The following is a 55,797-nucleotide window of genomic DNA, read 5'->3' on the forward strand; positions in this document are numbered from 1 at the left end:
ATATAATCCAAGTGATTTGCGTGGCGCATGAAAGGCCACGAGAGAGCTGGATGTTGTGACAAGTCGTAGTGAGATGGAAGTACGCGTCAGAAGTCATGACGAGATGAAGTCGGTACGACCCGTGAACAGCGGTATCAGCTTGATTTACCACCTTATTTGACAAGACGAGGGCAGCGCAAAGTGCGCGTAGGACCCGACTCGGTCAAGCCAGTTTGCCTGGCGACCATAGAGCATTGGAACCACCTGACCCCATCCCGAATTCAGTAGTGAAACGATGCATCGCCGATGGTAGTGTGGGGTCTCCCCATGTGAGAGTAGGTCATCGCCAGGCTTTAATACCAAAACCCCGAAGTGCTACGCGCTTCGGGGTTTTTTTATGCCCGCACCAGCTGCGTTACACTGGCAAACAAGTCGCCGAAAAGGCTGCTACCCTCCCTGCCCTCGCGGTGGTAATAAGTAGGTGTTGATGACAACTTTGATCTTTGGCGTGCGATCCCCAGGCGCCCTGCTCGCGCTGCCTTTCCTGTTGCCGAGCACAGCGTACGCAGCAGACATATCCCTCAGTCTGGCAAATCTGCCTGACGAAGGCACAGTCGTCCTTCAGGTGTATGACGACGCGAACGCGTTCGGTAATTTCCGCGGTCCCGCGAGGGAGGAGCGGTACGCGATCCGCCCCGGGCAAGCCTATACCATCTCCGATGCGCCAGAAGGTGAGATTGCGGTGCTGGTCTACCTGGATGAAAACGATAACCAGGCACTAGACCGCAACTTTATCGGTATTCCGCGCGAGCCCGTAGGTCTGTCCAACAACTATCAGCCCAAGGGCCCGCCAAGCTTCCAACGGGCGGCGTTCAACGCACAGCGAGGCAGCGCAATCCATCTGGATATCGAGCTCTTCAATGTCTTGGGCGAAACCGGCCAGTGGGGCGCGGGGTTGGGTTTTATCGGCCGCAGCAGCCCCTATGTCGGCTCCGACACCAACGTAATCCAGCCGATTCCAGCCATTACCTATTTTGGTGAACGGTTACAGTGGATTGGGCCTGACGTGCGCTATGGCGTATGGGGCAGTGATGACCTGCGATTGGCTCTGACGGCTTCCTACCGTGTCGGCGCCTATGAAGAGGGCGACAGCAGTGCCTTGCAGGGCCTGGGCGACCGGGACAGTACTCTCATGGGTGGCTTGGCACTGGTTTATGAGTGCGCCCACGGTTTTGAACTGGACCTGAGCTACGCGCATGACGTGCTTGACCGGGTTGGCGGCGGCGCTCTCGCGGCGCGTGTGTCTCGCAGTTTTCAATTTGGCAATCTGCGGCTGACACCGGAATTCGGTGCCAACTGGGTGAGCAGCGAGCTCGCAAATCACGATTTTGGCGTCCCCGCCGCCGCGGCCACGGCAAATCGACCGGGTTATGCCGTCGGAGACACGGCCACGCTGGAAGCGGGGCTCGCAGGGTTCTACGAGTTCACCGAAAACTGGCGTGCGGTCCTCAGTGTGGCCGTGGAGCGCCTGGGTAGCGACATCACCGCGAGCCCGATCGTCGAGGACGAGCATGTGATCAAAGGATTTGCAGCGCTCACGTACACCTTCTGAACGCCTGCGCCGAGCCTGAACGGTCGGAGCATCGTGATGCGGCTTTGGCCGCTCTTTTGCAGCGTGCGTGCCTGTTGTGAGAGTATTTCGGCCATGTACGGTAAGAAAGTCCCTTCAGGCGGCGGCGAACACACTCGGGGGTATTGCGGCATCACCCGCAGTGTAATTGAGGTGCGCTTTTCCCATGCGGAGGCCCGCTGAAGTGGGGTGGGCGCTGCCACCGCGATACTGTGTGTTGCTTCCGCTAGCGGTTGTTCTTGTAGGACTCTTGCTTGTGCTGCAGTGGCGCTCGCTCGAGCGGGATGAATTCGGGGAGCTGCCCGATTTTGCCGCGATCGACCACGTTCCCAGTATGAAGCGTGCGTTTTTCCGCTACATGACACCGATCATCGAGCACCACAACGATGTTATTCGCGCGCAGCGAGCACGCCTGAAAGCATTGCAGCAAGCCGGCCCTCCAGACGAACTGCCCGACGATGAAGCGCGGTGGCTGCGACAGCTTTCTGTTCGCTACGAGCTGCCTTGGCAGGCTGACACGCCGCCCGAAGGCCTGCTGGCGGCGCTTTTGTTGCGGGTCGATACGATACCACTGCCCCTGGCGCTGGCGCAGGCCGCCAAGGAGTCGGGCTGGGGACGGTCGCGTTTTGCCGTCGAGGGGAACAACCTGTTCGGCCAGTGGTGTTACACCGAGGGCTGTGGCATCGTCCCGGCAAACCGGTCCACCGGTGCCCGTCATGAACTTGAAGTGTTTCCCAGCGTCTCCGAGGCGATGCGCCGGTACATGAACAATCTGAATACGCATGAACGCTATCGCGAGTTCCGCGCGCTGCGTGCGCGCCTGCGCCGGGAGGACGAACCCATGGCCGGCCTGAAACTGGCCAGGGCATTGATCTATTACTCAGAGCGAAGAGAGGCTTATGTGAAAGAAATCCGTTCGATGATCAGGCAGTTTCGCCGGATGTTGGCGGAGTCGAGCGCACCATGAGGATTGGCTGGCTGGCGGTATTATGCGCATTCTTTCTTGCTTCGGCGGTCGCTGATCACGGCGTGATCCTCCTTTATCATCATGTGGATGAGGAAACACCGGCGAGTACCAGCGTCACACCGGCACAATTCAGCGCTCATCTCGACTATATCGAAAACAACGGGTTTGTGGTCGTGCCACTCGATGAGCTGCTCGACGGCGTCTTTGGTAGCGGCGATGTGCCGGATAACGCGGTGGCGATCACGTTTGATGATGCATACGAATCCGTCTATTCCACGGCCTTTCCTGAGCTGGCTGCACGAGGCATGCCGTTTGCCGTATTCGTCGCTACTGACGCTGTGGATCAGGGCTATGCCGCGACCCTGTCCCGGGCGCAGTTGCGCGAGTTACATGACTCCGGGCTGGCTTCTATTGGCGCTCATTCCCGTACCCATGAGCATCTGCTGCGCGGCAGTGAGCAGGGCAGCGACGAGGCCTGGAATGATCGTGTCTCCGCGGAGATTGACGACAGCGTTGCGTATCTGACACAGGCGTTGTCCACGGAAGTGCTGAGCGTATTCGCCTACCCTTATGGTGAGTATTCACCCGCGCTTGAGGCGTTGCTCGCGGCGCGTGAGCTGTTCGGTCTGGCGCAGTTTTCGGGTGCGGTGGGGGCGGAAACACCGCGCACCGCAATTCCCCGTTTCTCTCTGTCGCGCAGTCAGGGCAGCCTGGAGCGGCTGGCGCTGGCGCTCGACGCCCGGCCGCTGCCCGTCACGGAGATTGATCCCGGTGACACGCTGATCAGGGGCAGCGAGCAGGCGCCCGGGGTGTTGGGTTTCAGTTTGCCGGCCGATGAACGCTACCAGCGGGAACGGCTGGCGTGCTTCAGTGCATCCGGTGGGGCGCTGGCGCTTGTGCGCGAAGCTGATCGTGTCACGGTAAGCCTGCCGCCGTTGCAGGCGGGCCGCAACAAGGTGAATTGCACAGTGCCATCGACAGAGCGCCGCGGCGAGTTTTTCTGGTTTGCGCAGCAGTGGGTGCTTGCCGACCCGCAGGGCCGTTGGCTCACACAGTGACCGCTTAAAACAAGGCAGCCAGGTGGTAAACCAGCAAGGCCATCGCGTAGGCGAGTACAAAATAGGCGCCGAACATCTTCAATGCCAGTGTACCAGAGCGACTTTCTTTCGCGAGAATCGCCATGGTGGATACGCACTGCAGGGCAATCGCGAAGAACACCAACAGCGCCAGACCGGAGGCAATGGTCAGATCGCTGCCCTGGATCTGCTGCACCAGTGGCACCATGTTTTCCTCTGCGCCCTCAATACCGAATATGGTGCCGAGGGTACCGACAAACACTTCGCGGGCGAGGAACGAGGTGAGAATGGCGACACCATAGCGCCAGTCCAGCCCTAACGGTGCAAACAGGGGTTCGATGATGCGCCCCATGTGGCCCAGCCACGACTGGCCGAGATCCGCGCCGTAGTTGGGGAAGTAGCCCAGCACCCACACCACCAGTGTCACCGCGAAGATGATTTTGCCCGCCTTTACCACGAAGTGTTTGGCGCGGTTGAAGGCGTTGCGCAGCAGCGGTTTTATGCCCGGCAGGCGGTAGGGCGGTAGCTCAAGCACGAAGGGCAGATCGTCGAACTTATCCTTTCTGGCCCGTGACACGAAGCCGGTGATCACCAGTGCCATGAACATGCCGAAGAAATAGATGCCGAACATGGCCAGACCCTGCCAGCCCACCAGGCCCCCCAGGAATGTCTCCGCAGGGATGAACGCGGCGATCAGCAAAGCGTACACAGGCAGCCGCGCCGAGCAGGGCATCAGGGGAATTGCCATGTAGGTCAGCAGGCGCTTGCGGGGTGAGTCCACGGCGCGCGCGGCGTATATTCCCGGAATGGCGCAGGCCACGCCGGACAGCATGGGCACAAAGCTCTTGCCGGTGAGGCCGAAGTAGCGCAGCGGCTTGTGGCAGATCAGGGTGGCCCGCGCCATGTAGCCTGAATCCTCCAGTAAGCCAATAACAAAGGTCAGCACGAAAATCTGCGGCACGAAAACGAGGAAGGCGCCGATGCCACTGAACAGGGCATCGGCGGTAAAGTCCTGCAGTATCGAGTTCCCGATCAGCGGCACAATGCCGTCGGCCATCCATGCCAGTGAGCTTTCGATGGCGTCCATGGCCGGCGTCGACCAGGTGAAAATCGACTGGAACAGCAGATACATGATGCCGAAGAACGCGAAGCCTCCGGTAAACGAGTGCAAAAAGAACGCGTCCAGCCGATTCTGGGTACGTACCAGTACATCACCGCGTGGCCCAAGCCTCTGGGCAAGCTGATGCGCGGTGCCTCGCAGGAGTTCGTCGGGTGTATCCGTCAGGTGCGGCCGCTGCACTTGCGCGCCGGCCGAGCGCGCCGCACGAATCTGTTCTGCTATGTCAGCAAGGCCCTTGCCGGAGCGAGCGGAGATGGGGATGACCCGTGTGTGAATGGCCGTCTCAAGTGCGGCCAGGTCGATGCTCAGGTTGTTGGCTTCCAGCACGTCTATCATATTTGCGAGCACGGTAACGGCTTTGCCGTGCTGTTCGCATTCGCGAATCACCTGCAGCGTGAAAAACAGGCTCTTCTCCAGCCGTGTGGCATCAATAAGGCACAACACGTGCTCGACTTCGGTGTCTTCGAGGGCTTTCTCGAACTGTGCGACTGCGACCTTTTCTTCGGCCGAAATGGCTTTCAGGGAGTAGGTTCCGGGAAAGTCGACCAGGTCGACATCATCCATGCCCTGCAACTTGCCGGTTGCTACATCCACGGTGATGCCCGGGAAATTCGCCACTTTCTGCGAAAGGCCCGTGAGGCGGTTGAACAGCAGGCTTTTGCCCGAGTTCGGGCTGCCGATCAGCAGTACTCTAGTCACGCGACGGAGTGCTCTCTACAAGGATATGATCTGCGATTTCATCGTCCAGCGAATAAATGGTGTTGTTGACGCGATAGACCTTGGGTGCACCGAAGGCGGGCGATTGCAGGCAGGATACGGTTTCGCCCGGGTAAAAACCGAACTCCATCAACCTCACCTTGTAGGCTTCCGCCAGCAAGTCGTCGTAGCCGGCGATCGCACAATGCTCTCCCCGGCGCAACGACCATAAGGTTTTCGGGGCTCCAGGGGGCGATTTCATTTCCATCGGCGGGGTCACCAGCGTTCTAGAGGGGGCTGAGGCTTTGTCAGACTGCGCACCATAACGCGAACGATTCCCATTTGGAAGTGTTTTCTTTTCAAGGCGACCACGTACAGTGGGCTGTACACTTCATTATACTCTGCGCACGTGCGAGCGGTGTTCGTTTCGCTGTGGCGAGGTGCGAGCGCGTCGCCTGGGCGGGAATTTGATGTCACTATAGTGCGCCATTGAATGAGGATTTAGATGATGTCCGATGTGTCTGCGCAGGAATTGCGTGAAAACTTTGACCATTTCGACAGTAACGGCGATGGCAGGATTGAGCTGACGGAGTTCATTGCATTGCTTGAAGGTCTGGATGCCCTGGAAGCCGGTGAGGACCCAAAGGTGGGCTTTCACGCGATTGACAGCGATGGTAGCGGTGTTGTCGAGTTCGATGAATTTGTAGCCTGGTTTCAGGATCGCTAGCGACATCACAGGGAAAGCCTGCGCCCAGGTCGTTGGCAGCCAGCGCCACCCATGCGGAGACGGAGGTGAGTATAACAGCACAGGACATGTTGCAGATTAACCCAACCCTGGCGATCCCGCTGGATGAGGTTGAACTGAGTGCGATTCGAGCCCAGGGCGCCGGTGGTCAGAACGTGAACAAGGTATCCACGGCCATACACCTGCGTTTTGACGCGGCTGCCTCCTCCTTGCCGGAAAGTTGTGTAGCCGCAGTGCTCGCCCGTCGCGATAGCCGCATTTCCGCGGAAGGTGTTGTGACCATCAAGGCCCAGCGCTTCCGTAGCCAGGCGAAAAATCGTGAAGACGCCTTGGCGCGCTTGGCGGAACTGATTGCCGAATCCTGTCGCCCGCGCAAGGCGCGTAGACCGACGCGGCCTACACTCTCGTCAAAGCGCAAGCGGCTGGACAAGAAGCAGCAGCGCGGCACCCTGAAGGCCCAGCGCCGCCCCGTCAGACGTGGAGACGAATAAAGGCTGCCTCGTGTTGGTTGGGCGGTTGCGCGTTGTGTGCGCACGTTTCTGCCGACAGACGGCCATGCCGGTGTATCTGCTGCTCGTTTTGCTGTCGTGCATGCTGTCAGTTCACGCCAGCGACGCCCCAGCCCCTGAAAGTTCCCGGTTCTATCGCCTGGCAGAACGCCTGGATAGCAGTGACAACGTCGCCAGGCAACAGTTTGCGGATATCGCACTGCTGGAGCTGGCCGAGGTGCTGCTTGCCGAAGCTGCGCTGGCGCGCCGCCAGGCGACTGCGGAGGGCGCTGCTGTACCCCGTCTGCTCGGTTGGGCCGTAGCAGTGGAACAATACGCCGATGATGTTCTGCGCCTGCAGCGCGCCGTGCAGGCCAGTGAAACGGTGCAATTGCTGTCGTCACCACTGGCTGACCTCGGCATCACGGCGGGTTCTCTGAGCGTCATGCTCAGCCACCCCCGGCGTGAGCAGCAAGATGTCCTGGAGGCCCGCATCGCCAGCGCGTTCTGCGCTCGCAATGATTGCGCCGGGCTGCTTTCTGTCGGCCCCGCACAGCTCGCCGCGGCGCCGGAGCCGATACCGGTTATCCCGCAGGTGGCACAGCCCGCCTGGAGCTTCACCCGTGACGGCAACGTCTGTGAGCAGCGCGGCCTGCGGGTGGAGTTTCCCGCACCTACCGGCCGCGCCGGCGGGCGCCTCATCGACGAACGTACGCTGTGCCAACAGTTGTTTACCGAATTGGACAGCCTGGCACTGGAACTGCGTTGGCAGTTACGCCAGGGCGTGGCGCTGGAGTGGTCCGCCATGGTGAGCACCTCGCTACCGCAGCGCACCGACCACGCCGTGTTGCTGAACAGTGCGGGCGACACCCTGCTGATTGCGCTGCCGCTGCTGCACGGCACGCCGGGGCTGCTCTATGTATTGCTGCCCTGGCTTGCCGGTGAGGTGGGCAGTGCGGAGCCCGTGACGATTACGCTGGACGCTGCCAAGCTGGGCTGGACGGGCGCCGCGGAGCGTTAGCGGGTTCTGCCGTTGGCTGCCATGGCTCAGCTGTCGCTACGCGCCTTGGCAAACGCCGCCGCCAGAGCCGTGGAAGGCGCCGCCTGCGCGCCGTTTCCGGCCCCGCGACCACGTGCCGACGGTTTGCCCTCATTGCGCCTGCTCCGCGGCTGCTGCGTCCGCCCGCCCGGCTGACGCGCCGCATCTTCGGCCTTGTCATTGAGGCGCATGCTCAGTGCAATGCGCTTGCGCTCCAGATCCACCTCCATAACCTTGACTTTCACCACGTCGCCCGCCTTGACCACGTCGTGGGGGTCTTTGACGAAGCGGTCAGCGAGCACTGAAATGTGCACCAGCCCGTCCTGGTGCACACCGATGTCCACGAAGGCACCAAAGTTGGTGACGTTGGTGACGGTGCCTTCCAGAACCATATCCGGCCTGAGGTCGGAGATTTTCTCCACGCCGTCCTGAAAGCTGGCCATGCGGAACTCGGGCCGCGGGTCGCGCCCGGGCTTGTCCAGTTCCCGCAGAATATCGATGACCGTGGGCAGGCCGACCTGCTCGGTGACGTAGTCATTGGGGCGCAAACTGCGCAGGAATGCCGAGTCACCAATGAGGCTGGCCAGAGGCCGCTGCTGGCGTTTGGCGATATCCTCCACCAGTGCGTAGGACTCGGGGTGGACTGCAGAGGCGTCCAGCGGGTTACTGCCGTTGCTGATACGCAGGAAGCCCGCAGCCTGCTCAAAGGTCTTCTCGCCGAAGCGCGATACCTGCAGAAGGTCCCGGCGGCTGACAAAGCTTCCCGCCTGGTCGCGTTGGGCGACGATGTTACTGGCCAGGTTCTGGTTCAATCCCGATACTCGCGCCAGCAGCGGTACCGAGGCCGTATTCACATCAACCCCCACGGCGTTCACGCAATCCTCGACCACCGCGTCCAGTTGGCGTGCCAGCTGCACCTGGCTCACATCGTGTTGGTACTGGCCCACGCCGATGGATTTCGGGTCGATTTTCACCAGCTCAGCCAGTGGGTCCTGCAGCCGGCGGGCGATGGATACCGCGCCGCGAATGGTCACATCGAGGTCGGGAAACTCCCGTGCGGCAAACTCGGATGCCGAATAGATGGAGGCCCCGGACTCGTTCACCATGACTTTGCGGCAGTTGAGATCGGGGTGTGCCTGCAGCAGTTCGCCGACGAACTTGTCGGTCTCCCGGCTGGCAGTGCCATTGCCAATGGCGATGAGCTCAACGTTATGTTGCTGGATCAGGCGCAGAAGCTCGGCGCTCGCATCCCGCGCGCGCTTCTGGGGTGGATGTGGAAACAGGGCGCCGTGGTCCAGCACCTTGCCGGTGGCATCGACAACAGCGAGCTTCACGCCTGTGCGCAGCCCCGGGTCGAGGCCGATGGTGGCGTGGGCCCCGGCGGGTGCCGCCAGCAGGAGATCCTTCAGGTTGCGCGCAAACACGCCGATAGCCTCCTGCTCGGCACGTTCGCGCAGCTGTGTTAACAGGTCGGTTTGCAGGTGGGTCAGCAGTTTTACCCGCCAGGTCCAGCGCACCGTATCCGCCAGCCAGCGATCGGCTGCCCGCCCGGCATCGCGGATCGACCAGTAGTCTGCAATCATCGCCTCGCAGGGATGGGCATCACCGGGCTTTTCATCCGGGTCTAGCAACAGGTTGAGCTGCAGGAAACCCTCGTTGCGGCCACGGAACATGGCCAGTGCGCGGTGGGAGGGCGTGGTCGCCAGCGCCTCGGTGTGCTCGAAGTAATCGCGAAACTTTGCCCCCTCGCTCTCCTTGCCGGGCACCAGGCGTGCGGCGAGCTGGGCGTTTTCCTGCAGGAAAGTGCGTAGCCGTGCCAGCAGGTCCGCGTCTTCCGCGAAGCGTTCCATGAGTATCTGACGTGCCCCGTCCAAAGCCGCCTTGGTGTCCTCAATACCGTTGTCTGGGTTGAGGTAGGCGCCTGCCAGCTGCTCCGGGTCTTGCTGCGGGTCTGTCACCAGCGCGTCCGCCAGTGGCTCCAGCCCCGCTTCACGGGCGATCTGCGCCTTGGTCCGCCGCTTGGGCTTGTAGGGCAGGTAGAGATCCTCCAGCCGGTTCTTGGTGTCGGCTTCCCGCAGTGCCTGCTCCAGTGCCGGCGTCAGTTTTTCCTGCTCGGCAATCGACTTCAGGATGGCAAGCCGGCGTTCGTCCAGCTCTCGCAGGTAGCGCAGGCGCTCATCGAGGTGACGCATCTGCGTGTCGTCCAGTCCGCCGGTGACTTCCTTCCGGTAGCGAGAGATGAAGGGCACCGTGGCGCCTTCATCCAGCAGTCCGATGGCGGCACTGATCTGGCTTTCTTTGACGGCGAGTTCTTCGGCGATGCGCTGGGAAATGCTCTTGCTCATGGTGTCCGTTGCGGTCCTGTAATGTCGCGGCGCGCCATTATGCGTGACCCGGAGAGTGAAAACGATCTGGTTTTTTCTCCCGAATTGTGCCTGACTTGGGCCCGGACCAACGCGCGGAGGAGAGGTCTTTCGCCGTAGATGGGTTGAGGAGAAATTCAGGATGAAAACCCTGCACTTGCTGCGCCACGCGAAGTCGGATTGGGCCGAGCCGGGGCTTGCAGACCACGATCGCCCACTCAATGCCCGCGGCCTGCGGGATGCACCGCGTATGGGCGCCGCCCTGCAGCGTTGGCTGCAACCCCTGCCGATTCACGCCAGCAGCGCAAAGCGTGCGCAAATGACCCTGGCGGGACTGTGTTCCGGCTGGTCCGGCCTTGCTGCCCTCTCGCATTGGACTGAAACGGCCCTGTATACCTTCAGCGCAGAGCAGCTGCTGGTCTGGCTGCGCGCGCGCCCCGATACCGATGAGGCAGTGTTTCTTATTGCCCACAACCCCGGCCTGACGGATCTGGCCAATTACCTGGTACCCGGTCTGCACCTGACCAACCTGCCCACGGCGGGCTACCTCCAGCTGCAGTTGCCGCTGCAGCACTGGGCGGCGTTGGGCGACGGCGGGGCGGGTCAGCTAGTGCATCAGTTGTTCCCGCGGGACCTGCCGTCGCCGGCTTAACCGCGCCCGTGTGCGGCGCGGTAGTCGATCTCCGGCCCGGCCGGCACGATACCGGTCGGGTTGATGTTGCGGTGGGACGCATAGTAATGCGTCTTGATATGGTGAAAGTCCACGGTCTCTGCCACGCCGGGTTGCTGGTAGATGTCACGGATGTAGCCGGGTAGATGGCGGTAGTCTTCCAGCCGCTGCCGGTTGCACTTGAAGTGTCCGTGGTAGACGGCATCAAAGCGGATGAGGGTTGTGAACAGGCGGATGTCCGCTTCGGTCAGGCGCTCTCCCGTCAGGAAGCGCTGGTCGGCAAGCTGCGCGTCGAGGTGATCGAGCTCGTTGAACAGCGCCCTGTAGGCTTCCTCGTAGGCGTCCTGTGTGGTCGCGAAGCCCGCGCGGTACACACCGTTGTTCACAGCGGGATAAATGCGTTTGTTCCAGGCGTTGATGGCACTGTGCAGCGCGGTTGGGTATAGATCCACGGTATTGCCGGTAAGGGCGTCAAAACCGCTGTTCAACATGCGAATGATGTCGGCGGACTCGTTGCTGACGATGGTGTTCCGTTCCCGGTCCCAGAGTACCGGCACCGTGACGCGGCCGGTGTAGTTGGGTGCGGCACGGGTGTAGATCTGGTGGTGAAAATCGGCGTTGCCGACGAGGTCACCACTGCTGCCCTCGTCGCGGTTGAAGGTCCAGCCGTTCTCCAGCATCAGCGGGCTCACCACGGAGACATCAATCAGCGGTTCCAGGCCTTTGAGCGCACGCACGATCAGCGTGCGGTGTGCCCAGGGGCAGGCGAGCGACACATACAGGTGGTAGCGCCCGGCCGCGGCTGCGAACCCGTTGTCACCCGTGGGTCCTGCCGCGCCATCGGCGGTCACCCAATGGCGGAAACCGGCGCTTTCGCGCACGAAGCGCCCTTCATTGCTGTCGGTGTCGTACCACACGTCCTGCCACTGACCGTCAACCAGCTTACCCATGGTGCTACCTCTCTACTGTGAGTTCGCGTCCAGTGTGCATTCGATAAATGTCGATTAAAATCGCATAGATTTGGCAATAGCTTTCTAAAAAATAGAACAGATTGCCGTTGGTCCTACAGCGCTTGGCTGCGGAACAACCCCGCAAGGTCACGTGTGGCGGGCCCTGCGCAGTCCGGGTCGGCAAGGGTGAGGTACAGGGTGGCGTAGCGCCGCGCACCCCGCTCCAGTGGCAGTGCCTGTATATCCCCCGCGTCCAGAGCCGCCGCGACCCTGCTCACGGGTAGCCACGCGAAGCCGAGCCCGCGACCAACGAGTTCGATGGAGGTGGCCACGTGACTCACGGTCCAGCGTTGTTCCGCACCGAGCCAACCGGAGTCTGTGCGACGGTCCTGGGCGGAATCCCTGATCACGATCTGTCGCTCCCGCGCGAGGTCCTGCACCGTGAGAGGGCGCCCGTACTGATGCAGCGCATGACCGCGGGCAGCGACTGCAACAAACTCAGCCTGCCTGATGGGCTCCCCCAGGAACCCTCCGGGTACCGCGCTGGCAATCAGCATCCCGACCTCCCCGCGCAGCAGCCGTTCTGCGCCGCCTGAGAGAATGGTCTCGTAGAGCTCAATACGGGTATTGGGGTAGCGCGTGGAAAACAGGTCCATCACGCGGGCAAGATGCTCCGTGGGGTAGAGTTCATCAACGGCCAGGTGAATCTCCGCCTCGGTGCCCTGTGCCAGGCTGGTGGCGATATCCTCCAGCTGCGTGGCTTGCGCCAGTAGCTGGCCGGCGCGCCGCAGCAGCAGGGCGCCGGCCTCGGTGAGCTGCGCCTTGCGACCCACAACCTCCAGTACTGGCACACCCAGCTGGTCCTGCAGCTTGTGTACGGCATGGTTGATGGTTGACTGGCTCTTGTGAATGGCGGCCGCCGCCTGGGCGAAGCCTCCGTGGTCCACCACTGCCTGCAGCATGCGCCATTGTTCGAGCGTGGTTCGGTTCATGTCAGCACCTTTCCAAGTAATCGAAAGCAAGTGGCGAAATAATGCGATTTTATTTCGTAAATAACGAGCTTAATGTGTGGCCAAATCTTGAGGAGGTCACATCATGCAAGCGCGTTCAGTTCACGAAATTCGTTCTGCCAGGCCCAGCCAGGATGGGGACGGGGTGGCAATTCAGCGCATCACGGGTATGCAGCACGCCGCGATGGACCCGATACTCATGCTCGATGAGTTGCGTGCCGAGCGTCGCGAGGATCTGGGTGGGGGCTTCCCGCCACACCCGCACCGGGGTATGCAAACGCTCACCTACATGAAGCACGGGGGCATTATCCATGAGGACAGCCGCGGCAACCGCGGTGAGATCCGCAGTGGCGGTGTGCAATGGATGTCAGCCGGTCGCGGGATTATCCATTCCGAGATGCCCACTTCAGATACCCAGGGCTTGCATGGCTTTCAGCTGTGGATCAACCTGCCGGCGACGGAAAAAATGGATGAACCGCGCTATCGGGACATTCCCGCTGAGACGCTGACGCGGAGCGAGGGAGACGGCTTTACCGCGCTCACAATTGCCGGCGACTGGCAGTTGGGCGCCATCGCGTCTCGTGGCCCCTTGCAAGAGCTGGCGCCGCGCGCGGGACTTGTCGATGTCACCTTGCAGCCCGGCGCGACGCTTGAGCTGCCTGTGCCGGTCGGTGAGGCGCTGCTGGCCTACGTGTATGCCGGCGTCCTTGAACAGTCCGGGCGATCCGTGCTCGCCGGGCAGCTGGCCATTACCTCTCGCGGCGACCACTGGTCATTGCTCGCGGGCAGCGAGGGCGCCTCTGTATTGTTGCTGCGTGGGCAGCCCATCGGCGAGCCAGTGGCGCAGTATGGCCCGTTTGTCATGAACACCCCGGCGGAAATTGAGCAGGCGATTCGCGACTACCAGGCGGGAGACTTCGGCTGAAGACGCTGTGGCGGCAAAGCTGCGTTTAGCGGGTGGCAGTGATACCCTAGCGCTTTTTCATGGCGAAGGAATTCACATGCTGCGATACGGTGCGCTGTGCCTGATTGTGCTGCTTTCGGGATGCGGTGCGAACCAGCCGCCCGCGCCTGCGCCACCGCAGGACGCGCCGCGCGAAGCACCGCTGCAGGCGGAAAGCGCCAGTAGCGAGATCGTCTGCAGCAAACCACGGCCGCAGGTGTGCACCATGGAGTACAACCCCGTCTGTGCGCTGCGTGTTGGGGGGCAACGCGAAACCCTGTCCTCGCCCTGCAACGCCTGTGCTGACGCCGACGTTGTCAGCCACCTGCCGGGAGCGTGCGATAGTGATGCGTAAAACCATCTGCAGCGCGGCAACCCACTCGCAGGCTCGCCGATGAGCCTTACCAAGCGGATTCTTCTGGCGATGGTGGCCGGCATTGTGCTGGGTTCCCTGTGCAATCTGCTGCTGCAAAGTAGTGAGCTCGCCGATCCGTTGCGCCGGGCGGTCAATGACTGGCTGGTGCTTGGCGTGTTCGATGTGGTCGGGCGCATGTTTGTCGCCTCGCTGAAGCTGCTGGTCGTGCCCCTGGTACTGGTGTCGCTGATCTGCGGTTCCAGCTCCCTCGGTGACAGCGCGCGCATGGGGCCTATCGCCGTCAAGACCATTCTTTTCTATCTTGCTACGACCGCGATTGCCATCAGTATCGCCCTGCTCGCGGCCGTGGCCATTGGCCCCGGTGCCGGGGTGGAAATGGCGGGCGATGCACAGTTTGAAGTGGCCAAGCCGCCGCCGCTCACCGATGTGCTGGTGAATATTGTGCCTTCCAACCCGGTCGCCGCCATGGCGGAAGGCAATATGCTCCAGGTGATCGTGTTTGCGCTGCTTTTCGGCTACGCCATCTCCCACGCGGGGGAGCCGGGGCGACGGATCGCCAGCTTCTTCACCGATATGGAAGCTGTCATCATGAAGATGGTCGGCCTGCTTATGGAGCTGGCGCCCTGGGGTGTGTTTGCCCTGTTGGCGAAGCTGTTTGCCGAGATGGGCATCAGCGCCATCATGGATCTTGCGGCCTACTTCTTCACGGTGCTCGCGGTGCTCATTTTTCACGGCCTGGTTACCTACAACGCGCTGCTGGCGACCATTGCCCGGGTTTCCCCGCGCATGATGATGCAGAAAATGCGCTCGGTGTGGGCCTTTGCCTTCAGCACGGCGTCTTCCGGCGCCACCCTGCCGATAACCCTGCGCACCGTTGAGCGTCGTCTCGGTGTGCACAGTTCGGTGGCGGGTTTCACCGTGCCGCTGGGCGCCACCATCAACATGGATGGCACGGCGATCATGCAGGGCGTGGCGACGGTGTTTATTGCCCAGGTGTACGGCGTGGAGCTGAGCATGGTCGCGTACCTCACAGTGATCCTCACCGCCACTCTCGCCTCCATCGGCACCGCGGCGGTGCCGGGCGTGGGCCTGGTAACCCTGGCGCTGGTGCTGGAACAGGCCGGCCTGCCGGTGGAGGGTATCGCGCTTATTATCGGTGTGGACCGCCTGCTCGACATGGTGCGCACGGCGGTCAACGTCACCGGCGATGCCACGGTGGCAGTGATTGTGGGCAAAAGTGAAAACCAGCTCGACATGGCGGTCTTCAACGATCCCCGGGCTGATCTCGAATCGAACCGGAAGTAACGCATGTCTATCCAGGTCACCATCGTGCCGGTTACGGCCTACCAGCAGAACTGCTCCATCATCAAGTGTGTCGACACCGGCAAGGGTGCGCTGGTGGATCCCGGCGGCGATGTTGAGCGGGTGCTGGAGGCGGCCGAAAAAATGGGTGCGGCGATAGAGAAGATCCTCCTGACCCACGGCCACATGGATCACTGCGCAGCCGCAGACGTGTTGCGCCAGCGGCTTGCCGTGCCGATTGAAGGTCCGGAGAAAGAGGATGCCTTCTGGATCGACCGTTTGCCGGAATGGTGCCAGATGTCGGGCTTCCCCCACGCCGACGCGTTTGCGCCCGACCGCTGGCTGGAGCAGGGCGACACCGTCACAGTGGGCGCACAGACACTACAGGTCTTTCACTGCCCGGGGCATACACCGGGTCATGTCGTGTTTTTGCACTCGGGCGAGCGCGTGGCCTGGGTGGGAGACGTGCTGTTTCAGGGTTCCATCGGGCGCACCGATTTTCCGCGGGGTGACCATGACCAGTTGATCCACAGCATCCGCGATACCCTGTTCCCGCTGGGTGATGACATTACCTTTGTGCCCGGCCACGGGCCCACGTCCACCTTCGGCCAGGAGCGCCGCAGCAACCCGTTTGTCGCCGATACACGCTACGGTTGAATGCCGTCGCCGGCTTAGTGATGGCCTGCCCCGCTACTGGATGACCTTGATCCAGTCGCCGGTGCGCGGCTCGCCGTTGGGGTACAAGCCGTTCAGGAGCCGCAGCTGCGCCTCCGCGTCCGGCAGGCGAATACTGGCTGCCAGGCTGCTCATGGTGGCACCTCGTGGCACTTGAATGTAGCGTACATAGCGCTGCTCACCGGCATTGCGCTCCTGTGGGTGCAGCGGGCGAAAGCTTTCGATAATGGCCAGCAGGTCGGTATCGGCTGCCTTGAAATTATCTGCCTTGCCCTCGAACAGGAACTGCCAGTTGTGGTTGATGACTGCCAGGCGCCGTGCGCTGCCACTGCCGCTGGCCACGGCGCTGTAACCCTGCAGGCCCGCCTGTTCCAATGCCTGGCCCGCGCTGATGGTGCCTGTAGCGGATGCTTCCAGGGCCTGCTGCGGTGTCTGGTTTGGATTGGGCCTTTGCAGGGAGATGGTGAGGCTGGCGCTGCCATCTGCGGCGCTGGCGATGATTGCCTGGCTGCCACTGCTCACCTGCCACCCCGGTGGGTGGGCAAAACTGAAAGCGAGTTTGTTGTGGTAGTAGCGGTTGTCTTCGCGCTTGATTCGCGGGCCCCAGAGCAGGCCGTCCGTGCGCTGCTGAAATTCACCGGGTACGCTGGGGTCCTCCAGTACCTGGCCTGTGTCCAGTTCATTGGCGGCGCGGATGACCGTTTGCAGGCGCTGGTCGTTGCGCGGGTGCGTGGCGTAGAGACCATGGTAGGTGCCTGGCGGTTTGCCGCCGGCTTTGGCGCGTACGCGCTGGTATTGCTCCTGGTCCTTGAGTACGCCGATCACATTCAGCAAGGCGTCAGGCTCGTAGCCACTCAGGTGCATGTAACGCGCGCCCAGGCCGTCTGCCTCCAGTTCATGCTCACGCCCGTAACCGCGCACCAGCTCGGTGCCGTACATGCCGGCGGAGTCCATGATGTCCCGGCTACCGGTGAGAACGCCGGCGGTCACTGCCAGCACCTGGGTGGTAATGGAACCCGCACGCTGGCGTGCCGCATGCCGCGCTGTGACGTGCGCGATTTCGTGCCCGAGCACGCCGGCCAGCTCTGCTTCGGAATCCAGGTAGGCGAGCAGCCCGCGGTGAATATAGACATAGCCTCCCGGGGTGGCGAAGGCATTGAGATCCGGGCTGTCGATGACGGTGAAGGTGAAGGGCAGGTCGGGTCGTTCCGTGTTGGCCACCAGGCGCTGGCCAATCCGATTCACGTAGTCCTGCAGTTCCCGGTCATCGTAGATCGTGCCCTCCTTCTGGATTTCGGCGTACATCTCCTGGCCGATTTCCGCTTCCTTGCCCTCGCTCATCACCACCACGCTGGCGCCGCCGGTGGCCGGGTTGCCTGCACAGCCAGCGAGTGCGGCAAGCAGGGTGCAACCGAGCGCGGTGTTTCGAATGAGTGCGGTCATCATGGGCAGCTCCTAGTTCGCGGTGGAGAGGAAATCCAGCAACTGGTCGCCAACACTGTCACAGGCTGTGCCCTGCACGGGGGCGATAATCGGAATGGGCAGAACCACAGCAGGCATGTAGGACTGCCCGCTGGCGGTGGCACTGATCCGCCCAACCTCGGCGCGCTGGGTAAAATCCCAGATGGTGGCCTCATAGCTGGCATCGTCAGACCAGGTGCCAAAACCAAAACAGCCGGCACCGCCGGGGCCGATACCGCAGGTCATGGAGCCCGCTGAATCGCCGCGCACCGTGCTGCCGTCTATCCAGATCATGTAGCGTGTTTGCAGGGTGGCGAACTTCTCCGCCACATCGCGGTGTGCAAACAGCTTTTCGAGGTCTGCCGGGCGCAGCGGCGCCGTGCGGGGCTCAAACCAGGGGTAGAGCGCGTTGAGGAATTCGAGTTCATCAATGACGCGTATCGACGGGTCGCGGGCGCCGATGTGCTTGCCGACACAACTGATGAAGCCCGGCTCGGTTTCGTAGTCGCTGGCGTGTCGACGTCCGAGGATAACCACCGAGGCATCGCCCATTCCTTCCGTGGGGGAATTGAACACCATCTGGTCTACAGTGGCATTCACGCAGCCGGTGAGCCAGCTCAGCAGCAGGGCGCCAAGCAGCAGGCGGCGAGGCTTCACGGTTGCACCTGTGTTGCGCCAGCGCGCGGCAGGCTGTTTAGCCAGGCTTCAACCTGTGGCACCCGGGTGAAGGTGGTGGCGAAGTGTGCACCTGCATCGCGCAGGGCGACGATGGCGGCCAGGCGCACCGCGCCCTCATCGCTCTGCATGAAGGCGGTGGGTGTTTTGCCGTAGGCCGGCATGGTCCACTCCGCGATGGGTTCGCCACCGGTGGTAACCAACTGGAAACGATAGCGCATCCAGATCTCGTAGACCTTGACGTTGGTGTGTGACGGGATGGCGTATTGCAGTTCATCCACGGCGGGCAGCAATACGGCGTCCACCACCGGGTTCATCTGGCCCGGCCCGGGTTTACCGTTCATGAACACCACATCGCGAAACATGCCCGTGAGCAGGGTCTGCCACAGTTCTACCTGCGCCTGACCCGTGTTTACGAGCCAGCTGGACTCGCTGCGGCCACTGGCCTCATCGAAAAACTCATGGTTGGCAAAGTCGTCGTTGTACCAGATGCCCAGCGTCAGGGGCAGGGGGTTCATCACCGGGTCGGGGAATTCGCTCTGCACAACAACCTGCTTGGTGCCACAGCCTGCGAGCAGGCAGGTAAACACCAGAGCGGTGAGCCAGCGCTCAGGGGCGGTAGTCATTGAGCCCGACAAAGGTGCCTCCATTGCGATAGGTCATCTCTCTCATCAGTGCGGCAAAGCGGTGCGCTGTATTCTGCTGTGCTGGCGCCTGTGAGTAGAGTACGGGAAAACCGACGGCGTGGATGCGAATCAGGCGCTGGTCGCCGCTGTCACGGTTCAGCCGGTCGACGGTGTTGAGCACCTGGCTGATCGAATTGCCGGTGAAGTCGTCACCGAAGACGTAGATGCTAATGCGTTTCTTGCCGTCGTAAAAGCTGCGAATGGCCTGGGTGATACCCTCCACCGGGCTTGAGTTGCTGAACACGTTCCAGTTGCGCAGGTTCTGGATGATCGCCGTGCGCCGGGCCGCGGTATCCGGTATCCACTGGCCGCGGTAGCGGCTGAACATGTAGTCTCCCATGTCGTTCATGACCTGGATGCCCTTCACCTCGGGGTATATGCTCAACACTGACTCGATCTCCCGCAACACCCGCTCCCAGGCGTAGTAGAACATCGATCCGGACGTATCGATGACGAAAATGATGTACTCGCTGTCGACCGGTATACCCCCAATATAGTTGTTTTTGGCTTGCTGTTGCTGGCTCTGCAGGCGTTTCTGCTCCGCGGACAGTGACTGGCGGGCGATGGCGAGCTGCTCGGCAATGACATCACTCGTGCTGGCGTTGACCTGCAGGCTGTCGTGGCGGGAGCGGGTGCTCGCCAATTGTCCCTGCAGAATCGCGATGCGCTCGCGCAAGGCAGAGAGCTGCTCCTGGCGGGCATTCAGGTCGCGGTTGAGAATACGGGTTTCGCCACGGATCTCGAATACCTGCGTCTGCAAATCGGCCACCTTCCCCTGCAGGTTGACGGTGGACGCTTCTATGATCTGCGGTTGCACGGTCTTGGTGATCATCAGCAGCAGAATGACGGCGCCAAAGCCACAGCAGATCACGTCGAGAAACGAGAGTGAGAATTCTTCTGTTGGGCGTCGTTTGCGCATGCCGTTTCCTAGGGCCAGTCCCGCGAGGGGGTCATGAAGCTGCCCCGGGTGGCCTGGGCAAGCTGCCAGAAGGCCGAGGCCGCCATCGGGTCGCCTTCCATGGGCGCCAGAATCACATTCACCGGCACGTTGCGCGGTAGCCGCCGCAGCGCCTGCTGATACAGGTCGAGCCGCTGCTTGCCGCTGACCGTGCTGCCCCGTGGCGCTGCTGTGCCCTGCGTGGGCAGGCCGTCGGTGATCAGGAAAATATTATCCGCCGCCGGGCTTAGCCGTCCCAGGGCAAGAAATGCATTTTCCAGGCTGGTGCCGCCTTTGGGAAGTATGTCGCGCAGCGCCCGTGTGACGGATTCCAGCTGTGGCTGGTTGGCGACCTCCAGCCACTTGCCGGCAGTATCCGGTAGCGCAAACGTGGCTTCGGTGTTGAAGGTGATGACCTGGTAGCTGCTGCCGACAGGCAGTTGTGCGGTTAGCCAGTCGACGGTGTTCAGCGCACGGCTCCACTTTTCTGCGCTGCGCTGCATGGCCGGTGCCATGTTTCGCAGGCGGATAATGTTCACCAGGCGGTCAGCCAGCATGCTCGAAGAGACGTCGAGCAGGATGACAATATGCCGTCCGCCCAGGTTGAGCCCGGTCAGGTACTGGCGGTTGCCATCGCCGGTGAAACTGCGGGCACTGCTGCCACTGGTGTCTTCGGCGGACTCCCGTAAGCGTTTGACGTCGGCTTCCAGGGCCTGGATCTCGGCCTTCAGTCGATCGACGTCCGGGCTGCTGCTCACCGACTCCCGTAGCGCGGCGATCAGGGCCTCGTACTCATCGAGATCCTCCGTGACCCGGGTGGCCCTGCCCTGGGCCTCGACCATCTGCTGGTCGACCTCGCTGAGGGCATTGCGCAATCTCACCAGCCCCGCTTCGCCGGTGCTGATGTCTTCCTCCAGCAGGTTGACTTCCGACAGCAGGTCGCGGTTGAGGTCGCGCGATTGCACTTCGATAGAATGGTCGATAATCAGGAACACGAGCACAACGGCGCCGAAGCCGCAGGACATGATATCCAGAAAGCTCAGGTTGAAGGTGGTGAAGCCGCGCTTGCGCCTGGCCATGTTGCGCCTCGCCTAGTCGCTGACCCGGATGAGCTGGGCCTCGGTGCCGTCTGCCAGCTGCAGGCGGTCGCCATTGGCGACCGGCTCGCCATCGCGGCAGGGTGTTGTGTTGCGCGCCAGGGCCCCAGCACCCGCCCCGGCCCGCAGCCGCCAGCCGCCGTCCGCCGCGACGACCAGTGACCAGCCCGCCCCGAGAGGCGTGCCGTCTGGCGTCAGCGCGCGCGCTTCTGCGTTGCACAGCAGGTGTGTCGCAACCATCGGCTGTTCCTCGGCCACGTCCCGGGGCGGACTGTGATCTGCGTCTTGGGCCACTGCGGGCAGGCGCTCCACGAACACCAGTGCCTCGGCGCGTTGCAGCAACTGCGGCTCGTGCAGTGCCAGCGCGCGCTGCATGTCACCCGGCTGTAACACGCGGGCGCGCAGGCGCGTCGCAACATCCGGCAGCAGCGCGGCGACAGGGTCCAGGAGTACGCCGTGGGTGGATGCGTCGGGCAGGTTGCCGACAACAGAATCGAGCAGCATGTTGCCCGCGGCCTGCAGGTCACCGCGGGTCAGGCGCGCGTGATAGCCGTTCACGCTGAGGCTGGTCTCGCTGGTTTCATGCAGGGCGCGCAGCGTGCCGGGCAGAGCGTCATACAGCTGCTGCTCGGTCTCCGCGCGGCGGCGCGGGTCAAAGCGGGTCTGGCGAATGAATGCACCGGCGGCGGCCTCCACCACGCGCTCCTGCAGCGCAAGTAACCCGCTGCCCGGCAGTGCGGTGACCTTCTGCAGCGTCACCTCGGTGCCCTCGCGACGCACCTCGCTGAGCAGCGCCTGGTGCAATTGCACTTCCAGGTGAAACACGCGCTCCTGATCAGCATAAAGGCTGGCGAGGGCCACGCTGCGGTTTACCAGGCCGACCGCCGCAAACGGGCACTGCTGGATGATGCCCAGCAGCAGGGCCACCTGTTCCTTGCGCATGCTGCCCGGCGCTGCCAGCAGCAGTTCGTCGGGCGCGCCGGCGTCACGATGCAGGGCCTGCAGATGGGCGTGCACGAGGTCGGCGGTGTGGCGGGCCGGGCCCAGCGCCGGCTGCAGCGCAGCGGTATTCAGCTGCCACCAGTAGCGGGTGGAGATATCCCTGGGGCGCAAGCGCGCCGCGGCCCGTGCATTCTGGCCAAAACAGTATTGCCCCGCTTCCAGCAGGGCGTACCCGGGACTGCTCAGGTGCAGGTCACCGTGCCAGAGCTGCAGGTTACTGTCGTGCAGGTCAAGCCACGCGACGGCCATCAGTGTGCCACCAGATGGCGCAGCAGCCGCTTGTCGGCATACCGCTGACAGTCCAGTACGAGCTTCTCCTGCGATTGTTGCAACTGGTGTAGACAGAACATGATGATGATACTCAGCACCAACGCGACAAAGGTGCTGTTGAAGGCGACCCCGAGGCTGACGGTGACGCCGGAAATGTCGCCCTCGACGGCTTTGTAGGCCTGCCCCAGGGCATCACCGATTCCGCGCACAGTACCGATAAAACCGATGGAGGGGATGGCCCAGGCGATATAGCGCACCATCGACAACTCCGAATCCAGTCGATCGGATTCCACTTCGCACTCCTCCTTGATGGTGTTGGACACCGCAGGAATGCTGCCCGTGGTGGCAAAGCGCTGCAGTGCGCTCAGCAGGGTGCGTGGCAACAGGTAGTCCTGCTCTGCGGCGGGCAGGGCTTCCAGCGAGCGGCTGTATTCGCGCGCATCCTCTGGCAGCAGCGTGGTGCCGTCGGGAATATCCAGCAGGGCGCGCTCCAGCAGTGCTTGCTCGCGCAATGTGCTGCGCCCCTTGTAGGCCATGATGGCAAGGGCCCAGAGCAGCAGGATAAAGCAGGCTTCCTGCTCGAAATCGCGTATCACCACAGCGAGGCTGCGCTCGGGTACGAAGTCTTCACCGGCAGCCTGCATTGCCATTTGCTGCTGCAGCTGCACATCCGCGTTGGGCCTGATCACCCCCACGTACAGCGCGTGCACAACGATGATGGCGATCAGCAGTGCGAACAGCTGAAAGGTGAATTCCGGGGATAGCTTGATTTTCATTGTGGTGTCCTAGATATCCACGGGGAAAGAAACAGAGAGGTCCTCGGAGATCTGCTCCGAGGCTTCGTAATCGAGTGGCGAACCGGGCCCGGACGCTGAGCGTGTGGCAGCGGTGGCGGCGGGTTCTGCAGGCTCGGGCGCAGCGGCGGCACGCGCTGCGGGCTCTTCGGTGGCGGTTGCTTCCGGGGTCTCCTGTGCCGCTACCGGGCCGACAATGGCACTGGCTGCCAGCAGCAGGCAGGGCAGCAGGAAGGCACTTGGCATGGTGGGGTTACTCCGCATAGCGTGCGACCCGGAATCCTACGTCATCGCGCCCGGCTTGCCCATAATCGCGAAATGGCAGGCGCAGTTCGGACATGCGGCTCATGGCCCAGCTGGCGCCGCGAATCACATAGTTGTCTCCCGTTTGCGGGCCCAGCGGATCCGTCTCTGCCGGTGTGTTGGCGGCCGGGATTTGGTAGACATCGTGCACCCACTCCGCCACGTTGCCGCCGAGGTCGTGCAGGCCGTTATGGTTGGCGGCAAAGCTGGCGACGGTGGCGCTCACCACCTGGCCGTCGTTGTAGCCACTGATGGTGCGCCCGGTGACGTAGGCCGAACTGCTGTCTGCGTAATTCTCGACCACGGCGGTGGGCGGAAAGCCGTCACCCCAGGGGAAGGTGAGGCGTGTTTCTTCCTTGACCCGCGCCACCCAGGCCCATTCGGCCTCAGTGGGCAGGCGGTAGCCGGTCGCCGCGGGGTTGAAACCGGTCACGATGCCCTGGTTCTGGGTGTAGAAGGCGGGCAGACCCTCGCGCTGGCTGAGCCAGTTGCAGAACTGTGCGGCCTGTTGCCAGCTGACCTGTGCGACGGGCTGGTGCTCACGGTTCAGGCTATTGCCCTCGATCTGCCCGGAATTGTGGCTGGCAAGAAACTGGCGGAACTGGGCGTTGGTCACTTCTGTTGTCTGCAGGTAGAACATGCGTCGCAGGGTAACGGGGCGCAGCACTTCATTGGCGCGGCGGCCGGGCTCACGCCGCGAGGCACCCAGGGTGAAGCTGTCGGGCCCGTGTTCGCCGGGTATGAACAGGCGCAGTGTTTGCCCCAGCGCCGAGGTCACCTCAGGCTGCACCTGTGCCACCCTGGCTTCCTGTTCGGTTTGCAGGGCCACCTCGAAACGCTGCTCCAACCCCTGCCGCGGCGTGATGCGCTGCGACACACTGCGGTGACCGGCCAGGCTGACTTCCACCCGGTGCTCGACCGTGGGCAGTGACAGCGACTGGTTGCCGCGCCCGATCAGGCGCCCATTCACACGCACCTCCGCCTCGGGTGGGCTCACCCGCAAATCGATAGCGCCCAACTGCGCCTGCAGGGTGATGGCCTTGCGCCCGGTGGCGCCAGCGGCCAGCTGCACCGTCTCGCTGTGGCGCCGGTAGCCCGGGCGCGTCAACATGAGCCGCTGCGCTGTGTCGGGTAGCAGGTTGAGAGTCACGGGTGTCTGGCCCTGAAAGTCGCCATCCAGCGTGACGTTGGCACCGCTGGGTGTGCTGGTGACCTCAAGCACCCCGGCTGCCGGCTGCAGTTGCACGGTGTCCAGGGCGATATTTTCACCGGCTTTCGCCAGCAACGTTTGCTGCCAGGGTGCATAACCGGGCAGGCGCAACTGCAACTGGCGCTCGCCCTGCAGCAACTCCACCGCGGCGGGTGTCGTGGCGACTGGCTCGCCATCGACAAGAATATCTGCCCCCGCGGGCTCGCTGCTGACGGTGGCAACGCCCCAGGCGGGTGACAGGCTGAATGTGAAAGTCTCTTGCTGTGCGCGGCCGGCGACGTCCAGGGTGACATCCAGAGGCAGGTAGCGCGGGTGGCGCAGTGCCAGCGCGTGCACGCCTGCGGCAAGTGGCAGCGCGCTCAACGGGGCCTCGCCAGCATAGGCGTCATCAATGGTGACCGCTACGCCGGCAGGCTGTGTGAGGAGGGTCACGATGCCGGGTTCAGGCTGTAGCTCGAAGCTGAAACGCTGGCTGGCCTCGTCACTCACGGTCAGATCGGTTTTCAGGGTGACGTAGCCCGGCGCGGCGATCTGCAGGGAGTAGATCCCGGGCAGCAGCAGGAGACGACCTCCCAGCGGCAAGTGGAAGCCGCTCAGGTCGATGTCTGCGGGTGTTGTGGTGTCGGTGCTGATCTCCACCGAACGCGCCAGGAACAGAAATGCCATCACCAATGCAAACAGCAGGATGGCCAGTGGTAGAAGCCAGCGCCGCCAGCCGCGTCCATGGCCCGCTGCGGGTGGTTGCGCCCGATCGAGTGGCTCGAAACTGCTCGGGGCAATCGGTTGTGTGGGGTTGCGCTCAGTGCTCATTCAAACCGGGTCCGTGCAGGCGATGAAAATGGGGGCTGGTACCTGGTCGGCGGACACGGTGAAGGTTTCCCTGACATCGCGATACCCCTCCCGCGTGCCCACCGCGGTGTATTCGCCCGGGCGCAACGTCAGGCGCTGTTCAGAAAACTGGCCCAGTCTGGCGACCCGTTGAACCAGCACGGCGGTGAGCTGGTCCGAGCGCAGCGTGACCGTGACCGGTGTATTGGCCCGTTCCAGAAGCTGCGCCAGTTGCCCGATCTGCTGCGCGAGTGTGTCCCCTGCCGGAGTCACCCCGCGCGCTTCGCTCAGTAACTGCTCCAGACTTCTGGCAACGGCGGGGTCTGCCAGCCGCTCCGGTGCGGCCAGCGCCTCGCGCAGTTGACTGTCCAGGCGTGCCCGCGGTTGCGCCCGCGCCAGACCCTCCTGCGCAAACACCAGGGTCGCGTCTACCGCAAGCGCCTCTTCATAGCTGGCCACAGCATCGCCCCAGGCCTCTTTTGCCTCGTGGTTGCGCGCGGTGCGTTGCAGGGCGCTCAACCGGGCCGCACTTTGTGTGCTGCGCAATTCGGTCACCGCAGCATCAATCTCCGGATTGTCGGGCTGCAGTTTGCGTGCGCTGGCAAAGGCACTGGCGGCGGCGTCAAAGTGACCCTCGTCGAGGGCGCTATAGCCTTCGCTCATGGCGCGCTGGTAGCGTTGGGCCGCGTGGGCTGCCTGCACGCGCGTGAGGGCGCGTGCGGCTCGCTGACTGGCGGGGTCGAACTGGGTTGCCGTCCGCAGGGCCGCCTCGGCGCCGGCGAGGTCACCGGCGCTCTCCAGGGCCTGCGCCTGGTCCAGCGCGGCCTGTAGCGGGGCCATGGCCGCGGCACGGTCGCGCAGTTGCGCCAGGGTGGGGTCGCCGGGTGCGAGCAGCGTCGCCGTGGCCAGCGCCCGCTCCAGCCCCTGTGCATCGCCTTTTTCCAGTGCTGCGGTTGCAGAGTCCAGGGCGTTTTGCAGCACCGCGGGGATAGTTGCCTCGATGGCCTGCAGTTGTGTGAGGCTGTCGCGGTACGCCTCGGTGGCGGCAACAAACTCGCGCGCCTGATAGAGCGCATCGCCGCGGCCAGCCGCCGCTTTTGCATTCTCCAGCTCAGCACGCGCCCAGACGGCGGCACCACGCTCCTCCAGCGCAAACTGCAGCTCCACCAGCTGCGCCAGAACATCCTGCGCCGCCGTGCGCAGGCGCGCCTGTTGCGCGTCTGACCAGGGGCTGGCGGCAGGCTCTGCGGAATCTGCAGCGGGTATCGCAGGCGCCTGGTCGACCGTGTCGGGCGAACTCTCGGCAGGCGCAGCCGGAGCCCCCGGCTCGCTGCCAAGCTGGGAGGGCAGCCAGAACACCACGGCCAGGGCACAGGCCACCAGAAACAGCAGGGCCGGGATCAGCCAGCGCGACTCTCTGCTGGCCTGCACACTGTTTTTCACCTCGCTGGCGACCGGTTGGGCGACACTGAAGGGTATGGGTTGAACGGGCTCGTTGGGGCTGGTCATGCGGCTATGGGCCTTGTGGCGGCTGGTCCCTGGGTCAGGGGTTGTCGACGGTTGGAAGGGGTTCCAGCAGACCGACTTCGGCCTGGTAGATGTCCGCCAGCAGTTCGCGCCACTGGGCGTACTGTTCTTCGACGTTGCCGCTGAGCATTACAGTGCGGTCTTCCAGTTCAATGACCTGCGGCGTAATTTCCGCTTCCAGCGACATGCCCAGCTCTTCCAGTGCGGCAACGTGAATCTGGGCCTCGGCGCGTTTTTCCAGGCCACTCTTGAGCAAATAGCCACCGCCGATGATGGCGACGTTGCCGGCAGCTCTGCTGGAGCGTTCACTGCTGCCCGCCGCATAGATGCCGGCAAGGATCGCCGCACCGCCGGCGATCAGGTTGCGCCGACTCTCAGCCTGTAATTCCTGCAGCGCAATGGCCTCTTCGTAGCTCATCTTGCGCCACTCCTGGTAGGGCACCTGCATTTCGCCGCTGAAGTAGCCGTAGTGCTCCTGCAGTGTGTCGACGAACAGCTGGTCGCGCTCGCGGATGCTGCGGATGCGCTCCAGCATGGGGTCGTCATCTGCGGGCAGGCGGCTGACCTCCACGACACCCTTGCGGTTCTCCGAGAGATAGCCGTCGAAGGCTTCAGGAGAAAAGCTGCGGGCAAACTGCAGTTCGGTAATCAGGCGGATATCCTCGCGCTGGGCCAGGGTCAGGCTTTCCTGCTGCCGCGCCAGATCGTTGGCAATGGTGTGGTAAATGGCCTGAAACGGGTCGTAGCTGGTGCGCGTTGTTGGCGCATAGGCATACTTACTGGCGTTCGCCTCGTAGGTCTTGTCCAGCCATTCGGCTCCGCGGGCATCGCGCGCGACGATGTGCAACTCGAGGGTTTCACCGTCCGAGTGCACAATGCGCCCCCGTACCAGCAAGTCAACAGTCTGGCGATCGGAGGGAATGACGCGCACCGCACCCCAGGCACCGCTGTTCTGCATGGCCTCGGCGAGCAGTCGGGGCATAAAGCGCGCCTCCGCCTTGCGCACCTCGGGGTAGATTTGCTGATCCTCTTCATACTCATCGAGGCCGGGGTCGAACACCAGTACGCCAACGTCCAGCAGCGCCGTCTCGGGCGCGACCTCGGTTGGGCGCTCCAGTGGTGGCACCGCGGAGGTTTTGACGGTCTGGTTGACACAAGCGGTCAGCGTGACCAGCAGCAGCGCAGCAAGCGCAAGCCGGGCGGTGGTCATGGAGTGAGTCCCTTGTATTTGCGGTATTCATCCCAGAGCTTTTCGCGTACTGCAGGGTCGGGCTCACGCATGGCCGCTTCGCGCAGCTGTCGGGCGACGACATCGTCGTCGTTGCCGCTGGGTATGTCGTCAGGTGCCGGGTAGCGGGCCGTATTGGCGGGGGCCGAGCGCCCGGGCGTGTTGACGCTGCCGCGCCCGCCGCCGGCTCCGGCCACGGTGATATCTTCGCCGTAGGGCCCCTCGCGGCCACCGGCCGGGGCGCCACCCGCGGACTCTGAGGCGGGTGTGTCGTCACTGCTGGCGCGGCGCGCGCTGCGCTGGCGGGCCTGTTCTTCAAGAATCATGGTGTCGAAATCGCCCGCACCGGCTTCCAGCCGCGCATCGAGAATTGCCACTTGTTCCGCCGGGGTCAGTGGCCCGGTGCCGGCACCGGCATTGCCTGGCGAGCTACCTTGGGTGTCACCCGGCCATTGCCCCGACGCTGCACCCGTTTCGCTGCCGGTGCCGGCGCCTTCCCCCGTGCCCGCATTGCCGCCTTGAGCGGCGGCTTCCATGGCCGCTTCGAGAGCGGCGAGGGTGCCGGGGTCCAGCGTTGGGTTGTCGCGCATGTCGGGCAGGGCGGCACCGCCGGTGCTGGCTTCAAATCCCGGTTCACCCGCCGGTTGCCCGCCGCCTGCGGGGTCGCCGGCGCTCGCACTGGCTGTGCCCTGGTCGCCGTCTGTACCTTGGTCGCTACCGGTAGCGGATGCGGGTGTCGCCTGCGTTACGCCACCGGCCTGCGCAGTGTCCTGGGCTCCGGACGTACCCGTGTCGGGCGTGCCCGCGCTGCTGCCGGGTGAGCCGCCCGCTGTAGAGGGCATTGATGAGCTGCTGCCGCTGGCGGGTGAGCTCGGGCTACTGCTGGAGGACGATGAGCTGGAAGACGATGCGCTCGGGCTGCCGCTGCTCGATGACGCGGAGGGTGTGCTGGGTGATGAGGGCGACTGGGTGGGGTTGCTGGCACTGGGGCAGCCCGCCAGCATCAGGCACAATGCAGCGCAGCCCGCGCTGCGCAGCAGGGTCGATGCATGTGATGTTTCAGCGTGTACTGTCATAGGCCATAACCAGGTTGTCGGTGGCGACCGGCGTGCCGGAAGCGAGGTCGAATCGCGGTCGGAACGGGGTGTTGCGCAAGCTGCGCATGAGCCGATTGGCGAGTCCGTTTGCCACACCGGAATCATCCAGTCGTTGCAGGTCTGAGACCTTGCCGTCGGCCGCGACGTTAAACCCCAGTAGTATATCCCCATCCCCCTCGACAGCGAGAGGCCCATGTACATCAAGGCCGTCCAGGGCCGGCAGCGGCACAGGCTCGGCAAATAGCTCATTGTACAAGGCTTGGGCAGCGGCATCGTCCGCAAGTTCCGCGAGCACCTTCGCATACTCCGCCATGGCGCCTTCACTGTCGCCGTGCCACAGCAACCAGTCACCCATGAGGGTCTGCGCGCGCGCCCCTGCCTGGGGGTCGGCGCTGCCGTGTAGCTGTTCGAGATCGTAAATCGCCTGCAGTACCGCCCGGCCCTTGTTGAAATTGTCCCTCAGGTAGCTGTTGCCCAGCGGGCGCAGGTTGTTGCTGGTGAAGCCATTGCCCGTGTTGTCCCCGCTATCGGGCCAGCGATACCCGGCAATCAGGTACTGCGCCTGCAGCATGCCGTACAGGGGGGGCAGAAGGTCGCGGGAGGTATCGCCGCTCTGGTCAAGCACCTCAGTCAGCGCCAGCCGGTAGTACTCCCACATTTGCAGCAGGCGCAAGCCTGGCTCCTCATCCATGTTCAGCAGGAAGGCCTGTCGCTGCCAGTCGGCTTGCTGTACGTAGGCCCGCACGCGCTGCGCAGAAGAGAGCGGAGCCTTGCTTTGAACGCGGTACAGGTAGCGCTGCCGGTCATCGACGGCCCGATAGTCCCCCAGGGCCTGCAGGCTGGCGATTTCGGACTCCAACAGGGGCAGTTGGTCGAGGCTGTAGAGGCCGGTGCTCACCCGGGCCAGGTGGGTGCCGCGTTTGAATACCGCGGCGGCTTCGGCGTGGCGCCCCTCCGACTGCAGGGCCAGCCCCAGGCTCAGGAGCCGCTCGGGCAGCACCGGGCTGTAGGCGCCGTACTCGCTTTCGAGGTTGGTGATGGCCTCCTGCAGCGCGCGCCGTTGTGCCCGGGTGTCTATGTCGCGGCTGGCGACTGGCGCTTGAGCCGCATCATCTGTCGCGGTGTCGTCGGTGGGCGCCGCGGGTAGTGTGTCAGCGAACCCCTGGTTCGCGCCGAGCGCACCTGCCAACAGGAGCGCCGCAAAATACAGTCCTTTCATGGCATCGATCACCATCGCGAAAGCGCTTGTTCGGGCCCGGTAGGAGCGACCAGCGCCGTTCAAGTATATACATTTACGCCAGCCGCACACAAAATACGCGGCTGCGCCTGTTTTGGCGCATTTTCGTCCACCCGATTCCGGAGCCGTCATGTCAGAGCCTGTCACGCCCAGCCAGTTTGCCCTGGAAACCGCCGTGCAACGGCGCGGCGAGAATCTGTGGACGGCGGAGTTACATGCAGGCTGGCGCATCGGCGCGGTGCCCAATGGCGGGTATGTGCTGGCCATTGCCGGCAGGGCGCTGAGCGAGGCGCTGCCGCACAAGGATCCGCTGGCCGTCAACGCGTTCTACCTGGCGCCCACCACGCTCGGGCCGGTCGAGTGCCGTGTCGAGCTGCTGCGCGCAGGTGGCAACACCAGCCATGCCAGCGCGCGCCTGTACCAGGACGGTGAGTTGAAGATGGTGGTGACTGCGGCCTACACCACGCTGGCACGCTTGCAGGGCCCGAGCTGGTCAGGGCAGGCTCGACCCCATTTTCCGGCCTGGGAGGCGTGTGTGAGCGGCGGCGACAGTGGCCTGGAATTCAGGCAGCGAGTCGACATTCGTCTGGTGGAGGAGGCAGCCGTATTCCGTGGCGGCGAGCCCAGCGGCAGCGGCGAATTTCGCGGCTGGGTACAGCACGCGGATGGCGCCCCACCCGACGCTATCGCCCTGCTCATGTTCGCAGATGCTTTTCCGCCCCCCGTATTCGACGTGCTGGGTGTGGTGGGTTGGGTGCCCACGGTGGAGTTGACCGTACAGTTGCGCGGATTGCCGGCGCCTGGCCCCCTGCAGGCGCGTTTGTTCTCCAAACACCTTACTTCCGGCGTGATCGAGGAAGATGGCGAGTATTGGGATAGCGCCGGCAACCTGGTTGCCATCAGCCGCCAGACGGCCAAGGTCCGGCTGCCGCGGGCTCAGTAGCCGGCAACGTATCCCCCGGGCCGACGGGTGTCGGTCGCACCCAGCAGGTAACCCCGTTCCAGCATGATCGACTGCGTGCGACCCAGCGTGCGCCCGGCAATGTCCACGTTGTGCCCCAGTGCGCGCAGCAGGCTCAGGGTATCCGGGCTGACGCCCTGCTCGACAACCAGTTTGTCCGGCTGCCACTGGTGGTGCACCCGCGGTTCCGCCGCCGCTGTGGCAATGTTCATGTCGAAAGCCATGGCATTGAGCACCGTTTGCAGTACCGAGGTGATGATGAGGCTGCCGCCGGGGCTGCCGGTGGCAATCCAGGGTTTGCCCTCGCGGAACACCATGGTGGGGCTCATGGACGACAGGGGGCGCTTGCCCCCCTCGATGCTGTTGGCTTCGCCCTCCACCAGGCCAAAGGGGTTGGGCTGACCCGGGTTGGCGGCAAAATCGGCCATTTCGTTGTTCAGCAGCATGCCTGTTCCCGGCACGGCGATGTGTGAGCCAAAGCTGAAATTGAGCGTGTAGGTATTACTCACCACATTACCGAAGCGGTCGGCTACGGTGTAATGGGTGGTGTCATGGCTGGCGTCGACCAGTACTTTGCCCGGCGCAATCTCCTCCGCCGGGGTTGCACGGCCGGGTTTGATCAGGGCGCGTTGCCGCTCGGCATACGCCTTGTCGATAAGCGCGTCGACCGGCACGGGCTCGAAATCGGGGTCTGCCAGGTAGCGGCTACGGTCGGCATAGGCCAGTTTCATCGCCTCCGCCAGATGGTGAATGTAGGCGGCGCTGTTGTGCCCCATGGCCTGGAGGTCATAGCCCTCCAGGATGTTCAGTATCTGGATGATGTGGATGCCGCCGGAAGAGGGGGGTGGTGTGGATACGACCTCGAAATCCTTGTAGCGACCGCGGACCGGCTCGCGCTCGATCGCGCGGTAGGCCGCCAGATCCGCGCGGCTGATCAGGCCATCCCCCGCCTTCATCTCCGCGAGAATACGGTCAGCCACCTCCCCTGTATAGAAGCCCTCGTGTCCTTCTCTGGCAATCTGCTCCAGCGTCCAGGCCAGGTCCGGTTGCTGCCAGCGGGCACCAATCGCGGGAACGCGCCCCTCGGCATCGAAGAACAGTTTGCGCGCCTCGGCGTTGGTGGCCAGGCGTTCGGCGCGCGCGGCGATTTCCTGGTTGAGCGCGAAGGAGACCTCCAGCCCGTCGCGGGCCAGGGCGATGGCTGGTGCCATGACCTTCGCGAGGGGCAATGTGCCGTAGCGCTTCTGGGCCAGCACCAGGCCCGCCACGGTGCCGGGAACACCGGCGGACTGGTGGCTGAAGTAGGCCCGTTGCCGGTCCACCTCGCCCTGTGCATTCAGGAACAGGTCGCGCGTGGCGCTGGCGGGGGCTGTTTCGCGGTAGTCGATCAGCGTCTGCCGGTCCTCCTCGGCCAGATGCACCAGCATGAAGCCGCCGCCCCCCAGATTCCCGGCGCGCGGGTAGCTTACCGCCAGCGCAAAGCCGGTGGCGACCGCAGCATCCACTGCATTGCCACCGCGACGCAGTACATCGAGGCCAATTTCGGCGGCAAGCCGTTCGGGGCCGACGACCATACCCTCGCGCGCTACGGTGGGCAGGAAGCGGCTGCCGAAGTCGATAATCGGTTCTTCTGCGGCGGGCACCTGTGCCTGCGCGAGGGGGGCGGGCAGCAGAGTCACGCCCAGCAGAATAATCAGGTAACGGGTCAGTTTCATCAGGTGGATCCTCCGGCGCCGAAGGGCCGCACTTTACCTGTTTTGGCAGGCAACGCATACTCACAGGCTGTCGTCACACCGGGGAGGCAGGGCGGAGTGAATACACTGCTTGAGCACATAACGGAGCGTCTCGATAGCCTGTTTGCACAGCTCGCCGAGGGGCTGGATGCGCCGCCGGCACAGCGCCTGCGCCTCGAGGGTTTGCTTGAGGCGGCGGTGCTGCTCGGCGGCGCCAGTGAGGATGAGCTGACGGCCCTGCTGAGTAGCCGTTACCAGGCGGCGTTCTCGCGTACGCCGCAGGACGATTTCGGCGCGCAGTGGCGACAATTGTTTCCGTTCCCCCAGATACCCGCCATGCAACAGCGCGCGCCGGTCGTTCCCAGCACATCCGATGATCTATAATGCCGCTTTGTTTGCAGGACTAATGCAGTGAATTACGAGGAATTCAGGCGCGAGTATCTGGCCGGCGGACTCCGGCGCGAGATGCTGGCACCCTGTCCCATTGCCCAGTTCGAGACCTGGTTGCAGCAGGCAGTGGAGAGCGAGATTACCGACCCCACGGCGATGGTGCTGGCCACGCTGGATGCAGATGGCGGCCCCTGGCAGCGTATCGTGCTGCTCAAAGATGTCGCCACCCGTGGCTTTGTGTTCTATACCAATTACAGCAGTGCGAAGGCGGCGGACATCAGCCGCCACCCGCAGGTGTCGTTGCTGTTTCCATGGAATATGCTGGAGCGTCAGGTGATTGTTGCCGGCCGGGCGGAGCGCCTGTCGGCACTGGAGTCGGCGCGCTATTTCCTCAGCCGCCCGCGGGAGAGCCAGCTCGCAGCGCTGGCATCGCGCCAGAGTCGGCCGGTGTCGGCGCGCGCGGTGCTGGAATCGCAGATGAACGCCCTGCGGCGCAAGTTTGCCCAGGGCGATATCCCGGTGCCGGACTTCTGGGGCGGGTACCGGGTTGTTCCAGAGCGGATCGAGTTCTGGCAAGGTGGAGCGCATCGCCTGCACGACCGGTTCCGTTACTACCGGGAAGGCGACGGCTGGCGCATAGAGCGCCTGCAACCGTGAACAGAATGGCACGTGGTCAAGGAGTGAAGCAGAGCAATGGTTGAACAGCAGCAACTGGTTGGCGCCTGGCAGTTGGAGTCGTGGTCAATTGGCTACGAGGGCCGGGATGACTTTAGCAGCCCCTTCGGCGAGGACCCCCTGGGTCTGCTCGTGTATACGGCAGATGGCTGGATGAGTGCTTCCATCAATCGACGTGAGCGCGCCCGCTTGCCGGAGGATGCCAGCCCGCGGAAAGTGCCCGATGCGCAGCGCGCGTCAGCCTACAGCAGTTATTTTCACTACGCGGGGCGTTACCGTGTGGTCAATGGCAGCGTGGTGCATTACGTGACGCAAAGCCTGAACCCGAACTTTCCGGGTACCGAGCAGCTGCGCCACGCCGAACTGGACGGGCAGACGCTGGTGTTGACCGGCAAGGACGAGGTGGCCGGCACTGTCCGGTACCACACGCTGGTGTGGCACCGGGCGCCGGCCACGCAACCCGCTGCCGGGTAGTCAGCGCGCGCGCCGCTGCGCGAAGTAACGGGGCTCGCTGTGGAGTCCCAGCAGTTGCCGCCGAATCATGTCCAGGCCGGCAGCGGCAATCATGGTCTGGAACAGCGTGCGTTCCACTGGCCACAGCAGGCAGCGGGTGCGTAAATCCTCAGCCGTTCCCCAGGCCAGCCAGACCGTGCCCACCGGCTTGTCGGGCGTGCCGCCCTCCGGCCCGGCAACGCCCGAGACGGCAATGGCGTAGTCGGCCCGGGCCCGCTCCAGGGCACCCAGGGCCATCTCCCGCACCACCGCCTCACTCACCGCACCGTGGCTTGCCAGCGTCGCGTCGCTGACCCCGAGCACGCTCGACTTGATATCGTTGGCGTAGGTCACAAAGCCCGCGTGAAAGGCCTGCGATGATCCCGGAATACGTGTGAGCTGGCTGGCGATCAGCCCGCCGGTGCAGGATTCTGCCGTCGTCAGGGTCTGCCCGCGCGCGCTCAACAGTTCCAGTACCTTTGCCGCCAGTTGCGTGTCGCCTTCGCCGATGATGTGGTCGCCCACCAGCTCCCGCAGCCGCTGCTCACACCGCTCGCGCAACGGCAGGTCGGCGGCATCGGCCACGGCCAGCTTGATCTCCATCTGGGGCGCCCCGGCGCGAAAACCCAGCTCCACCGCGGCGGGCCAGTCCGGGATGGCATCGTTGATCAGTTGCTGTGCACTGGACTCCCCCAGGCCAAAGGTTTGCAAGCGGAGAATGTGCCGTTGCGCCGGTCGGGTCAGGGCGGCAGCGAGGTCGTCGACGATCAGGTCGAGCATGCGGCGCAGCTCCCCCGGCACGCCTGGCGTACAGATCACCCGGCACTTACCCAGGTAAAGTTCAAAGCCCACAGCGCTGCCAATGGCGTTGTCCACGATGCGGGACCCCGCGGGCAGCTGTGCCTGCTTGCGGTTGGCGGCATCCAGCGGGATATTGCGCCGCCCACACCAGGCCTCCAGGTGCGCGACCGCCTGGGGGTGCTCCTCCAGTGGCACCCCCGCGGCTTCTGCCAACACCACAGCGGTCAAATCGTCCACCGTAGGCCCGAGCCCGCCGTTGACGATCAGGACATCCGCACTGGAGGCCATCGCCGTCAGCTCCCGGCACAGTAGTGCCCGGTCGTCGCCCACGGTGACCTTGCGGTAAATACCCAGCCCGATGTCCGCGAGTCGCTGGGCGATCAGGGCCGAATTGGAGTCGACGGTGTCGCCGCTCATGATTTCGTTGCCGGTCAGTAACAGTTGCACCTGGGGGTCGCGATGCACGGCCTCACTCCTTGAATTGAAAGGCGCACAGTGTAGTGCCGATGCTTTTGTTCAGGCAAAGTGCTATTTTTGCCCTTTTGACTCATGCCTCAGGAGACACGTGCCCGCGCAGGGCGCAGCGCCGATGACCCGTTACTGCCCTCAATGTGGCGCAAGGCTGGAACCCCACGTGGTCGGCGGCGAGCCGCGCAACCACTGGCGCTGCACCGCCTGCGCGCGTCTGCACTACGATCACCCGATGATCGTGGTGACCACGTTTATCGCGTGCGACAAGCGTCTGCTCTGGGTGCAGCGTGCCCTGCCCCCCAAGGTGGGGTCCTGGGCCATACCGGGCGGCTTTCTGGAGCAGGATGAGACACTGGCGGAAGGCGCGGCGCGCGAGTTGCGTGAGGAAGCGGGCGTGGTGCTGCCGGCATCCGAGCTGTCGTTTTATATGATGGGCACAATCACGTTCATCAATCAGGTGTATGTGGCGTTTCGGGCCCGTGTAAGCGACGAGTCTTTGTGTCCGGGGCCGGAGTCGCTGGACGCCGGTTTTTTTTCGCGTGAGGAATGCCCCTGGGGGCAGGTGGCTTATCCCGAGGTGAACGATTCGATTTTTCAGGCCTATGACGACCTGGAGTCGGGACGTTTTGATATCTGGCATACGGAGATGACGGCGGAGCGATATCAGCGGCACCGGGTGCGTGAGTTGCCCTGACGTTGGGGTGATGTCTTTTTTGGCGCCGTCTCATTCAGTCGGCGGCCCGTTGGGCCGCTGCGTCGCTTTGCACGGCGCGTTATTTCCTGCTCCATTCCGGGCGCATGCGGCGCGCCGTCCTTTGGGTGTTTTTGCGCTACCTTCTGCCGGTCGATTGCCGAAGGTATTTGGTCACTTGTCATGGTGGCGGTGTTCTTGGGGTGGCTTTTACGCACTAGCAGGGCTGGTGGTGGGGTGCGTTTAAGAGAGTTGTGGGGGCGCACCGACGCCCTCCAAGTCCGCAGGAAACAACCCACCGCGCAAATCAACGCGGGTACGTTGACGAATGGAGCGGGGCTTCGTATTGAGTGGGGCTTCATAGCCGAGGTTTCCACCCGCGTTGATCCGGTGTGCGGGGGTCTTTTTGCGGACTCGGAGGGCGTCGGCGCGAACACAGCCTCCCCTTAGGCCCTGCCAAACACCAGCCCTGCTAGTACGCAAACGCCTCCCAAGCAGTTGGCAGCCTTGGTATGTGCAAGACCAGTAAATCATCACGCCGCCAAACGGCAGCGCAAAAACACCCAAAGGACCGCGCGCCGCATGCGCCCGCAGTGGAGCAAAAAGACCCCCGTGCTCCGGAGCGGCGCAGCGGCCCGACGGGCCGCCACCCCGAAGCACCCACCCACAGCACCCACCCCCACCCCCACCCGCAACAACCCACTCTTCACCCTCCCTGATATACTGTGCCCCTACTCGTAAACAGCCGATACCGGAGCCCCGCATGCCACTACAACCCGAGGTCGAACTGACCACCGATGAACAGAAAGTCAGCTACGGTTTCGGCCTGCAGTTTGGCGACCAGCTGCTGCGTAACGACTTCCCGGGGCTGGACCTGGCGGCGGTCATGGCGGGCCTGCAGCACTGGTACAACGAACGCCAGTCACTGCTTGCCGACGGCGAACTGAACCCCAGCTACGATGCCATCAAGGCCAAACAGGAGGCCGTTGCCGCCGAGCTGGTGGCGAAGCGCGAGGCGTTGGCTGCACAGTTCATGCAGGCCAATGCGCAGCGCCCCGCAGTCAGCACCACAGCCAGCGGTTTGCAGTATGAGGTGCTGGAGGCGGGTGAGGGCGCCAGCCCCGGGCCGCGCAGCAATGTTGTCACCCACTATCATGGCACCTTTGTTGACGGTACGGTATTCGACAGCTCCGTGGATCGCGGGGAACCGGCCCGTTTTGGTGTCCACGAGGTGATTCCAGGGTGGACCGAGGCGCTGCAGCTGATGCGCATTGGCGATAAATGGCGCATCGCCTGTCCGCCGGCGCTGGCCTACGGTGCGCAGGGTGCCGGTGACGCTATTCCACCGAATACGGCGCTGGTGTTTGAGATCCATTTGCTCGGCATTGAGGAGTGAGCGTTATGGCGCCGGCCAGTATCCACCTGCCGCGCATCCTGCGCATCGGGGCCGGTGCCAGTGCGACACTGTTGGACACGCTGGGCGAATTGGGTCTGGCCCGGCCGCTGCTGGTGACGGACCCTTTTCTGGCCGAGCGGGGCTTTGCGGAGCGGTTGTTGCAGCCGCTCATGCGGGCCGGTATCGCCTGCCCGGTGTTCGCCGAATGCGTTCCCGACCCGACAACAGACAGTGTTGCAGCCTGTCTGTCGCAGTTGCGCAGTGGGGATTTTGATTGCTTGGTGGCGCTGGGAGGCGGCAGTTCGCTGGACACGGCGAAAGCGGTGTCGGTGTTGGCACTGCACGGCGGTGCTATGCGCGATTTCGCAGTGCCGGCTACTGTTCCCAGCGGTCTGCCGGTTATTGCCATTCCCACGACGGCGGGGACGGGTGCCGAAGTGACGCGCGCGGCCGTGATCACCGACACGCTCACGCAGGAAAAGATGCTCTGTATGGGGCTGGGTCTGGTGCCGGTCGCCGCGCTGGTGGATTTTGAGCTGACCCTGAGTATGCCCCATCGGTTAACGGCCGACACAGGCCTGGACAGCCTCTGCCACGCGCTGGAAGCGTATGTCAGCCGCAAGGCCAATGCCTTTACCGACAGTATTGCCCTGACCGCGCTGGCCAGTATCAGCCGGCACTTGCGCACGGCCTGTGAGGACCCCGACAACCGGGAAGCGCGCGAGGCCATGATGCTGGCGGCCACCCAGGGCGGCATCGCCTTTGCCAACGCGTCTGTCACCCTCATTCACGGTATGAGTCGTCCGCTGGGCGCGCTGTTTCATGTGCCGCACGGCCTCAGTAACGCCATGCTCCTGCCTGAGGTGACGGCCTGGTCGGTCGGCCATGCGCCGCAGCGCTATGCGGAGTGTGCCCGCGTTATGGGGCTGGCGCAGGCGCATGACAGCGACACGCAGGCGGCGGATCGCCTGGTAGCGGGGCTGCGTCAGCTCACTGCTGACCTGGAGGTGCCCGGCCCCCGGCAGTGGGGCATCGCCGAGGAACCCTGGTTTGCCAACCTGGACACCATGGCAGCACAGGCCCTGGCGTCCGGTTCGCCGGGTAATAACCCACGTGTGCCGGAAGCAATGGATATCGTGGCCCTGTATCGTCGCGTTTGGGCCGCCTGAAGGCGGCCTCCCCTACCCAACGCGGGGTGCATTGGCTACACTCCCCGGCCCCAGCAGCAAGCCGCCCGGAGGCACGAAACCATGAAACGCGTTGTATTTAACCAGAAGGGCGGTGTGGGCAAGACCAGTATCACCTGCAACCTGGCGGCCATCAGTGCCGCCCGCGGCCTGCGTACGCTGGTTGTGGATCTGGACGTGCAGGGCAATACCACTCACTACCTGGTGGGCGAGATTGATGCCGATGCATTTCCGGCCGAGGCGCAGGGCGCAGCCGGGCTGTTCAAGCAGACCGTAGGCTCGCGCAAGATGCATCAGAACCCGGATTCCTTCGTCTGGGAAACACCCTGGGAAAACCTGTTCCTGCTGCCCTCCAGCCCTGTGCTGACGCAGTTGGAGCGCGAGCTGGAGTCGCGCTACAAGATCTACAAGCTGCGCGATGCGCTGCAAAAGCTGGATGCGGAATACGACCGGGTGTACATCGACACCCCGCCCAATTTCAATTTTTACTCCAAGTCCGCCCTGATTGCAGCAGACACCGTGCTGGTGCCCTTCGACTGCGACAGTTTTGCTCGCCAGAGCCTCTATTCCCTGATGGACAACATCGCTGAATTGCAGGAGGACCACAACCCGGACCTCGCGGTGGAAGGCATTGTGATCAACCAGTTCAACAGCCAGGCGCGTTTACCGGGAGAGCTGGTGGCGGAGCTGGAGGCAGAGGGCTACCCGGTGTGCGCCACCTATCTCAGCGCGTCGGTGAAAATGCGTGAGTCGCACCACGAACATCGCCCGCTGGTGGATCTGGCGCCCAGTCACAAGCTGACACAGCAGTTTCTGGCGCTCTATGATGAATTGGAGAGCGGTCGGGCCTGAGCCCACTGGCCACCCTGCTGTGGGGCCGGGCGCTCTGCTTGAACGCTAGACTTTCGGCAACAGGCCGCCCGCTTTGTCGACGGCATCCACGTACTCGTCCAGCAGCCGGTAGATAACCTGGCGGCATGACTCGATGGTGTTCAGTTGCCCGATGACCTGTCCGCAGGGATTGAAGGCAATTTTCTGGCAGTCGCCGGCATCGGCATAGACCGCGGTGCGGCGAATGCCGTCCGAGGTCACCAGCCCCTGCAGGGGCATGCCCAGCGGGTCGGGGGTGTCCGCGCGGTCCCAGGCCGCTGTCCAGTCGTTTTTCAGCATGCGGCAGGGTTTGCCAGTCCATGAGCGAGAGCGCACGGTGTCTTCACTGCTGGCGTTGAGGAGCGATTGTTTCTGTGCCGGTTGGGTGTGAGCCTCTTCCACGGTCAACCACAGTGAACCGGTCCAGACGCCAGCTGCACCCATCGCCATGGCGGCGGCAATCTGCCTGCCGTTGCCGATCCCGCCCGCTGCCAGCATAGGCAGGTCGCCAATGGCGTCGACGATTTGCGGCCAGAGTACGATAGAGCCCACCTCTCCGGTGTGTCCGCCGCCTTCACCACCCTGTGCCACAACGAAATCGAGTCCGGCTTCCTTGTGCTGCACCGCCTGCTTCACCTTGCCACAAAGGGCGCCAATCAGCCGCCCCGAGTCTTTCACCTGTTTGATTTTATCCGCCGGTGGCGTGCCCAGTGCGTTGGCGATGAGGCGGCATTTCGGGCGCGTCAGTGCCTCGTCCAGAAGCGGTGTGGCGGTGGCGTCGGTCCAGCCCATCAGGCCCATGGTCTTGCTGCCGTCCGGCCACTCCGGTACACCCGCATTGGCCAGCAGCTGTTCGGCGAACTCAATGTGCTCTTTGGGCACCATGGCCCACAGCTGTTTCTCCATGTCTTCCGCCGACAGGGCGTCCATGCCCTCGTATTTCTGCGGGATGACAATGTCCACGCCGTAGGGACGGTCGCCGATGTGGGCGTCAATCCAGTCCAGCTCTTCCTTCATCTGCTCGGGGGTAAAACCCACCACCCCGAGTACACCAATGCCTCCGGCCTTGCTGACGGCAACAACGACGTCGCGACAATGGGTGAAGGCGAAAATGGGGTACTCAATACCCAGGCGCTCGCACAGTGAGTTGGTCATGAGGTGTTCTCCTCCAATCGGCTGAACGGAAAGTATTGTCCCGCCGGCGGGCAGAGGCAATGGTGCCTGAGGGCCAGCGAAAGTGGCGCATCTGCTCAGGCCCGCATATAACCTTATAAAATCTAGTTATTTGTCAGCCCAATTTTGATTCTTTAGAGTTCGCGTTCTCTAATACACCTGTTACGCAAGGTTGTTGTGAAAATGGATTTAAAAAGCGTCAATGACATGCTGCGAGGCGCCAGCGCGCCCGCGGTAGTGGAGTGGGCGCTGGCGCAGGGACGCCCGACCATTGCGACCACCAGCATGGGGCGCAATGCGGCGCTCATGCTGCATCTGGTGAGCCAGGTTGACCGCTCGGTGCCCACCGTCTGGATCGATACGGGCTACAACCTGCGGGATACCTATGTGGTGGCGGAGCGCCTGATTCGCGATCTCGAGCTGGATATCCGCGTTTACAGCCCGTTGATGACCTCGGAGCGACGCAACGCCATCATGGGCGGCATTCCCACCGTGGATGAGGAAGAGCGACATCGCGAGTTCACGCGCCAGGTGAAGCTGGAGCCGTTCGCGCGGGCGCTGGATGACCTGCAGCCGGAGATCTGGCTCACCGGCATTCGCCGCGAGGAAACCGAGCATCGCAAGACACTGGATATTGTTTCCCTCGATGATCGGGGCATTCTCAAGGTGGCGCCCATCTTCTATTGGTCCGAGGCCGACGTCGAGGACTACATGCAGCGCCACCAGCTGCCCACCTGCCGCCACTATTTCGACCCCACCAAAGTGCATGATGGTCGCGAGTGCGGCCTGCACACCGCCGCTTGACCCTGAGGCCCTGTCGGCGGATCCGCTATACTTGAGGCAGGACATTACCGTCTGTTGTGAGCAACGGAGTAGCCTATGCAAGCAAGCCGGTTGCTGCGGGCGGGTGTGTGGGCGGTGCTCGCGGCGGCTCTGAGTGCCTGTGGCTCGCTGGGCGCACCGTCGCTTGACCTCGACAGCCTGCCAGCCCTGGTGCTGGACAGTGGCAAGCAGATACCTGCAGCCGATGTGGCCACCGCGCCTGGCGTCGAACCACTGCTGCTGGTCACCCCGCAGATGCACGACTTCGTGGCCCGTTTTGCGCCGCGCGAAACGAGCCCGCGCGCCCGCCTCCTGGGCCTGCACGAAGCGGTACGTGGCGCGGGTGCACTGGGTGTCGGCTACAATCCCGCGGCAGATGGTAGCGCGGAGCAGGTGTTTGCCAGCGGTGATGCCAATTGCCTGTCTTTCGCCCATCTGTTTGTCGCTCTGGCCCGGGAGGCGGGGCTGGACGCGCGCTATCAGTGGCTGGACGTACGTCCCCAGTGGACCCGCGTCGGCGAACGGCTGACTATGCGAGTGCATGTCAATGTGATGGTCCGCATGCCGCATGGCGAGCAGTTCATGGTGGATATCGACCCTTTGCAGGCGCGCGACATTGCGGCATCGCGGCTGCTGGCTGACCGTGAGGCCGCGGCGCTGCACGACAACAACCTGGCCATGGTGGCGCTGGGGGAGGGGAATCTCCCCGTTGCGTGGATGCATCTGGTCAACGCCTTGCGCCAGAGCCCCGATCTGCCGCTGCTCTGGGTCAATCTGGGGGCAATCTACCGCCAAACCGGGCAACTTGAGGCGGTGGAATGGGCACTACTGCAGGCGCTGGAGCGCGACAGCGGGGAGCGTTCGGCGATGAACAACCTGGCGCTATTATATGACCAGACCGGGCGCAGCCGTGAGCGCGATGCCTGGTTGGCGCGCATTCAGCGCTACCGCGAGCGCAACCCCTACTACCTCGCCTGGCGCGGTGACATGGCTGGAGAGAGCGGTGACTGGAATGAGGCCCTGCTGCAGTACCGCAAGGCCCTGGACCTGCAGCCGGGAGACAGCGCGCTGCTTGCGGCAACCGGTATCATTCACTTCAAGCTGCAGCAGTACGGTGCGGCGGAACGGCTCTTGCAGCAGGCAATCGACGCTGCCAGCCTGTCCAGTGAGCGGCGCGAGTACGCGGCACAGTTGGAGCGGATTCGTCGGGGCCGCGATCACGGCGGTGTTCAGGCATCAGGCGCGGCCGGCTCAACCCGGATATAGGCGCGCTTGTGCAGCTTGCCGCCGAGCCGCGACAGCGCATCCAGCCCGCGCATCTGCCAGCCGTACTTGCGGCGCAAGGCGGCGAGGGCTTGCGCGATTTCCGTCGGTGAGTCCACCAGGTAAGCGTTTGCCTCGTGCCATTCACCCGTCAGCCGGCCGCTGACCGTGCAGGGCGCGATGCGCGCGCTACTGAAATTGCGCAAGCGTTTGACTTTGCCGGCATCGCCCGCGGAAAACAGGTAGTACACCCCGTTATCCGGTGCAAACCAGACCGGCGTGGGGACGAACTCTCCGTTGCGCTTGCGCGTAGCGAAGCTCAGATAAGCGCAGCGCTCGAAGGGTGCTGCAGGACGATTTTTCATGGCGTTTTCCGTGCAAATATTGACGGCCCGGGCTTACGCGGCGCAGCATAGCCCGGCACAATGGCTCACGATAACAGAACAGCAGAGGAAAACAGTAGATGCGTACATTGGGATTCGAGACCACCACCGGTGAGGTGATTGCGGGACAGGATTTAACCGGGCGTGTGGCTCTGGTGACGGGGGCCTCCGCTGGCCTGGGTGTAGAAACAGCGCGCACGCTTGCCGGTGCAGGGGCCACGGTGTACCTGCTGGCGCGTGACCGCGGCAGGCTTGATGCGGCGCTGGACACCCTGCGCGCGGAGAACCTGCCGGGGAAGCTGGAGTCGGCATTGCTCGACCTGGCCGATCTGGACCAGGTGCGTGAGGCTGCCGCGGGATTGCTTCGTACCTGCCCGAAAATCGACATCCTGATCAATAATGCCGGTGTCATGGCCTGCCCCCTCGGCCGCACAGCCCAGGGCTTCGAGATGCAGCTGGGCACCAATCACGTGGGCCACTTCCTGCTGACCTGCCTGCTGTTGCCCGCCCTGAAGGCTGCGGGGTCACCGCAGCGTGCGGCGCGCGTGGTCAACCTGAGTTCTGCGGGCCACAGCTTTGCGGCGATGGATTTCGAGGACCCGAATTACCGGCAGCGCCCTTACGACAAATGGCAATCCTATGGCCAGTCGAAAACCGCCAACGTGTTGTTTTCCCTTGCACTGGATGCACGCGTAGCGGCCAGTCATGTGCGTGCCTTTGCGGTGCACCCTGGCGCGATCAGCACGGAGCTGGGGCGTCACCTCGACCAGGAGGACATGGAGCGGATTGCCGCGGCGTTTCCTGGTGGGAAAATGTCCTTCAAATCGGTGCCGCAGGGCGCGGCAACCTCGGTCTGGGCAGCGACGGCGCCTGAACTGGAGGGGAAGGGTGGCCTGTACCTCGAGGATTGCCAGATAGCGCAGCCCGCTGCCGATGGTGTCATTGGCGGCGTACATCCCTGGGCGCTGGACGAGGAGGCCGCCGAGCGGTTGTGGCAGCTGTCTCAGGAATGGGTGGGACAGGAATTCGCTGCATGACAGCGCTGCTAAAGCACAGTGCCGCGGCAGTGATGGCGCTTTTGCTGGGGCTGGCGACAGTGCCGGCCGTAGCCGATACCCGCGAGGCCATTGAGTCGAAATCGGATGCGGCACTGGACGACCTGCGGCGCTACTCACCCGGGGTCAAGGCCCTGCTGAAAAAAGCGCGGGGTGTGCTGGTGTTTCCGGATCTCGTCGATATGGGTTTCGGCGCAGGCGGACAGTACGGGGAGGGCGCCCTGCTGGTTGATGGTGAGCCGGTTGCCTACTACGCCTCCTCTGCCGGGCCCGCGGAGCTGCCGCCAGGCGCGACGCGGGCCGCCAAGGTCATCCTGTTCATGACCATGGATGCGCTGGTGTCGTTCCGCAACACCGTCGGGTGGCAGGTGGGTTTGCACGGTGAGGTCGACCTGGTGCAAACGGCCGGTGGCAACGTCCGCCTGGCGAGGGCCCGGCACCCGGTGCTGGCCCTGAGCTTCTCGGACAAGGGTATCATTGAGGGCGCGGACCTCAACGGCAGTACGATCAACCGCATTGCGCGCTGAGCGCCCTGGCTGTGGCGGCCGCGCCGGGCTTTGGGTATGCTGCGCGGCTTTCTTTCTATGCTCACGCGGGAGAGCCACCCCATGCCTGATCACAGCCCGGTTGTTGCCGTCCTCAAAGGTGAGCTGCCCGTTGGCAGCGAGGTTACCGTAAAAGGCTGGCTGCGCAGCAAGCGCGACTCCAAGGCCGGTATTTCGTTTCTGTCGATTCATGACGGTACCAGTTTTCATCCTGTTCAGGCCGTGGTGCCCGCGAGCCTCGACAACTACGAGAGCGAGATCATCAAACTCTCCACCGGGTGCGCGGTTGCCGTATGCGGTGAGCTGGTGGCTTCCCAGGGGCAGGGGCAGGCCGTGGAGATCCAGGCCAGCCGCGTGGAAGTGCTGGGCTGGGTGGAGGACGCCGAGACCTACCCGATCGCCAAGAAGCGTCACACGTTTGAGTACCTGCGTACCCAGGCGCATCTGCGCCCCCGCACCAACACCTTTGGTGCCATCACGCGGGTGCGCCACACCCTGGCGAACGCGATCCACAGTTATTTTCATCGGGAGGGCTTTTATTGGGTCAACACGCCCATCATCACCGGCAGCGACTGTGAAGGTGCCGGCGAATTGTTCCGGGTCAGCACGCTGGATTTTGCCAACCTGCCGCGTAATCCCGACGGGTCGGTAGACCATCGCGCCGACTTCTTTGCGGGGGATGCCTTTCTCACCGTGTCCGGACAGCTCGAAGTGGAGTCCTACTGCCTTGCCATGAGCAAGGTGTACACCTTCGGCCCGACCTTCCGTGCGGAGAACTCCAACACCAGTCGCCACCTCGCCGAGTTCTGGATGGTGGAGCCCGAGGTGGCCTTTGCCGACCTGCAGGCCAATGCGGACCTGGCGGAGTCGCTGCTCAAGCATGTCTTTGCCCGGGTGCTCGAAGAGTGCGAAGACGACATGGCGTTTTTTCAGCAGCGTATAGATGACACCGTCATGGAGCGGCTGCGCACGGTGGTGGATAGCCCGTTCGAGCGCATGGATTACACCGAGGCGGTGAAGACCCTGCAGAACTGTGGCAAATCCTTTGAGTTTCCGGTGAGCTGGGGCGTGGACCTCGCCTCGGAGCACGAGCGCTACCTGGCGGAGACCCATGTGGGGCGCCCGGTGGTGGTCATGAACTACCCGAAAGAGATCAAGGCGTTTTACATGCGCCTGAATGACGATGGCAAGACGGTGGCGGCGATGGACGTGCTGGCTCCCGGCATCGGTGAAATCATCGGTGGCAGCCAGCGCGAGGAGCGTCTGGACGTGCTGGATGCCCGCATGGATCCCGAGGTGCGTGAAGAGTTGTGGTGGTATCGCGACCTGCGCCGCTACGGCAGTGTGCCGCACGCCGGTTTTGGCCTGGGCTTTGAGCGTTTGCTCAACTATGTCACTAGCATGGAAAATGTCCGCGATGCCATTCCTTTTCCGCGTACACCCGGCAACGCCAGTTTTTGAGCAGCGCCCCGCTGGCGGGGCGCGCCGGATCATCTCAGTTTGACGCCTCGCCTGTGCCGGCGTCTTTCGGCGGTTTCAGGCCACTGCCGGGGCGCACCGCGAACAGCGTCTGGTAGTTGTTTTCCGTGTCGCAACCCAGATAGTCCAGCTCCACGGTCTGTTCAAGGTGGAAGCGCCGTGTGGTGCTGGTGAGGCTGGCAGTCCATTTGTCGTAGCTGAATTTTTCCGGGTCCTTGCGCAGGTCGACAAAGCCCTCCAGTCCACAATCCAGCAGGCGCACGCTCATACCGGAGCTGTTGATGTGCACGATGCGGCCGCTGAAGCCCTCGCTTCTATCGGCGGCGACACGCGCCAGGTACTTGCTCGCCAGCCAGCGCTCCGCTTCCTGCGTGGCAGCGCGGACGTTGCCCAGGCGCTCTTTCAGTGCGCTGAGCTCTGCGCCGCTGACCTGCTGCGCGGGTTCCCCCCGCAGCAGCGCCTTGATCTGCAGATGCACCAGGAAGTCGACGTATTTGCGCAGGGGTGAGGTGCAGTTGGTATAGCATTCCAGCGCCATGCCCATGTGCAGCCCGGCCCGTGTGGACAGCTCCGCGCGGGTGAGCAGGCGGTTGATCATGGCGCGCAGCGGCAGCTGGTTTTCGCTGGCGGCCAACCGGCGCATGATGTCCCGGTACCCCTCCCGCGACGTCGGGTCCAGTTCCGCAACCTCCGGGGCGTGCAGGGCGAGAAATTTCCGGCATTCCTCGAGTCGGTCAGCGCGAAAACCGGGGTGGGTGACAAACGGCCCACTGCCCTCACGCTCGGCGAGGAAGCGGGCCGCGCACCGGTTGGCGGCGATCATGCATTCCTCGACCAGCTTCTGCGATAGCAGCTTCTCGTGCGGCTCGATGGTTTCGATCTGTTTCTGGTCATTGAGAATCCAGCGGTATTCGCGCCGATCTTCCATCACCAGTTCACTGGCCTCGCGTTGTGCTCCCAGCGCACGGTAGACCTGATAGAGCGCTTCCAGCGGTGTGGCATGACTCATCAGGTCGTCGCCGTGGCCGTTGAGGTAGCGGTCCACGGCAAAATAGGAAAGCTTGGCGCGCGAGCGCACGGTGGCTTCCACGAACTCGAAGGCGCCCACCTGGCCGCTGTCACTCACGGAAATCTTGCACACCAGGGCCGCCCGGTCATTGCCCTCGGACAGGGCGCAGGTGTCCTGGGCCATTTGTTCGGGCAACATGGGCAGAACGTCACCGTGAAAGTAGACGGTGGTGCCACGTGCGGCGATGTCCTGCCGCAGGCTGGAGTCGGCGGGCACCCAGGCACTCGGGTCGGCGATGGCGACGTAGAGGGTCCAGCCATCGCTGCTGATGTCCGCGTACAGCGCGTCGTCGATATCCTGGGTTTTGGCCGCGTCGATGGAGACGAACTCAAGGTCGGTAAGGTCCTGGCGCCCCTCACTGGCGAGCGGGCGCGCGTCCGCGAGTTGTTTCTCCAGGTCGCGCAGCGCCGCTGAACTCCAGCTGGGCGCCAGTCGGTATTTGGCGATGCTGTAGAGATTCTCGATACCTGGTGTCTGGTCGTTGCCAAGCACCTGCAGCACTTTGGCCTGGGGCTTGCCGTCCCGAATCGGGTGGCGCAGTATCGCGCAGCGCAGGTAGTCGCCCTCGCGCACGCCGTTGCGGGCGTGCGGCGGTATGAACAGCCAGCGTTTCAGTTGCGGTAGATCGGGTTGCACAAACAGCGCCTTGCCTTTGCGCACGCAGCGGCCACTGAAATCACCGAGGGGGCTGTCCAGCAATTTCTCGATATCGGCGACAAGCTTGTTGTCTCCCGAGGGGCGGATGCAGACGCGAACCCGGTCATCCGGGAATGCCTTGAGCATTTCGTCCGGCGGCACGAAAATTTCCCGGCCATCGGCGAGTACGGCAAAGCCGTAGCGGGACTGAGTGCCCTTGATCACCGCGTCGGCGCGCTCTTTTTCGGCCTCCATCTGGGATTTGAGGCCCTTGAGCTGGGCGAGAGAGTCCGAGTTGAGCATCGCGGCAATCGAGTCTTTGGCTGGTGGCTAAACAAGCACGCTATCCTAGCCGAAAACCGCGGGGCTGTCAGGGATTCATCGGTCGTTGACATTGTGTGGCCCAGGGTTTGTAATCAAGGGACGCTTTGGTTTTGCCTTTACCAGGAAGCGCTTTTGAAACAACGCGGTTCGTTTCGCTCACCCTCACCCCGGCCCGCAACGCCGGCAGCACGTTCCACACGCCCCTTACTCTCCTGCTCTGAACGCCCACCCATGAGGACTTTACTATGGACTCAGGCTCACCCCTGCGCGTAGAAAAAACCACACTGAAGGCCGTCATCAAGAAGACGTATGTTCTGGATACCAATGTGCTGTTGCACGACCCCACCGCAGTGACAGCCTTCAACGAGCACCACGTTGTTATCCCCATGACGGTTCTGGAGGAACTGGACCACATCAAGGACCGGCATGAAAAGACGGTGAGTCGCGAGGCGCGCATTGCTATCCAGATGATCGACAAGGTGGTCGACACGGCGTCCCCGCAGGAAATCCAGTCGGGGGTGCCCATTCCGGGTAGCAACCGGGAAGGAGTACCCGGAACACTGGCCATCTACCCTGACCAGCTGCTCAGCGATGACAGCGATGTACCCTACCTGGACGTGACCCAGGACCAGGCCAACGACAACCGTATCATCAACGTGGCTCTGCGCTTGCAGGCAGAAAACCCTGCGGCGTTTGTCTGCCTGGTCACCAAGGACATCAACATGCGCATCAAGGCCAAGGGATCCGGCCTGATGCACGTGGAGGACTACCGCCGCGACCGGGTGCTGGACGATATCGACCTGCTGGCTCGGGGCTACGAGCACATCGAGGGGGACTTCTGGTCCGATATATCCGAGGTGGATACGCTGCGGGAAGGGGATTGCACGCTGCACCGGATTCCCCGCCGCTCCCTGCCCAACGTTTACCCGAACATGTTCCTGTATGACGACCAGGCCTTCATGGCGTTCGTGAAGCGGATAGACGGCGACTATGTGTATTTGCACTGTGACAGCCGCGACAAGCTGATGCACCGCCGTTTCTGGGGGCTGGCGCCGCGCAACCTGGAGCAGGCCATGGCGATGGCGCTGCTCGAGAACGACAACGTCGACATGACGGTGATGACGGGCCCGGCGGGCTCCGGCAAGACCCTGCTGGCGCTGGCTTACGGCCTGCACGCGATTCTCGAGCAGAAACGTTTCAGCAAGCTCATTGTCGCGCGCTCGACGCCACCGATTGCCGAGGACATCGGCTTCCTGCCGGGCACCGAGGAGGAGAAGATGGCGCCCTGGCTCGCCGCTTTCGACGACAACCTGGAGATCCTGCACGGCACGGACGAGTCCTGCCATGGCAGCATTGCCTACGTGAAGGAGCGCGCCAACATCCAGTTCAAGTCGCTCAACTTCATGCGCGGCCGGTCCTTCAATAATGCCTATATCATCATTGATGAAGCCCAGGGCCTGAGCCAGTTCCAGCTGAAGTCGGTGATCAGTCGGGTGGGCGCCGACTCGAAGATCGTCGTACTTGGTAACCTGGCGCAGATCGATAACAAGTACATCTCGCCGCTGACCTCTGGGCTTACCTACCTGGTGGAGAAAACCAAGGCCTACCCCCATGCGGGCATCATGCACGTCAACGGCATTGTCCGGTCGCGTCTGGCGGCGTTCGCCGAAGAGCAGCTATAGCGCTGCTCCCCCAGCGCTTTTCTGCTAAGGTACGGGTCGCGGCCTGAGTGCTGCGCCCCGTATCCAGGCCCGGAATTCCCATACCATGAAAGCCCTGTTCGTTCTGCTGCAGTACCTGGTTCCACAGCATGCGCTGTCCCGCGTGGTTGGCTGGTTCGCCGAGTTGCGGCATCCCCAATGGCTGAAAAACGGGCTGATTGCCGCGTTCATTCGAGCGTTTGGGGTGAACATGAGTGAGGCCGAGGAGCGCTACCCGGAGGCCTACGCGAACTTCAATGCCTTCTTCACCCGCCGTCTGCGGTCCGGCGCGCGGCCATTGGCCGAGGCTGAGCTGGTGTGCCCGGCCGATGGCACGGTGAGCCAGCTTGGGCGTATCGAAGAGCACAGCCTGCTGCAGGCCAAGGGCCGTCATTTTTCCACCTGGGCGTTACTGGGGGGTGACGACGAACGGGCCGCGCAGTTTCGCAATGGCCACTTCGCCACCATTTACCTTTCGCCCAAGGACTACCACCGCGTGCACATGCCTATTGACGGTGAGTTGGTGGCCACGCGCTATGTGCCGGGCAAGCTCTTCTCAGTCAATAGCACCACCGCAGAGGGTGTGGATCGCCTCTTTGCGCGCAACGAGCGGCTGGTCTGCTATTTCGATACCCCGGCCGGGCCGATGGCCATGGTGCTGGTGGGTGCGATGATTGTCGCCGGCATTGATACCGTGTGGGAGGGGCAGGTGGCGCCGCCCCCGCGCAGTCTGCGCGAGCGGGACTACCGCACCTTGCCCGCTCCCGTGCGGCTCGCCCGCGGGGAGGAGATGGGCCGGTTCAAGCTGGGCTCCACTGTGATCCTGATGTTCCCGGAAGGCGCGGTCAGCTGGGATGAATCGCTGGCCGCGGGCAGTGCCACCCGCCTCGGGCAGGCCCTGGGCAGCCTCGCGCAGGCAGCGCCTGTTCAGCCGGGTTGATCCAGGCTTTCCACGATGTGGCGGTAACTGTCCAGGCGGACAGCGCTGATTGTACCTTGGGCGGCTGCGTCCAGAATGGCGCAGCCGGGCTCATGCTTGTGGCTGCAGTCGCGAAAGCGGCAGTGGCCCAGCAGTGCGCGAAACTCCCTGAAACCCTGCTCCACCTGCTCGCGCTGCATGTGCCACAGGCCGAACTCGCGTATCCCGGGTGAGTCGATAAGGCTGCCGCCGCCCGGCAGGTGGAACAGCTGCGCGGTGGTGGTGGTGTGCGTGCCCTTCTGGCGCAGTGCGGAAAGCTCGCCCACCCGCAGCGCCGCCTCGGGTAACAGCGTGTTCACCAAAGACGACTTGCCGACACCCGATTGCCCGACAAACACGCTGATGCGGCCCTGCAGTGCCTGCTGCAGCTCCTCCAGGCTGCCGCTCTGGCTGCTCACTTCGAGCACGCGGTAGCCCAGGGTCGGGTAGATCGCCAGCATCGCGTGCAAGCGTGCGTGCAGCGCGGCGTCAGCGGCCAGCAGGTCGCATTTGTTGAGCACCAGTACGGGTTCTATGCCCACGACTTCGGCGGCCACCAGATAGCGGTCGATGAGGTTGGCGTGTGGTTCCGGAAAGGGAGCTATAACCACCAGTATCTGGTCGATGTTGGCGGCGATGGTTTTCATTTTGCCGTAGGGGTCTGGCCGGCGCAGTTCACTGTGCCGCGGTTCGCGCGCGACCACAACGCCGGTGCTCTCGCCCGGGCACCAGGTCACCCGGTCACCGGTGACCAGGCCCTCCAGGTTGGCGCGCAGGTGGCAGCGCTGGGTGTGCCTGTCGCCATCCTCTATGTCGACCTGGGTGCCGTAGTGTGCGATCACCAGTCCGGTCTGCTCTGCTCCGAGCTCACCCGCCCCCAGTGCCTCGTCGGCCCGGGCGTCGCGGCGCTGCGCGCGGGCGCTGCGCTCCTCCTGGATCCTGCGGATGCGAAAGCTCTGTTGCCGGCTCAGTTTGCGTTTGCTCATCGCTGCATTATTGGGGGCCGACGTGGCGCTGTACAGGCAATTTGTTACACTGCCTCGCGCGAAAATGACAACAGGGTGTGATGGTATGCAGCAAGATAACCTGATCTGGGTGGATCTGGAAATGACCGGCCTCGACCCGGAGCGGGATGTTGTGATCGAGATGGCGACGATCGTCACCGACAGTCAACTGCGTACCCTCGCCGAAGGCCCGGTTATCGCCATCCATCAGCCCGAGTCGGCGCTGGCGGGCATGGACGAATGGAACACCACCCACCACACCCGCTCCGGGCTGGTCGAGCGCGTGCGCAAGAGCCGCATCGACAGCGCCGAGGCAGAGGCGATGACGCTGGCCTTTCTGGCTGACTGGGTTCTGCCGGGCAGCTCGCCCATGTGTGGCAACACGATCTGTCAGGATCGCCGCTTTCTGGCGCGTTACATGCCGCAGCTGGAGGCTTTTTTCCACTACCGCAACCTGGACGTGAGCACGCTGAAGATTTTGATGCGACTGTGGCGCCCGGAACTCGAGAGCGGCGTGGTCAAGGCCGGGAGCCACCAGGCGCTGGATGATATTCGTGAATCGGTTGCCGAGCTGCGCTACTACCGGGAGCATTTTCTGCGCGCGCCCTGAGCACCTCCAGCGCCCAGCCGACGTGCTCGCGAACCAGCGCAGAGGGGTGTGTCAGGCGGGCTTCCAGTGCCGCGATGGCGCGCGGGGTCGCCGGGCCGTTGCCCAGGCCCACGGCCAGGTTGCGTAGCCAGCGCTCGTGGCCGATGCGTCGGATGGCCGAGCCTTCGGTGCGTTGCAGAAAGGTTTCCTCATCCCATAGAAACAGCGTCACCAGCTCGCTGTTCTGCAGGTTGTGGCGCGGCTGGAAATCGGTCTCGTCGCTGTGGCGCGCGAACTTGTTCCAGGGGCAGACCAGCTGGCAGTCATCGCAGCCAAATACCCGGTTGCCCAGGAGGGGGCGCAAGCTCGGGTCAATACTGCCGTGATGCTCGATGGTCAGGTAGGAAATGCAGCGACGCGCGTCCAGTTCAAAGGGGCCGGCAAATGCGTCGGTGGGGCACACGCTCAGGCAGGCACTGCAGCTGCCGCAGTGCTTGCTGGCCTGTGGCGGGTCGGCGTCCAGTGGCAGGTCGGTGTAGATTTCGCCGAGGAAAAACCAGGAGCCCGCGCGCTCGTTGATCAGCATGGTGTTCTTGGCCAGCCAGCCCATGCCGGCACGCTCTGCCAGTGCGCGTTCCAGTACCGGCGCGCTGTCGACAAACGCGCGGTACTGGCCGCCTGCGGCGGATGCCTGAATCAGCTCGGCGAGCCGGGCGAGGCGTTTGCGCATGAGCTTGTGGTAGTCGCGGCCGAGCGCATAGCGGGAGATGTAGGCTTTGTCCGCCGCGCCCAGCACCTGTAGCGGTTGTGTGTCGGCGGCCAGGTAATCCAGCCGTACGGTAATGACGCGGCAGGTCTCGGGCACCAACTCGGCGGGCCGCGCCCGGCGCAGGCCGTGGCGCGCCATGTAGGCCATATCCCCGTGATAACCGGCATCCAGCCACTTCTGCAGGTAGGGCTCATGCGCCTCGAGATGAATGTCGCTGACCGCCCACTGGCTGAACCCCAGCTCCGCCACCCAGCCATCGATTTGCTGGCGCAGGGCAATCTGGTGCTCTGGGGTCAGTGCTGGTGCCATCGGTGTTTGCGTCGCATGGGGCTGGGCCGGGCAAGGAAAGCTGCCTATAATCCGCGGGTTTGCGGGCGTATCCTGAGCCCCTGAGTTTAGCAGCGTGAGGTGGGTTTTGGCGACGTCAGTCAGGCAGGGTTGCAGCGAGTGGGAGCATGAGGGGCTGTACAGCGCCAGTGAGACCCGTGCGCTGGACCGGTGGGCCATTGACCAGGCGGGCATTGACGGTGCGCTGCTCATGTCCCGTGCCGCGTCCGCCGCCCTGCGCCAGTTGTTGCTGCGCTGGCCGCAGCCTGAGCTCCTGCAGGTGCTCTGCGGCACCGGGAATAATGGCGGCGACGGTTATCTGCTCGCCGATCAGGCGCAGCGCCGCAATATCCCGGTGCGCGTGTTGCAAGTGGGGGACCCGGCGAGGATAAGCGGTGATGCACTGAGGGCCCGCGAGCAGGCGCTGGCCAGTGGCGTACCCGTGGTACCTTTTGCGCCGGACGAGCTCCAGGCACAGGGCGTGCTGGTGGATGCCCTGCTGGGCACCGGGCTTGGCGGTGACGTCCGCGCGCCTTTCATCGCCGCCATCAAGTGGCTGAACGCTGCGGATCTTCCGGTGGTGGCGCTGGATATTCCCTCCGGGCTGTGTGCGGATACCGGACGCGTGCTCGGCACGGCGGTGCGCGCCGACCTCACCGTGACCTTTATCGCCTGCAAGCGCGGGCTGTTTACCCTGCATGCGCCGGATTGTGTTGGCCAGCTGGAGTTTGCCGATCTCGCCGTGCCCATGGAGGCCTTCCAGGCTGTTTTGCCCGCCTGGCGTCGTCTTGATCTGCAGCGTTTGCTGGCTGCATGGCCCGAGCGCCCTGCTGCCAGCCACAAGGGCGATTACGGCACGGTGCTGGTGGTTGGCGGCGATCACGGGTTTTCCGGTGCAGTGGCGCTGGCGGCCGAGGCGGCCCTGCGCAGCGGTGCCGGGCTGGTGCGCGTGGCCACGCGGCCCGAACACCTGCCGGCGATTGTGGCGCGTACTCCCGAGGCGATGGTCAACGGGGTGCGCTCTGGCCAGGAGCTGCGGCCACTGCTCGACAGCGCCGACGTGCTGGTGCTGGGGCCTGGCCTCGGCCGCAGCAGCTGGTCCGGCCAGCTTTTGCAGGTGGCGTTGGCGTCGTCCCTGCCGACGGTGCTGGACGCCGACGCCCTCAACCTGCTGGCGGCCGCCCCGGAGGGCACCGCAGCGAGGCGGGAAAATCGCGTGTACACGCCGCACCCCGGTGAAGCGGGTCGGTTGCTGGGCAGTTCCAGCGGCGCGGTGCAAAACGATCGCTTTGCCGCCGCGATTGCCTTGCAGGAGCGGCTTGGTGGCACCGTGTTGCTGAAGGGTAACGGCAGCCTCATCGTCAGCGGCGAGCAGCGCCTGCTGTCGGATTACGGCAACGCCGGAATGGCGTCCGGCGGCATGGGTGACGTCCTCAGCGGCATCATTGGCGCACTGCTTGCGCAGGGCTTGAGCCCGCAGACGGCGGCCGCGCTGGGCGCCTGTGTGCACGGCGCGGCCGCCGATGAGGCGGCCCGCGACGGACAGCGTGGCCTGCTTGCCAGTGATCTCATGGGGCCCCTGCGGAAGCTGCTCGGGTGAGTGCAGACGTAGTGCTTTCCGCCGTTGATGAGGCCGCCATGGTGGCCTTGGGT

54 protein-coding genes and 1 rRNA gene (1 of these 55 only partly in view) are annotated in these 55,797 nt (G+C 63.7%); 30 read left to right on the forward strand and 25 right to left on the reverse strand.

The annotated features are described in order from the left end of the window. The first annotated feature begins 215 nt into the window (after positions 1-215). From rrf to G533_RS0115505, 4 genes are all read left to right on the forward strand, one after another. Positions 216-331, forward strand: a 5S ribosomal RNA gene (rrf, locus tag G533_RS0115490). 135 nt (positions 332-466) lie between these two features. Continuing rightward, positions 467-1,591 (forward strand): MipA/OmpV family protein, encoded by a 1,125-nt coding sequence (locus G533_RS0115495; RefSeq protein ID WP_027950753.1) that lies wholly within the window; start codon positions 467-469, stop codon positions 1,589-1,591. A gap of 274 nt (positions 1,592-1,865) precedes the next feature. Beyond that, positions 1,866-2,576 (forward strand): glucosaminidase domain-containing protein, encoded by a 711-nt coding sequence (locus G533_RS0115500; RefSeq protein WP_051230458.1) that lies wholly within the window; start codon positions 1,866-1,868, stop codon positions 2,574-2,576. Beyond that, positions 2,573-3,634 carry a polysaccharide deacetylase family protein gene (locus G533_RS0115505; protein ID WP_027950755.1) on the forward strand — a complete coding sequence of 354 codons (1,062 nt, stop codon included), beginning with the start codon at positions 2,573-2,575 and terminating at the stop codon, positions 3,632-3,634. The genes G533_RS0115500 and G533_RS0115505 overlap by 4 nt, the downstream gene beginning before the upstream one ends. 4 nt (positions 3,635-3,638) lie before the next feature. On the opposite strand, the gene feoB is transcribed toward G533_RS0115505, so the two are convergent. Together feoB and G533_RS22280 are read right to left on the reverse strand one after the other, a co-directional pair. Next, positions 3,639-5,471 (reverse strand): ferrous iron transporter B, encoded by a 1,833-nt coding sequence (gene feoB, locus G533_RS0115510; RefSeq protein ID WP_027950756.1) that lies wholly within the window; start codon positions 5,469-5,471, stop codon positions 3,639-3,641. Beyond that, positions 5,464-5,736 carry a FeoA family protein gene (locus G533_RS22280; RefSeq protein ID WP_035528492.1) on the reverse strand — a complete coding sequence of 91 codons (273 nt, stop codon included), beginning with the start codon at positions 5,734-5,736 and terminating at the stop codon, positions 5,464-5,466. The genes feoB and G533_RS22280 overlap by 8 nt, the downstream gene beginning before the upstream one ends. 240 nt (positions 5,737-5,976) lie before the next feature. Between G533_RS22280 and G533_RS0115520 the strand changes: the two genes are divergently transcribed. The 3 genes from G533_RS0115520 (at position 5,977) to G533_RS0115530 (ending at position 7,722) form a co-directional block, all read left to right on the forward strand. Continuing rightward, complete coding sequence (locus G533_RS0115520; protein WP_027950757.1) at positions 5,977-6,195, forward strand: EF-hand domain-containing protein; 219 nt, start codon at positions 5,977-5,979, stop codon at positions 6,193-6,195. 65 nt (positions 6,196-6,260) lie between these two features. Then, positions 6,261-6,704: an alternative ribosome rescue aminoacyl-tRNA hydrolase ArfB gene (gene arfB / locus G533_RS0115525; protein ID WP_476729712.1), complete on the forward strand. Its 444-nt coding sequence runs from the start codon at positions 6,261-6,263 to the stop codon at positions 6,702-6,704. 100 nt (positions 6,705-6,804) lie between these two features. Further along, positions 6,805-7,722 carry a hypothetical protein gene (locus G533_RS0115530; protein WP_158413427.1) on the forward strand — a complete coding sequence of 306 codons (918 nt, stop codon included), beginning with the start codon at positions 6,805-6,807 and terminating at the stop codon, positions 7,720-7,722. Between the two features lie 26 nt (positions 7,723-7,748). Here G533_RS0115530 and G533_RS0115535 read toward each other — a convergent pair whose 3' ends face one another. Continuing rightward, positions 7,749-10,085: a Tex family protein gene (locus tag G533_RS0115535; RefSeq protein WP_027950760.1), complete on the reverse strand. Its 2,337-nt coding sequence runs from the start codon at positions 10,083-10,085 to the stop codon at positions 7,749-7,751. A 160-nt stretch (positions 10,086-10,245) separates the two neighbouring features. Here G533_RS0115535 and G533_RS0115540 point away from each other — a divergent pair, with 160 nt between their 5' ends. Beyond that, positions 10,246-10,755 carry a SixA phosphatase family protein gene (locus tag G533_RS0115540; RefSeq protein WP_027950761.1) on the forward strand — a complete coding sequence of 170 codons (510 nt, stop codon included), beginning with the start codon at positions 10,246-10,248 and terminating at the stop codon, positions 10,753-10,755. Here the strand turns inward: G533_RS0115540 and G533_RS0115545 are convergent. Both G533_RS0115545 and G533_RS22285 read right to left on the reverse strand, forming a co-directional pair. Further along, a complete protein-coding gene (locus G533_RS0115545) occupies positions 10,752-11,723 on the reverse strand; it encodes a glutathione S-transferase family protein (protein WP_027950762.1) in 972 nt (323 codons plus the stop codon). The two genes, G533_RS0115540 and G533_RS0115545, sit on opposite strands and share 4 nt — an antisense overlap. 113 nt (positions 11,724-11,836) lie before the next feature. Continuing rightward, positions 11,837-12,715 carry a LysR family transcriptional regulator gene (locus tag G533_RS22285; RefSeq protein WP_035528497.1) on the reverse strand — a complete coding sequence of 293 codons (879 nt, stop codon included), beginning with the start codon at positions 12,713-12,715 and terminating at the stop codon, positions 11,837-11,839. A gap of 103 nt (positions 12,716-12,818) precedes the next feature. On the opposite strand from G533_RS22285, the gene G533_RS0115555 reads away from it, so the two are divergent. The 4 genes from G533_RS0115555 to G533_RS0115570 all read left to right on the forward strand — a co-directional run bounded on the left by G533_RS0115555 (position 12,819) and on the right by G533_RS0115570 (position 16,011). Then, a complete protein-coding gene (locus G533_RS0115555; RefSeq protein ID WP_027950763.1) occupies positions 12,819-13,658 on the forward strand; it encodes a pirin family protein in 840 nt (279 codons plus the stop codon). Positions 13,659-13,734: 76 nt separating this feature from the next. Beyond that, positions 13,735-14,031, forward strand: coding sequence for a hypothetical protein (locus G533_RS22290; protein ID WP_051230460.1), 297 nt, complete (start codon positions 13,735-13,737; stop codon positions 14,029-14,031). Between the two features lie 39 nt (positions 14,032-14,070). Further along, positions 14,071-15,357 carry a dicarboxylate/amino acid:cation symporter gene (locus G533_RS0115565; RefSeq protein ID WP_027950764.1) on the forward strand — a complete coding sequence of 429 codons (1,287 nt, stop codon included), beginning with the start codon at positions 14,071-14,073 and terminating at the stop codon, positions 15,355-15,357. A gap of 3 nt (positions 15,358-15,360) precedes the next feature. Beyond that, entirely contained in the window at positions 15,361-16,011 is a 651-nt protein-coding gene (locus tag G533_RS0115570) for an MBL fold metallo-hydrolase (protein WP_027950765.1), read from the forward strand. A gap of 33 nt (positions 16,012-16,044) precedes the next feature. Here the strand turns inward: G533_RS0115570 and G533_RS0115575 are convergent, their stop codons facing one another. From G533_RS0115575 to G533_RS0115640, 13 genes are read right to left on the reverse strand one after another with little or no spacing between them, the layout of a single operon-like run. Further along, positions 16,045-17,475, reverse strand: a complete 1,431-nt coding sequence (locus G533_RS0115575; protein ID WP_027950766.1) for a M48 family metalloprotease — start codon at positions 17,473-17,475, stop codon at positions 16,045-16,047. Positions 17,476-17,484: 9 nt separating this feature from the next. Continuing rightward, positions 17,485-18,147: a hypothetical protein gene (locus G533_RS0115580; RefSeq protein WP_051230462.1), complete on the reverse strand. Its 663-nt coding sequence runs from the start codon at positions 18,145-18,147 to the stop codon at positions 17,485-17,487. Then, positions 18,144-18,791: a hypothetical protein gene (locus G533_RS0115585; protein WP_027950768.1), complete on the reverse strand. Its 648-nt coding sequence runs from the start codon at positions 18,789-18,791 to the stop codon at positions 18,144-18,146. Before G533_RS0115585 ends, G533_RS0115580 begins: the two co-directional genes overlap by 4 nt. Continuing rightward, positions 18,775-19,770 (reverse strand): vWA domain-containing protein, encoded by a 996-nt coding sequence (locus G533_RS0115590; protein WP_027950769.1) that lies wholly within the window; start codon positions 19,768-19,770, stop codon positions 18,775-18,777. The genes G533_RS0115585 and G533_RS0115590 overlap by 17 nt, the downstream gene beginning before the upstream one ends. Before the next feature lie 8 nt (positions 19,771-19,778). Further along, on the reverse strand, positions 19,779-20,867 hold the full coding sequence (locus G533_RS0115595; RefSeq protein WP_027950770.1) for a vWA domain-containing protein: 1,089 nt from the start codon (positions 20,865-20,867) through the stop codon (positions 19,779-19,781). Between the two features lie 12 nt (positions 20,868-20,879). Continuing rightward, on the reverse strand, positions 20,880-22,136 hold the full coding sequence (locus tag G533_RS22295) for a hypothetical protein (protein ID WP_051230465.1): 1,257 nt from the start codon (positions 22,134-22,136) through the stop codon (positions 20,880-20,882). Beyond that, positions 22,136-22,933, reverse strand: coding sequence for a MotA/TolQ/ExbB proton channel family protein (locus tag G533_RS0115605; RefSeq protein ID WP_027950771.1), 798 nt, complete (start codon positions 22,931-22,933; stop codon positions 22,136-22,138). The genes G533_RS22295 and G533_RS0115605 overlap by 1 nt, the downstream gene beginning before the upstream one ends. 9 nt (positions 22,934-22,942) lie before the next feature. Beyond that, a complete protein-coding gene (locus G533_RS0115610; protein ID WP_027950772.1) occupies positions 22,943-23,197 on the reverse strand; it encodes a hypothetical protein in 255 nt (84 codons plus the stop codon). A gap of 7 nt (positions 23,198-23,204) precedes the next feature. Next, positions 23,205-25,274 (reverse strand): PEGA domain-containing protein, encoded by a 2,070-nt coding sequence (locus tag G533_RS0115615; protein WP_027950773.1) that lies wholly within the window; start codon positions 25,272-25,274, stop codon positions 23,205-23,207. Next, complete coding sequence (locus G533_RS0115620; protein ID WP_027950774.1) at positions 25,275-26,801, reverse strand: coiled-coil domain-containing protein; 1,527 nt, start codon at positions 26,799-26,801, stop codon at positions 25,275-25,277. Between the two features lie 34 nt (positions 26,802-26,835). Further along, positions 26,836-28,029 (reverse strand): hypothetical protein, encoded by a 1,194-nt coding sequence (locus tag G533_RS0115625; RefSeq protein WP_027950775.1) that lies wholly within the window; start codon positions 28,027-28,029, stop codon positions 26,836-26,838. Then, entirely contained in the window at positions 28,026-29,123 is a 1,098-nt protein-coding gene (locus tag G533_RS0115630; protein WP_144079909.1) for a hypothetical protein, read from the reverse strand. The genes G533_RS0115625 and G533_RS0115630 overlap by 4 nt, the downstream gene beginning before the upstream one ends. Continuing rightward, a complete protein-coding gene (locus G533_RS0115640; protein WP_144079910.1) occupies positions 29,107-30,363 on the reverse strand; it encodes a hypothetical protein in 1,257 nt (418 codons plus the stop codon). Before G533_RS0115640 ends, G533_RS0115630 begins: the two co-directional genes overlap by 17 nt. Before the next feature lie 148 nt (positions 30,364-30,511). Between G533_RS0115640 and G533_RS0115645 the strand changes: the two genes are divergently transcribed. Beyond that, on the forward strand, positions 30,512-31,324 hold the full coding sequence (locus tag G533_RS0115645; protein ID WP_027950778.1) for a thioesterase family protein: 813 nt from the start codon (positions 30,512-30,514) through the stop codon (positions 31,322-31,324). Here G533_RS0115645 and ggt read toward each other — a convergent pair. Beyond that, positions 31,318-33,057 (reverse strand): gamma-glutamyltransferase, encoded by a 1,740-nt coding sequence (gene ggt / locus G533_RS0115650; protein WP_027950779.1) that lies wholly within the window; start codon positions 33,055-33,057, stop codon positions 31,318-31,320. The genes G533_RS0115645 and ggt overlap by 7 nt on opposite strands. Before the next feature lie 96 nt (positions 33,058-33,153). Here ggt and G533_RS0115655 point away from each other — a divergent pair, with 96 nt between their 5' ends. From G533_RS0115655 to G533_RS0115665, 3 genes are read left to right on the forward strand one after another with little or no spacing between them, the layout of a single operon-like run. Then, the gene (locus G533_RS0115655; protein ID WP_027950780.1) at positions 33,154-33,459 is read left to right on the forward strand and encodes a hypothetical protein; all 306 of its coding nucleotides are present in this window, start codon (positions 33,154-33,156) and stop codon (positions 33,457-33,459) included. A gap of 27 nt (positions 33,460-33,486) precedes the next feature. Then, complete coding sequence (gene pdxH / locus G533_RS0115660) at positions 33,487-34,122, forward strand: pyridoxamine 5'-phosphate oxidase (protein WP_027950781.1); 636 nt, start codon at positions 33,487-33,489, stop codon at positions 34,120-34,122. Positions 34,123-34,158: 36 nt separating this feature from the next. Then, positions 34,159-34,614 carry a lipocalin-like domain-containing protein gene (locus tag G533_RS0115665; RefSeq protein WP_027950782.1) on the forward strand — a complete coding sequence of 152 codons (456 nt, stop codon included), beginning with the start codon at positions 34,159-34,161 and terminating at the stop codon, positions 34,612-34,614. On the opposite strand, the gene G533_RS0115670 is transcribed toward G533_RS0115665, so the two are convergent. After that, positions 34,615-35,898, reverse strand: a complete 1,284-nt coding sequence (locus G533_RS0115670; protein WP_027950783.1) for a CinA family nicotinamide mononucleotide deamidase-related protein — start codon at positions 35,896-35,898, stop codon at positions 34,615-34,617. It lies immediately after the preceding gene. 100 nt (positions 35,899-35,998) lie between these two features. On the opposite strand from G533_RS0115670, the gene G533_RS0115675 reads away from it, so the two are divergent. The 4 genes from G533_RS0115675 (at position 35,999) to G533_RS0115695 (ending at position 40,030) form a co-directional block, all read left to right on the forward strand. Continuing rightward, the gene (locus tag G533_RS0115675; protein WP_158413428.1) at positions 35,999-36,598 is read left to right on the forward strand and encodes an NUDIX hydrolase; all 600 of its coding nucleotides are present in this window, start codon (positions 35,999-36,001) and stop codon (positions 36,596-36,598) included. Positions 36,599-37,358: 760 nt separating this feature from the next. After that, the gene (locus G533_RS0115685; protein WP_027950786.1) at positions 37,359-37,991 is read left to right on the forward strand and encodes an FKBP-type peptidyl-prolyl cis-trans isomerase; all 633 of its coding nucleotides are present in this window, start codon (positions 37,359-37,361) and stop codon (positions 37,989-37,991) included. 5 nt (positions 37,992-37,996) lie between these two features. Next, on the forward strand, positions 37,997-39,160 hold the full coding sequence (locus tag G533_RS0115690) for an iron-containing alcohol dehydrogenase (protein ID WP_027950787.1): 1,164 nt from the start codon (positions 37,997-37,999) through the stop codon (positions 39,158-39,160). An 81-nt stretch (positions 39,161-39,241) separates the two neighbouring features. Continuing rightward, positions 39,242-40,030 (forward strand): ParA family protein, encoded by a 789-nt coding sequence (locus G533_RS0115695; RefSeq protein WP_027950788.1) that lies wholly within the window; start codon positions 39,242-39,244, stop codon positions 40,028-40,030. 45 nt (positions 40,031-40,075) lie between these two features. Here G533_RS0115695 and G533_RS0115700 read toward each other — a convergent pair whose 3' ends face one another. Next, positions 40,076-41,203 carry a nitronate monooxygenase gene (locus G533_RS0115700; protein WP_027950789.1) on the reverse strand — a complete coding sequence of 376 codons (1,128 nt, stop codon included), beginning with the start codon at positions 41,201-41,203 and terminating at the stop codon, positions 40,076-40,078. Between the two features lie 201 nt (positions 41,204-41,404). Between G533_RS0115700 and G533_RS0115705 the strand changes: the two genes are divergently transcribed. Both G533_RS0115705 and G533_RS22300 read left to right on the forward strand, forming a co-directional pair. Further along, positions 41,405-42,025 carry a phosphoadenosine phosphosulfate reductase domain-containing protein gene (locus tag G533_RS0115705; RefSeq protein WP_035528503.1) on the forward strand — a complete coding sequence of 207 codons (621 nt, stop codon included), beginning with the start codon at positions 41,405-41,407 and terminating at the stop codon, positions 42,023-42,025. 75 nt (positions 42,026-42,100) lie between these two features. Further along, positions 42,101-43,309, forward strand: a complete 1,209-nt coding sequence (locus G533_RS22300; protein ID WP_051230467.1) for a transglutaminase domain-containing protein — start codon at positions 42,101-42,103, stop codon at positions 43,307-43,309. On the opposite strand, the gene G533_RS22305 is transcribed toward G533_RS22300, so the two are convergent. Further along, a complete protein-coding gene (locus G533_RS22305) occupies positions 43,273-43,671 on the reverse strand; it encodes a PPOX class F420-dependent oxidoreductase (protein ID WP_051230469.1) in 399 nt (132 codons plus the stop codon). The genes G533_RS22300 and G533_RS22305 overlap by 37 nt on opposite strands. 98 nt (positions 43,672-43,769) lie before the next feature. On the opposite strand from G533_RS22305, the gene G533_RS0115720 reads away from it, so the two are divergent. The 3 genes from G533_RS0115720 (at position 43,770) to asnS (ending at position 46,750) form a co-directional block, all read left to right on the forward strand. Continuing rightward, positions 43,770-44,726, forward strand: coding sequence for an SDR family NAD(P)-dependent oxidoreductase (locus tag G533_RS0115720; protein ID WP_027950791.1), 957 nt, complete (start codon positions 43,770-43,772; stop codon positions 44,724-44,726). Then, on the forward strand, positions 44,723-45,271 hold the full coding sequence (locus G533_RS0115725) for a lipid-binding SYLF domain-containing protein (RefSeq protein WP_035528505.1): 549 nt from the start codon (positions 44,723-44,725) through the stop codon (positions 45,269-45,271). The genes G533_RS0115720 and G533_RS0115725 overlap by 4 nt, the downstream gene beginning before the upstream one ends. A gap of 81 nt (positions 45,272-45,352) precedes the next feature. Further along, a complete protein-coding gene (gene asnS, locus G533_RS0115730) occupies positions 45,353-46,750 on the forward strand; it encodes an asparagine--tRNA ligase (protein WP_027950793.1) in 1,398 nt (465 codons plus the stop codon). A 34-nt stretch (positions 46,751-46,784) separates the two neighbouring features. Here the strand turns inward: asnS and G533_RS0115735 are convergent, their stop codons facing one another. Continuing rightward, complete coding sequence (locus tag G533_RS0115735; protein ID WP_027950794.1) at positions 46,785-48,776, reverse strand: VacB/RNase II family 3'-5' exoribonuclease; 1,992 nt, start codon at positions 48,774-48,776, stop codon at positions 46,785-46,787. A gap of 266 nt (positions 48,777-49,042) precedes the next feature. Between G533_RS0115735 and G533_RS0115740 the strand changes: the two genes are divergently transcribed. Further along, positions 49,043-50,479 (forward strand): PhoH family protein, encoded by a 1,437-nt coding sequence (locus G533_RS0115740; protein ID WP_027950795.1) that lies wholly within the window; start codon positions 49,043-49,045, stop codon positions 50,477-50,479. A gap of 85 nt (positions 50,480-50,564) precedes the next feature. Further along, positions 50,565-51,437, forward strand: coding sequence for an archaetidylserine decarboxylase (gene asd / locus G533_RS0115745; protein WP_027950796.1), 873 nt, complete (start codon positions 50,565-50,567; stop codon positions 51,435-51,437). On the opposite strand, the gene rsgA is transcribed toward asd, so the two are convergent. Then, positions 51,425-52,441, reverse strand: coding sequence for a small ribosomal subunit biogenesis GTPase RsgA (gene rsgA, locus G533_RS0115750; RefSeq protein WP_027950797.1), 1,017 nt, complete (start codon positions 52,439-52,441; stop codon positions 51,425-51,427). The genes asd and rsgA overlap by 13 nt on opposite strands. 85 nt (positions 52,442-52,526) lie before the next feature. Between rsgA and orn the strand changes: the two genes are divergently transcribed. Continuing rightward, positions 52,527-53,069 (forward strand): oligoribonuclease, encoded by a 543-nt coding sequence (gene orn, locus G533_RS0115755; protein WP_027950798.1) that lies wholly within the window; start codon positions 52,527-52,529, stop codon positions 53,067-53,069. Here orn and queG read toward each other — a convergent pair. Then, positions 52,978-54,126 (reverse strand): tRNA epoxyqueuosine(34) reductase QueG, encoded by a 1,149-nt coding sequence (gene queG, locus G533_RS22310; protein ID WP_084639045.1) that lies wholly within the window; start codon positions 54,124-54,126, stop codon positions 52,978-52,980. The genes orn and queG overlap by 92 nt on opposite strands. A 106-nt stretch (positions 54,127-54,232) precedes the next feature. Here queG and G533_RS0115765 point away from each other — a divergent pair, with 106 nt between their 5' ends. Further along, complete coding sequence (locus G533_RS0115765) at positions 54,233-55,744, forward strand: NAD(P)H-hydrate dehydratase (protein ID WP_240472458.1); 1,512 nt, start codon at positions 54,233-54,235, stop codon at positions 55,742-55,744. Further along, a protein-coding gene (gene tsaE / locus G533_RS0115770) for a tRNA (adenosine(37)-N6)-threonylcarbamoyltransferase complex ATPase subunit type 1 TsaE (protein WP_027950800.1) crosses the window boundary here: on the forward strand, positions 55,741-55,797 show its 5' portion. 420 nt of this gene lie beyond the right edge of the window; the window shows 57 of its 477 coding nt (coding positions 1-57); its start codon is at positions 55,741-55,743; its stop codon lies off the right edge, out of view. The genes G533_RS0115765 and tsaE overlap by 4 nt, the downstream gene beginning before the upstream one ends.

This window comes from Haliea salexigens DSM 19537 (assembly GCF_000423125.1).
Taxonomy (GTDB): Bacteria; Pseudomonadota; Gammaproteobacteria; order Pseudomonadales; family Halieaceae; genus Haliea; species Haliea salexigens.

Bases quoted from the DNA above. Each gene is read 5' to 3' on its own strand.
- G533_RS0115495 (WP_027950753.1), top strand. From the start codon at position 467: ATGACAACTTTGATCTTTGGCGTGCGATCCCCAGGCGCCCTGCTCGCG.
- G533_RS0115505 (WP_027950755.1), top strand. From the start codon at position 2,573: ATGAGGATTGGCTGGCTGGCGGTATTATGCGCATTCTTTCTTGCTTCG.
- G533_RS22280 (WP_035528492.1), bottom strand. From the start codon at position 5,736: ATGGAAATGAAATCGCCCCCTGGAGCCCCGAAAACCTTATGGTCGTTG.
- G533_RS0115520 (WP_027950757.1), top strand. From the start codon at position 5,977: ATGTCCGATGTGTCTGCGCAGGAATTGCGTGAAAACTTTGACCATTTC.
- G533_RS0115530 (WP_158413427.1), top strand. From the start codon at position 6,805: ATGCTGTCAGTTCACGCCAGCGACGCCCCAGCCCCTGAAAGTTCCCGG.
- G533_RS0115535 (WP_027950760.1), bottom strand. From the start codon at position 10,085: ATGAGCAAGAGCATTTCCCAGCGCATCGCCGAAGAACTCGCCGTCAAA.
- G533_RS0115540 (WP_027950761.1), top strand. From the start codon at position 10,246: ATGAAAACCCTGCACTTGCTGCGCCACGCGAAGTCGGATTGGGCCGAG.
- G533_RS0115545 (WP_027950762.1), bottom strand. From the start codon at position 11,723: ATGGGTAAGCTGGTTGACGGTCAGTGGCAGGACGTGTGGTACGACACC.
- G533_RS22285 (WP_035528497.1), bottom strand. From the start codon at position 12,715: ATGAACCGAACCACGCTCGAACAATGGCGCATGCTGCAGGCAGTGGTG.
- G533_RS0115555 (WP_027950763.1), top strand. From the start codon at position 12,819: ATGCAAGCGCGTTCAGTTCACGAAATTCGTTCTGCCAGGCCCAGCCAG.
- G533_RS22290 (WP_051230460.1), top strand. From the start codon at position 13,735: ATGCTGCGATACGGTGCGCTGTGCCTGATTGTGCTGCTTTCGGGATGC.
- G533_RS0115565 (WP_027950764.1), top strand. From the start codon at position 14,071: ATGAGCCTTACCAAGCGGATTCTTCTGGCGATGGTGGCCGGCATTGTG.
- G533_RS0115570 (WP_027950765.1), top strand. From the start codon at position 15,361: ATGTCTATCCAGGTCACCATCGTGCCGGTTACGGCCTACCAGCAGAAC.
- G533_RS0115575 (WP_027950766.1), bottom strand. From the start codon at position 17,475: ATGATGACCGCACTCATTCGAAACACCGCGCTCGGTTGCACCCTGCTT.
- G533_RS0115585 (WP_027950768.1), bottom strand. From the start codon at position 18,791: ATGACTACCGCCCCTGAGCGCTGGCTCACCGCTCTGGTGTTTACCTGC.
- G533_RS0115590 (WP_027950769.1), bottom strand. From the start codon at position 19,770: ATGCGCAAACGACGCCCAACAGAAGAATTCTCACTCTCGTTTCTCGAC.
- G533_RS0115595 (WP_027950770.1), bottom strand. From the start codon at position 20,867: ATGGCCAGGCGCAAGCGCGGCTTCACCACCTTCAACCTGAGCTTTCTG.
- G533_RS22295 (WP_051230465.1), bottom strand. From the start codon at position 22,136: ATGGCCGTCGCGTGGCTTGACCTGCACGACAGTAACCTGCAGCTCTGG.
- G533_RS0115605 (WP_027950771.1), bottom strand. From the start codon at position 22,933: ATGAAAATCAAGCTATCCCCGGAATTCACCTTTCAGCTGTTCGCACTG.
- G533_RS0115610 (WP_027950772.1), bottom strand. From the start codon at position 23,197: ATGCCAAGTGCCTTCCTGCTGCCCTGCCTGCTGCTGGCAGCCAGTGCC.
- G533_RS0115615 (WP_027950773.1), bottom strand. From the start codon at position 25,274: ATGAGCACTGAGCGCAACCCCACACAACCGATTGCCCCGAGCAGTTTC.
- G533_RS0115620 (WP_027950774.1), bottom strand. From the start codon at position 26,801: ATGACCAGCCCCAACGAGCCCGTTCAACCCATACCCTTCAGTGTCGCC.
- G533_RS0115625 (WP_027950775.1), bottom strand. From the start codon at position 28,029: ATGACCACCGCCCGGCTTGCGCTTGCTGCGCTGCTGCTGGTCACGCTG.
- G533_RS0115630 (WP_144079909.1), bottom strand. From the start codon at position 29,123: ATGACAGTACACGCTGAAACATCACATGCATCGACCCTGCTGCGCAGC.
- G533_RS0115640 (WP_144079910.1), bottom strand. From the start codon at position 30,363: ATGAAAGGACTGTATTTTGCGGCGCTCCTGTTGGCAGGTGCGCTCGGC.
- G533_RS0115645 (WP_027950778.1), top strand. From the start codon at position 30,512: ATGTCAGAGCCTGTCACGCCCAGCCAGTTTGCCCTGGAAACCGCCGTG.
- ggt (WP_027950779.1), bottom strand. From the start codon at position 33,057: ATGAAACTGACCCGTTACCTGATTATTCTGCTGGGCGTGACTCTGCTG.
- G533_RS0115665 (WP_027950782.1), top strand. From the start codon at position 34,159: ATGGTTGAACAGCAGCAACTGGTTGGCGCCTGGCAGTTGGAGTCGTGG.
- G533_RS0115685 (WP_027950786.1), top strand. From the start codon at position 37,359: ATGCCACTACAACCCGAGGTCGAACTGACCACCGATGAACAGAAAGTC.
- G533_RS0115690 (WP_027950787.1), top strand. From the start codon at position 37,997: ATGGCGCCGGCCAGTATCCACCTGCCGCGCATCCTGCGCATCGGGGCC.
- G533_RS0115695 (WP_027950788.1), top strand. From the start codon at position 39,242: ATGAAACGCGTTGTATTTAACCAGAAGGGCGGTGTGGGCAAGACCAGT.
- G533_RS0115700 (WP_027950789.1), bottom strand. From the start codon at position 41,203: ATGACCAACTCACTGTGCGAGCGCCTGGGTATTGAGTACCCCATTTTC.
- G533_RS0115705 (WP_035528503.1), top strand. From the start codon at position 41,405: ATGGATTTAAAAAGCGTCAATGACATGCTGCGAGGCGCCAGCGCGCCC.
- G533_RS22300 (WP_051230467.1), top strand. From the start codon at position 42,101: ATGCAAGCAAGCCGGTTGCTGCGGGCGGGTGTGTGGGCGGTGCTCGCG.
- G533_RS22305 (WP_051230469.1), bottom strand. From the start codon at position 43,671: ATGAAAAATCGTCCTGCAGCACCCTTCGAGCGCTGCGCTTATCTGAGC.
- G533_RS0115720 (WP_027950791.1), top strand. From the start codon at position 43,770: ATGCGTACATTGGGATTCGAGACCACCACCGGTGAGGTGATTGCGGGA.
- G533_RS0115725 (WP_035528505.1), top strand. From the start codon at position 44,723: ATGACAGCGCTGCTAAAGCACAGTGCCGCGGCAGTGATGGCGCTTTTG.
- asnS (WP_027950793.1), top strand. From the start codon at position 45,353: ATGCCTGATCACAGCCCGGTTGTTGCCGTCCTCAAAGGTGAGCTGCCC.
- G533_RS0115735 (WP_027950794.1), bottom strand. From the start codon at position 48,776: ATGCTCAACTCGGACTCTCTCGCCCAGCTCAAGGGCCTCAAATCCCAG.
- G533_RS0115740 (WP_027950795.1), top strand. From the start codon at position 49,043: ATGGACTCAGGCTCACCCCTGCGCGTAGAAAAAACCACACTGAAGGCC.
- asd (WP_027950796.1), top strand. From the start codon at position 50,565: ATGAAAGCCCTGTTCGTTCTGCTGCAGTACCTGGTTCCACAGCATGCG.
- rsgA (WP_027950797.1), bottom strand. From the start codon at position 52,441: ATGAGCAAACGCAAACTGAGCCGGCAACAGAGCTTTCGCATCCGCAGG.
- orn (WP_027950798.1), top strand. From the start codon at position 52,527: ATGCAGCAAGATAACCTGATCTGGGTGGATCTGGAAATGACCGGCCTC.
- queG (WP_084639045.1), bottom strand. From the start codon at position 54,126: ATGGCACCAGCACTGACCCCAGAGCACCAGATTGCCCTGCGCCAGCAA.